Genomic DNA, 56,169 nt, shown 5'->3' with positions numbered 1-56,169 from the left:
GTCCTCGCTGGCGCAGCGCGCGGCGCGGGCATAAAGCTCGAGCCGCACCGGCGCGGATTGCACGTAGCTCGGGGGCAGCATATCCGCGATCGGCAGGTTGAGATCGGGCACCCACACCACGGACATGCCGTCGTCGACCTTCTCCGAGGCCATCTTCAGGAGGTGGCTGTAGAGCACCGGGCCGAACACCTGGACGTGGCCGGATTGCTGCTCCGAGAACAGGTCGCCCGCGCCGCGCAGATCAAGGTCGCGCTCGCTGATGGCAAAGCCCGCGCCCGGGCGGCTGAACTCCTCCAGCACCGCGAGCCGCTTTTCTGATTGCCCCGAGGCCGACTCGGTCAGGAGATAGGCGAAAGCGCGGATGCCGCCGCGCCCCACACGTCCGCGCAGCTGGTGCAGCTGGGCCAGACCGAAATTTTCCGGCCAGCACACCACGATAGTGTTGGCCCGCGGGATGTCGAGACCGCTCTCGACGATGTTGGTGGCCAGCAGCACGTCGGCCTTGCCCTCGACGAAGGTCATCATGCGCTCGTCGATCTCGTCGGCCGGCAGTTTGCCATGCAGGCAGACGATCTTCAGATCGGGCGCGACCGCCTGCACCCGCGCCAGCATCGGCTCCAGATCCTGGATGCGCGGGCAGATCAAGAAGCTCTGCCCGTGCCGCCGCTGCTCGCGCAGCAACGCCGAGGCGATGGCGGCATCCGACAGCGGCGCGATCTTGGTCGCGACCGGCAAGCGATGCACCGGCGGCGAGGCAATGACGCTGAGGTCCCTGAAACCGGCAAGGCCGGCCGCGAGCGTGCGCGGGATCGGCGTCGCGCTCATCCAGAGCGTATGGGCGTTCCTGGCCAGCCCCGACAACTTTGCCTTCTCGGCAGCGCCGAAATGCTGCTCCTCGTCGATGATGACGAGGCCGAGATCATCGAACTTCACGTCCTTCGACGTCAGCGCCTGCGTGCCGACCACGACCTTGATCCGGCCGCTGCGCAGGCCTTCCCTGGTCTCCCTGACCTCCGCGCCCGAGGTGGCGCGCGACAGGCTGCCGACCTCGATATCAACAGGCGCAAAGCGCTTGCGGAAGGTCGCAACGTGCTGCCGCGCCAGCACGGTGGTCGGCACCGCGATCGCGACCTGCTTGCCCGAGAGCACCACGGCCGCCGCCGCGCGCAGCGCCACCTCGGTCTTGCCGAAGCCGACGTCGCCGCAGATCACGCGGTCCATGGGATGGCCGGAGGCGAGGTCGTCCAGCACGTCGTGGATTGCCTTGGCCTGATCGATGGTGGTGAAATAGGGAAAGCGCGCGACGAATTTTTCGTAAGGCGCCCCCGGCGGCACCAGTTTTGCCGCCTTGCGCCGCTTGCGCTGGCTGATGTGCTTGGCAAGCACCTTGCCGGCGGCCTGGATCTCCTGCTCGGCCGCGCTGCGGCGCGCCCACCATGTGCTGCCATCGGCCTTGTCGAGCGCGAGCTTGCCGCGCTCGGTCGAATACGGCCACATCAGCGCCAGATCGGGCGGCGGCACCAGGACCGCGTTATCGCCGGCGAAGGACAGGCGGACCATCTCGCGCATGGCGCCGCCGCCGGTGTTGACGGTCTGCAGGCCGTCGAGCACGCCGATGCCGCGCTGGAGATGCACGACCACCGTGCCCTGCTCCGGCACGTCGGCATGATCGAACGCCGCGCTCCAGCTTCGCGCCATCGGTTGCGGATGATGCGCGCGGCTGCCGAGCACGTCGGTCGCGGTCAGAACCACGGCAGGCTTTTTGCCCGGCATGACGAAGCCGCCATCGAGATCGGCGAGCAGCGCCACGTCGCGATGGCGCGCGCCCTCGGCCTCCGCCCAATCGGCGAGGCGCTCCGTCTTGACACCGCTCATCCGCTCCATCACGCGCAGATCCTCCTCTTGCGCGGCGACGAAGATGAAGCGCGAGCCGGCGCGCCTCACCTCTTCGACGTAGGCGCGCAGGGCTTTCCTGGCGAACGACAGCTTTGAGAATTCCGGCGTCGGCTGGAACGGAGAGGTGCGCGGCAGCACCTTCATGCCGCGGGTCGCCTGCTTCCAGTCGCTTCGCCCGAGATATTCGCGTTCCCTGTCGGCGCGGCCTGCGGCCTCCTCGATCGTGCTCAGCCAGGCACCGGCATGATCAGGCACGCCGGCATCCGCGGTCCACCTGGCCTTGCCGCAATAGTCGAACAGCGTCGCACGCCTGGCGCGCGCGCCTGACAGGGCTGTTCGTTCCGACATGGGATCGACGAGAAGCTCTTTTGTCTCGAAGATGATGTCGTGCTGTTGCGGGTCGAACGCCACGATCCGCTTGATGGTGCGCCCGGAATGCTCCACCCGGAACGGCCCCAGCGCGCCAGCGGGAAATATCTCGAAGGTCTGGCCGTGAAACAGCGCGCCGCCCGGATAATCCGGCTCGTCGTCGAGATCATAGCCCAGCGCTTCCAGGCGGGCGCGAAGCTCGCTCTCGGAGAAGGGGCCGCCGACCTTCAAGCTGAGGTTCAGACGCAACAGGCTCGCCGGCGGCGGCAGGCGCTCCATCACGGCTTCAGCTGTGGAGATGAGAAAGATCGGCTGTTTGGCTTTCGCCAGGCGCCGCAACACCGAGGCTCTGCGGCCCGCGATCTCGCGCGATGGTTCCAACTGATCGAACGGCAGGGTGTTCAGCCGCGGAAACACCAGCACCTCGCAAGTGGGGTCCAGGGCGTGAATGACGCTGCCAAGCCGCTCGGCCCTGTTCTCGCTCTCGGCGAGGAACACAAGACCGCTGCGGCCAGATTCTTTCCACTGCGCCAGCAGATGCAGCGCCATCATGCCCAGCGGCGACGACGACGAGATCGTGGCGCGCTGCGCGCCCCTGCTCGGCTTCGGCGAAGCCTTGCCTGGCGGGCGCCTGCTTGTCGGGCTGTTTGCGAGCGCGCGCTTTCTGGGCGAAGTCTTGACTGCCGCTTTCTTGATTGCCGCGTTCTTGGCGGGCCGCAATGTCTTGGAATGACGCACGTGAATCCGTTTCTCGTCTTAGGCAGTCGTCTTGGGCAGTCGTCCATGCCAGGCGCCACCGAGCTCATGATGATTCGGTTGCGAATGGTCATGCATATGGGATGGGGCGCACGAACATGCGCCTCTCCTGAAACCTCGTGCGACGCAGAGGTCGCCGGCCAACGCACAATGCGCGAGGATGAGCCGCCAGTCGTCTAGCAGACGCGCCGGCCTATTTCCACTCCTGTGATCAGATCGCGGCTAAATGATGCCGCTCTGCCGCAGCGCTGCGATCGCGGCCTTGTCGTAGCCCAGTTCCGCCAGCACGGAATCAGTGTGCTCGCCGAGCGTCGGCGGGCGCGATGCGATCTGGCCGGGCGTTTCAGACAGTCGGATGGCGGCGCGCGCGACCGGGGCCTGCTTCGGCAAGCCGGGATAGTCGACGTCCTGCAAGAAGCCGGCGGCGCGAATGTGTGGATGATCCAGCGCCTGTTGCGGGCTCAGCACCGGCCCGGTCGGGATCATCGCCTTGCCGAGCGTGTCGACCGCCTCCTGCGTGGTGCGCATCGCGCACCAGCGCGCCATCCGCTCGCTGATGACAGGGCCGTTGTTGCCGCGGCTGATATCGTCGGCAAAGCGCGGATCGTTCAGCCAAAGCTCCTCCTCGCCCATCAGCTTGGCCCAGCGCTTGAACAGCGGATGGCCCGTGACCTGGCACAGCACCCAGCCATCCCTGGTGCGATAGATATCCGCGGGCGCCGCGGTCTGGCCGAGATTGCCTGTGGGCACGCGGTTGACGTTGATGACCGCCTGCTCGATCAGCGTCGCATTGGTGAAGGACAGAGCGGTCGCCAGCAGCGCGCCCTCGACGATCTGCCCGCGCCCGGATTTGCCGCGCTCGATCAGCGCGGCAAGCGTCCCGAAGGCGCAATGCAGCGCCGTGCCGAAATCGACCCAGTTCACCGCGGCGCGATATGGCGGATCGCCCGCGCCGGTCATGTAGACAGAGCCCGACATGACCTGGCCGACGCCATCGAAGCCGACGCGGTCCGACCAGGGACCCGGCCCGCCGAACGCGGTCGCCGTCGTCAGGATGATGTCAGGCTTGATCGCCTTGAGTGAATCATAGTCGAGCTGCATCGCGCGGAGCGTTTGCGGCGGCAGATTGGCGACGACGACATCAGCCGTCGCGATCAGCTTGCGCATCACCTCCTGCCCCTCGCCCGTCATCGGATCGAGCGTGATGCACTTCTTGTTGCGGTTGACCTGGAGGAACAAGGCACCCTCGCCGCCTTCGCCGACCGGCGCCACGAAGCGGTCCTCACTGCCGTCGCGCTTCTCGACCCTGATGACCTCGGCGCCGAACTCGGCCAGCAATGTCGCGCAATAGGGACCCGCGATATAGCGCCCGAAATCGAGGACGCGCACGCCTTCCAGAACTCCCCCCATCGACCTCATTCCTTATCTCTTTCGGCCAGATTACAGGGAATGGGTGCCGCGGCAAGATGGCAGCTCACACCCTGCCTTGCTCGCAAGATGTGATGGGGCAAGCGTTTCGGCTGGCGGAAATTCTGCTCTAGAATGGAGCAGCAGTCCCTCCAGCCGGAAACACACAGCCATGCCGCAGCAATTCGACCGATCCGCAGAAGATCTCGGCAACGCCATTCATCTCGAGCACGTCAACATCACGGTTCCGGATCAGCGCCTCGCCACACTGTTCTACGTCACCGGCCTCGGGCTGACCCGCGATCCCTATCTGATGGTCTCGGACACCAACATGTGGATCAATGCCGGACGCAGCCAGTTTCATCTGCCCAGCGGCAAGGCGCAGGTGCTGCGCGGCCATACCGGGCTCGTCATCGAGGGACGCGAGGCGCTGCTGGCGCGATTGGCCTCGATCAAGGGCAAGCTCGAAGGCACGGCCTTCAGCTACGCCGAGCACAATGATTATGTCGAGGCGACCTGCCCCTGGGGCAATCGCGTTCACGTCCATGAACCCGACGCGGCGCGCTTCGGGCGCATCACGCTCGGCATTCCCTATGTCTCGTTCGATGTGCCGGTGGGGTCGGCGCAGGCGATCTGCGCCTTCTATCCTGAGGTCATGGGCATGCCCGCGGGCTTGCGCAACGGTGACGGCAAGGTCGCCGCGGTGAAGACCGGCCGCGACCAGCATCTCTTGTTCCGCGAGACCGACCGGCCGCAGCCGGGCTATGACGGCCACCATGTGCAGATGTACATCACCGATTTCTCGGGCCCCTATCGCAAGCTGCTGGCGCGCGATTTGATCTCGCGCGAAGACAATCAGTATCAGTACCGCTTCTGCGACATCGTCGATCTCGACAGCGGCAAGCCTCTCTTCACCGTCGAGCACGAGGTGCGCAGCGCGACGCACCCGATGTTCATGCGGCCGCTGGTCAATCGCAATCCCGCCGTCAACAACCGCAACTACGCGCACAGTCACGACCAGACGTCGTGGGCGATGGGACCGGTAGCGAGCACCCGGCGGGAGCGGGAGGGATCGAACCTCCGTCACGCCTCTGCAAGATGGCGCGCGATCAACTGAACTAAGAATTTGAGGAAATCGCGCTGGTCGAGGGCGGCGGGGTCTTCGGCGACACTTGCCAACAAAGCTTCGCCTGACATCGCGGCATGCATGTGGGCCGCGCTCAGGACAGCGATGGCGTATTGCGTGTCGGACATCTGCGGTGCGCGCCGCCTCGCCTTCCGCGCTGCCTGGATCCGCGCTCGATGAACTCGCTCGACCAACGACTTGAGCATGCCTGATCCCTCTGGCCGCCAGCCAGCGAGGCTAAGCCAGAGGGCGAGTCTCGCGGCCCGTTCGTCGGCATAGGCGCGCTGAAAGAGCCGTCCGAGGGCGGCGACGTCAATTTGATCGGGAGCCCAGCTTTCGATGGTCGCTTCAATGTCATCTACCAGGCGGCGACCTATGCGCCGCAGGAGCGCGTCCATCAACGCTTCGCGGGTGCCGAAGTGGTAGTGAATAGCCGCGTCCGTGATGCCCAGATCCGAAGCGATGCGCTGGATGCGCACGCCTTCGGGGCCCTCGTCGTGCAGTCGCCGCTCCGCCGCATCCAGGATCGCGAATTTGGCCGCTTGCGGTGTTCGACGTTGTCGCGTGGCCATTGACAAACCTGCGTTCGCGGGACTTACTTAGGGTACCCTAAGTAAGGGGCTGGTGGTGAACGATTGGCATCCCGAGGCGCTGACGACAATAGCCGATCGGCTCGGTATTGCCTTTACCGACCTCGCGCCGCCGCGCTCAGCGCGTTTCCGCACGCATGGCGGCCCCACTATCCACGTCCTCGATTGGGGCGGCCAAGGACCTCCGGCAGTGCTGCTCCACGGCGGCGCGCTGACCGCCCGCACCTGGGATTATGTCGCCATTGCACTGCGGTCTGATTTCCGGCTCATAGCACTCGACATGCGCGGCCACGGCGCCAGCGATTGGGCTGACGACTATTCTATCGAAAGTTGTGCGGCGGATCTCCTCGCAGTTATCGACGGGCTCGGAATCGAACGCGCGCGCATCGTTGGCATGTCGTTGGGAGGAATGGTGGCCTGCGAGTTCGCGCTGCGCCACCGGGACCGCACCGAAAGTCTCGTGATGGTCGATGTGACCTCACGGCCGGTGTTTGCCGCGACGGCGCGGATGCGCACCTTCATGACGGACTTTCCTGGCGCAGCGACAGTGGACGAAGTGGTCGAGATGGCGCTTGCCGTTAGTCCCAGGAGCGATCCAGAGCGCCTTTATTATCGAATGCGCACCCTGCTGAAGCGCGACGACGATGGGCGCCTCGTATGGAAGAGCGACCGCCGTCGTCCGGCGGATTATCCCATGATCCTCAGGCATCTCGCCGGCTTCGAGGCTCGCATCCCCGACATGGCCGCGCCGTTCCTGCTGGCCAGGGGTGGTGAAAGCCTCATCGTCTCGAAGGATGCCGCTCAGGACTTCACCGCGCGCTTTCCCGACGGGCGGTGGATCAACATCGAGGGCGCGGGCCACAACGTTCAGGAAGATAATCCGCGCGATCTGGCCGACGCGCTGAGAGCCTTCTGGGGCGGACGTCTGCGGAGCATGATGCAGAAAGGCATTCGATGAAGACTTGCCAGGCCTTTGCCGCTTACGATCGCGACGCGACTACGCAACATGGCTGGGCCCGGCAGGTGTGAACTGGCATTCGCCGGGCACAAAGCCCGAGATTTCGGGCGATCATCGAAGAAACGTCGCACTGCCGTAGGACAGCCTGCAAATTCCTAGGTTCAATCGTTAGCGGGGAAGCGAGGCGAGCCCCGAATCTGTTTGCTCGAGTACCGAATATGCACAATCGCACCGCTTCGATTTCTTGTCTGTCCGATTTGCTCGCCAATACCTATTCCAGGACGCGGCGGCGCCAGCCAAGAATTGCCCTGCTTGAGCTAACTCAATTTGTGCCGACGAGCTTGGGCTATTCAAAGCACTCGATCGGACTATTGAGGTATGGTGCCCAACATGCGTGGCCCCGCGATGTTTGCTATCGCCGCCCTGCTTACGCTCGCTGCAGGCGGATATATCTACTGGACGCAAGTGATGGCGGTGCAGACCCCTGCCGGGCTTGCGACCGCCAACGGCCGCATCGAAGTGACCCGCGTCGACATCGCCTCCAAATTGCCCGGGCGGGTGGCGCAAGTCCGCGTCAAGGAAGGTGATGCGGTCCAGAAGGGCGAGCTGATCGCCGCGCTCGATACCACGGAGCTGCGCGCACAACTTGCCGGCGCCAAGGCCGCGGTTCAGCGCGCCGCAGCCTCCACCACCCATGCCGAGGCCGACATCAACATCCGCAAGGCGGAGTACGACCTCGCCGAGATCGAGACGCAGCGCGCGACGCGTCTGGAGCAGACGTCCGCCGGAACCAGGGCCGATCTCGAACGGCGCCGCGCACAGAGCCTCGTCGCCGCCGCACAAATCGAGGGTGCGCGCGCGGCGATGGTCGAAGCCAATGCGGCCAGGGAGGCCGCCGACGCCCAGGTCGCGCAGATCGAGGCGACGCTCAGCGATTCCGAATTGCACACGCCGGTGTCGGGTCGTGTCGAGTACAAGCTGGTGCAGGCCGGCGAAGTGGTCGCTGCAGGCGGTCGTGTGGTCACGATCCTCGATCTCTCCGACGTCTACATGACGGTCTTCCTGCCGACCGGCGACAGCGGCCGGATCGCACTCGGCTCGCAGGCGCGTATCGTGCTCGACTCGGTTCCGAACGCCGTGTTCCCCGCCACCGTCTCCTTCGTCGCTGCCGAGGCGCAGTTCACGCCGAAGACGGTTGAGACGCAGAACGAGCGGCAGAAGCTGATGTACCGCGTCAAGCTCGCCATCGACCCGAAGCTGCTCGACACCTACCGGGACTATGTCAAAGCCGGCCTCAGCGGTAACGCCTATGTCCAGGTGATTCCGAACGCGACCTGGCCCGCCTGGCTTGCCATCCGGCTGCCCAATGTCGCCGGCTGAGCCTTTCGCAGTTGAGGTCAGTGAGGTTGCCCACCGCTACGGCAAGGTAACGGCGCTGGCCGACATCGGCCTGTCCGTCCGCGCCGGCAACGCCACGGCGCTGGTCGGGCCTGACGGCGTCGGCAAATCGACCCTGCTCGCGCTGATCGCCGGCGTACGCCGCTTGCAGGCCGGCAGCATCCGGACACTTGGCGGCGACATCGCCTCGCACGCGCACCGCGACGACATCATGGCGCGCATCGCCTACATGCCGCAGGGCCTCGGGCGCAATCTCTATCCGAGCCTGTCGGTCGCCGAGAACATCGATTATTTCGGCCGCCTGTTCGGCCAGTCAGGGGCCGAGCGCGCGGCACGCATCAAGCAATTGTTGAGAGCGACCGGCCTTGCTCCGTTTTTCGACCGGCCGGCCGGCAATCTCTCGGGCGGCATGAAGCAGAAATTGTCGCTGTGCTGCACGTTGATCCACGATCCCGACCTGCTCATCCTCGACGAACCGACCACCGGCGTCGACCCCTTGTCGCGGCGGCAGTTCTGGCGGCTGATCGACGACATTCGCGCGCAGCGTCCGCAGCTCACGGTGTTGGTCTCCACCGCCTATATGGAAGAAGCCGAGCGCTTCGACCACGTCGTCGCCATCGACGCCGGCCGCGTGCTGGCACGGGGCGCTCCGGCCGAGCTCCTCAAGCAGACCGGAACCCAGCACTTCGAGCAGGCCTATATCGCGCTGCACGGCGGCAGCGTCGCACCCGAGATGGTGCCCATCGCGCCTTTGCCGCCGAGCGCCGACGGCAAGCCGGCCATCGTGGCCGAGGGGCTGACGCGCCGCTTCGGCGATTTCGTCGCCGTCGATCATGTCAGCTTCAGCATCCGGCGTGGCGAGATCTTCGGGTTCCTCGGCTCCAATGGCTGCGGCAAGACCACGACGATGAAGATGCTCACCGGCCTGTTGGACATCAACGAGGGACGCGCCGAACTGCTCGGACGTCCCGTCGAGGCGGGCGACCTCTCCACGCGCCTGCGCGTCGGCTACATGTCGCAGGGCTTCTCGCTCTACGAGGAGCTGACGGTCCGCGAAAATCTCGCGCTGGATGCGCGCCTCTATCGTATCGCGGAAGCGGAGGTGAAGCAGGTTGTCGACCGGGCCCTGGAACATTTCGGCCTGGTCGAGGCGGCGAACAGCAAGCCGCCGAGCCTGCCGCTCGGCATGCGGCAGCGGCTGCAGCTTGCAGCCGCATGCCTGCACCGCCCCGAGGTGATGATCCTGGACGAGCCGACCTCCGGGGTCGATCCCGCCGCGCGCGACATGTTCTGGCGCTTGCTCGGCGAATTGTCCCGGCGCGACGGCGTGACCATCTTCGTGTCGACGCACTTCATGAACGAGGCCGAGCGCTGCGACCGCATCTCCCTCATGCACGCCGGCAAGGTGCTTGCCGTCGGCACGCCGTCAGAGCTGCGGCAGGCCAAGGACACCGCCAGCCTGGAGGACGCGTTTATCGCCCATCTCGAAGAGGCCGATCCCGAGGGCACGGTCGAGGAAGTCCCGCGCGCCGTCTGGACGAATTCGGCGGCAGCCCGTCCGCTGCCGACGGCCAGCCTGCTTGCATCGCTGCGCCGCATGTGGGCATTCAGCTACCGGGAGATGCGCGAACTGCTGCGCGACTGGGTGCGGCTGGGCTTTGCGCTGCTCGGTCCGCTGCTGCTGCTTCTGACCTTTGGATACGGCATCACCTTCGACGTGGAGAACCTGTCTTTCGCCGTGCTCGATCGCGACCATAGCGCCGACAGCCGGCAACTGGTCGAGAGCTTCGCCGCCTCGCGCTATTTCAGGCAGATGACGCCACTGCGCAGCGAGACGGAGGTCGATCGCCGTCTGCGCGCTGGCGACCTGCGCCTGGTGATCGACATCCCGCCCGGCTACGGCCGCGATCTCGTCGCCGGCCGCCAGCCCGAGGTCGGCTTCTTCCTCGACGGTGCCACGCCCTTCCACGCCGAAACGACACGCAACTACGTGGACGGCATCGTGCTCTCCTATGTCGAAGACCTCGCGCGCCGCACCCGCGGTGCGGTGCCGGACCTTGTGGCGGCATCGCTCGAGCCGCGCTTTCGCTACAACCAGGATTTCCGCAGCGTGTTCGCGCTCACGCCCGGACTGGTCATGATCTTCATGGTGCTGTTCCCATCGATGCTCGCCGCCCTCGGCGTGGTGCGCGAGCGCGAGCTCGGATCGATCACCAATCTCTACGCCTCGCCGGCGACGGTCGCGGAGTTCCTGCTCGGCAAGCAGCTGCCCTACATTCTGTTCAGCTGCGCCAGCTTCGTCAGCCTGCTGGTGCTGGCGAGTCTTGCCTTCGGCGTGATCGTCAAGGGCTCGGTTGCCGCGCTCGCGCTGGGCGGCCTGCTCTATGTCTTCGCCTCCACTGCCTTCGGCATTCTGGTGTCCGTCTTCGTGCGCAGCCAGGTCGCCGCGATCATCGTCACCGCCATCGTCAGCACCGTCCCGGCGATCAACTTCTCCGGCTACCTCTACCCGGCCGCCGCCCTGCAGGGCAGCGGTCGCTTCATCGGCATGAGCTTTCCCTCGCTCTGGTTCCAGAACATTTCGCTGGGCACCATCACCAAGGCGCGCGGCTTCGTCGAACTCTATCCGAATCATCTCATCCTGCTCGCCTTCGGACTTGCCTATCTCGTGGCGGCGAGCCTCTTGTTGCGCAAGCAGGACGGCTGACATGACGCGGTGGCTCTCCAACGTGTTCCGCCTCGGCATCAAGGAGCTCGCGAGTCTCGCAAGCGACGTGGTGCTGGCCTTCTTCGTGGTCTATTCCTTCTCGTTCAGCGTCTATAGCGAGTCGACGGGGATCACGACCGACGTCAACAACGCGCCGGTCGCCATCGTCGATTCCGATCGTTCGGTGCTGTCCACCCGCATCGCCGACGCGCTGCTGCAGCCCTATTTCCGCCGGCCCGTCCCGGTCGACCGCTCTGCCGTCGACCGCCTCATGGATGAAGGTCAGTACGCCTTCGTGCTCGACATCCCGCCGCGGTTCCAGGCCGATGTGCTGAACCGGCGCGATCCGGCGGTGCAGCTCAACATCGACGCCACGGCCATGACGCAGGCGGCAGTCGGCGCCGGCTACGTGTCCTCGATCCTGCAGCAGGAAACAACGAACTATCTGCATTCCCGCGGCATCGCGCGCGAATTGCCGGTGCGCAGCGTCGAACGCGCCTTCTTCAATCCGAACCTGGAAGGCTTCTGGCACATGGCGATCAATGCGCTGGTGGAGAACCTGACCATGCTGACCATCCTGCTGGTCGGCGCAGCGGTCATTCGCGAGCGCGAGCGCGGCACCATCGAACATCTCCTGGTCATGCCGGTCCGCGCGCATGAGATCGCCGCCGGAAAGATCTGGGCCAATGCGCTGGTGGTGGCGTTCTTCGGCACGTTGTCGCTGCTCATCGTGATCAAGGGCGTATTGCACGTGCCGATCGCGGGCTCGATCCCGCTGTTCGTTGCCGGCATGGTGCTCTATCTTTTCGCCATCGCCTCGCTCGGCATCCTGCTTGCGACCATTGCCAACACCATGCCGCAGTTCGCGCTGCTCGCGATCCCGGTATTCCTCATCCTCAACATGCTGTCGGGCGGTGCCTCCCCGCTCGAAGCCATGCCGCAGCCGCTCCAGGTCGCGATTCAGGTTTCGCCGGCCGTGCATTTCGTGCAATTCACGCAGTCGGTGTTGTGTCGGGGCGCCGGCATCGACCAGGTCTGGCCGCATCTCGCCGCGATTGTCGCGCTTGGCGCAATCTTCCTGGCGGCCGCACTTGCCCGTTTCCGCCGGATGCTGGCACGGGTGCAGTAGTGCTCGGGAGCTGGCTGGGGCGGGAGGGATCGAACCTCCGAATGGCGGAATCAAAATCCGCTGCCTTACCGCTTGGCTACGCCCCATCAGGTGACCACGGGAACGGCGGGCGAGCTGGCACCCGCAGATTCCCTTCGGTCGCAGCCGGTCTATAGGGTGCGGCGCGGCATTTCAACCGCCTGGAGGGGCAAAATACCACCGCCCGGGGCGGGGGCGCGCCACACCTTAATATAGGCGGGGGCGAAGGCCCGATGCGGTCCCGTATCGCACCCATTGAGGCCTCAGCCATTTCATGGGAATACGGCGGCAAACCTGTCCACGGGGAGTTTGCCATGACCTACCGCGCGCCGATTTCTGACATGCTGCTGTCGCTCAACCATGGCGCCGGCCTCAAGGCCGCCGTGGAGGCCGGCCATTACGGCGATTTCGACGCCGACATTGCCGCTGCCGTGCTGGAAGAGGCCGGCAAATTCGCAACCGACGTGCTGGCGCCGCTGAACAAGGTCGGCGACGAGCATGGCATCAAGCTCGATGCCGGCAAGGTGACGACGGCGCCGGGCTGGCCGGACGCCTACAAGCGCTGGATCGACGGCGGCTGGAACGCGGTCTCGGGCTCCGAGGACTTTGGTGGCCAGGGCCTGCCGCTGGCGATCAACGCCGCCTGCACCGAGATCTGGAGCGCGTCGAATATTGCCTTCGGCCTCTGCCCGCTGCTGACGGCCTCGGCGATCGAGGCGCTGGAGGCGCATGGCAGCGAGGAGCTGAAGAAAATCTATCTGGAGAAGCTCGTCACCGGCGAATGGACCGGCACGATGCAGCTGACCGAGGCGCAGGCGGGCTCCGACGTCGGTGCGCTGCGCACCCGTGCCGAAAAGCAGGCCGACGGCACCTATCGCATCAAGGGGACGAAGATCTTCATCACCTATGGCGAGCACGACATGACCGACAACATCGTGCATTTCGTGCTGGCGCGCCTGCCCGATGCCCCCGCGGGCACCAAGGGCATCTCGCTGTTCCTGGTGCCGAAATTCATGGTCAATGAAGACGGCTCGCTCGGCGCACGCAATGACATCTTTGCCTCGGGCGTCGAGCACAAGCTCGGCATGCACGCCTCCCCCACCTGCACCATGACCATGGGCGACCATGGCGGCGCCATCGGATTTTTGATCGGCGAAGAGAACCAGGGCATGCGCTGCATGTTCACGATGATGAACCAGGCCCGTCTCGGCGTCGGCCTGGAAGGCGTCGGCATCGCCGATCGCGCCTATCAGCAGGCGCTCGCCTATGCGCAGGAGCGCAAGCAGGGCCGCGCCGTCGGCAAGAAGGGCGACGGATCGGATGCGATCTTCGTGCACCCCGACGTCAAGCGCATGCTGATGCGGATGCGGGCGCAGACCGCGGCCGCGCGCACGATCTGCTATGCGACAGCGGTCGCGCTCGACGTCTCCATGCGCGCCAGGGATCCGAAGGTCCGCGCCGATGCGGCCGCACGCGCGGCGCTGCTGACGCCGATGGCAAAGGGTTATTCCACCGATATCGGCAACGAGGTTGCCTATCTCGGCGTGCAGATCCATGGCGGCATGGGCTTCATCGAGGAGACCGGCGCCGCGCAGCATTATCGCGATGCCCGCATCACCACGATCTATGAAGGCACCAACGGCATCCAGGCGATCGACCTCGTGACGCGCAAGCTTGCCGCCAATGGCGGCGCGGCGGTGTGGGCGCTGATCGACGAGCTCTCTGCCACGGTCAAACAGGTCGAGGCCTCCAACGATCCCGCCTTCGGCACCACCGGCGTAAAGCTGCGCGAGGCGCTGGAGGCCTTGAGGCGCAGCAGCAAGTGGCTGCTCGAACGCGTCACGTCGGCGCCGAACGAGGCGCTCGCCGGCGCGACGCCCTATCTGCAGCAGTTCGGCTCAACGCTCGGCGGCTGCCTGCTCGCCTCCGAGGCGCTCGCGGCGAAGGCCGACGGCAACACCGAGGCGGCGCGCTACGTCTCGCTCGCGCGTTTCTTCGCCGAGAACATCACCGTGCAGGCGGGCGCGCTCGAGCGCACCGTGACGGAGAGCGCGGACTCGGTCGCGGCGGCGGATGCGGTGCTGTTGGGGTAAGCTGCTTGCCGCGAGCGTCGGTGCGTAGGGTGGGTTAGCCGTAGGCGTAACCCACCGCTTGTGCCGCCGCGTGAACAGAAGAGGTGGATTACGCTTCGCTAATCCACCCTACGGGCAGCGACCTCCGCCCTCTTTCCCGGCCGCCACAGCACGATGCCGGCCGCGATCACGTCGAGCGCCACGCACATCGCAAACGCAATGGTGTAGTCGCCGCTCGCGCTGCGCACGAGGCCGACGATGCCGGGACCGAAGGCGCTGACGATGCCGCTGATCGACGTACCCAGCCCCATCGCGGCCGCGAACGCCGCACTGCCGATCTCGCGCTGGATGATCAAGGGCGGAAAGGTGATCATGTTGCCGATCGAGAAGCCGTAGACGGCGCAGCACAACAGCAGCACGATCGGGCTCTGGCTGTGCAGGAGCACGAGCAAGGCCGCCGCCTGGCTCATCATCGACGCCGCGCAGGCAAGCCGCGGATCGAGCCGGTCGACGAACAGGCCGAGCGTGAGTCGCCCGATCACCGCCATCGCGGCCATGATGGTGACCGCGAGGCCCGCACTGGCGCGGCCGATCAATGGTTCGAGAAACGTCACCTGGTGAATGATGAATCCCATCTGCGCCAGCAGCGCGATCGCGATCGGCAGCACCATGGTCCAGAATGATGCAACGGCGAGCAGCGCCCGGCGCGAATGGCGCGCGGCGTTGCCGCCGCTGGAAACTGGTCCCGCTGCATGCAGCGACGCGGCGGCCGGCCAGCCGGTGAAGACGACGACCACCGGCAAGACCAGCGCCACCATCACGATGGTCGCCGCCAGCATGGCCCAACGGAAGCCGATGCTGGTGCTCAGCGCCAACAGAACGGGAACGAGGATGATGCCGCCGCAGGTGGCGCCGTTGAAGGCGAGGCTGAGCGCGAGCCCGCGCCGTCGCTCGAACCAGGCGTTCAGCACGGTGGCGATCACCACCGAGCCCATTCCGGTCCAGCCGATCGACATCAGGGCATAGGCTAGATAGAGCTGCCAGGGCAATTGCATCAATCCCAGCAGCGCGGTCGATGCGCCAAGCGCCGCAAGCCCGCACAGGATCAGCGCGCGCAACCCGATGCGGACGAGCAGATCATCGGTAAAGATCACGAGGACGGCGCTCAGCAGGAACGAGAAGGTGCTGGCCGAGGATACCAGCGTGCCCGGCCAGCCATGGGCGCGCTGGAGCTCGGCGAGATAGACGCCCTGGCCGTAGAGGCCAAAGCCGAACATGAAGAAGGCCATCAGGAAACAGGCCAGCACCACGCGCCAGCCGCGGTAGCGCAGCGAGGACTCGTCAACCTCCGTTGCGGCGATCATCGTCAAATATCGGTCTGATGGAACGAACGGCTGATCGTGACGCACAACCACCGGTTTTTCAAATGAAAGATGTAGCCGATTGTTGCAATGCGCAAATCGCGCTGCTGGGTCGTTCCCCCGACGCCATCGGGCGGGTGTCATGCAACCATTTTAACGGCATCACTGCCGAATTGATTGAGCCACAGGATTGGCACGCCTGCGGGATCATGTAGGCTGAGCTGTGCAAGACTCGCCAGCGGCAGGCGCCGCGGCGAGCGCAGGGAGTGCTCATGCCGAACGGCAATATCATCGTCACGGACGACCGCGGCACACGCGTCATCACCCTGCGCCGTCCCGGCAAGAAGAACGCGATCACGCAGCACATGTATCGCGAGATGAGCCGGGCGATCGACACCGCACAGAATAATCCCGATATCCGCTGCATGATCATCACCGGCGGCTCCGGCGTGTTCACCGCCGGCGACGATATCGACGACTTCATGCATGCCGACGCGGCCCGTCCGGAGACGTTGTCGGACGGCGCCAAATTCCTCTACTCGCTGGCGCTCAACGTCAAGCCGATCATCGCAGCCGTGGACGGTGCCTCGATCGGCATAGGCACCGTGATGCTGTTTCACTGCGACTATGTGCTCGCCTCGAACGCCGCGACCTTCTCGGCGCCCTACATCAATCTCGGGCTCGTTCCGGTCGGTGCCGCCAGCCTCCTGATGCCCAGCACCATGGGTTACCAGCGCGCCTTCGCCATGCTGGTGATGGGCCGCAGCTTCACGGCCGCCGAGGCCCATGCCGCCGGCTTCGTCAACACCGTGGTGTCGCCGGGACATACCGAGGTCGAAGCCCGCAAGGTGGCGCGCGACATCTGCCGGCTTCCGGCCGATGCGGTCGCAATCTCGCGCAAGCTGCTGCGCGCCCCGCCGGAAGAACTGACCCGCCGCATCGACCAGGAGGCCCATCTGTTCGGCGAGCGGTTGAAGTCCAACGATGCGATTGCCGCGTTCAATGCGTTCGCGAACAGGAAGAAGAGGAAGTAGGACTGTCTGCCGCCCGATGGATTCCGGGCTCGCGCTCCGCGCGCCCCGGGATGACAGCGAGAACTTTCGTGAAATCTTGGCGCCGAGCGATTAATCTTGTTCCATGCGATACCAATCCATCCTTGCCACGCTTTCGCTCGCGCTTCTCCCCCTCTCCGCCGCGGCGCAGACCGCAGCGCCGGTCGAGCTGCGGATTCTCGCGATCAACGATTTCCACGGCAACCTCCGTTCGCCGCCGGGCGGCATCCGCATCAATGACCCCGAAGACAAGACCAGGAAGGTGATGGTGGCCGCCGGCGGTGCCGAATACATGGCGACGCTGGTGAAGCAGCTGAGCGAGGGGCACAAGAACACCATCTTCGTCGCCGCCGGCGATCTGATCGGGGCGAGCCCGTTCCTGTCGGCGATGTTTCACGACGAGCCCTCGGTCGAATCGCTTTCGATGATGGGGCTTGCGATCACCTCGGTCGGCAACCACGAATTCGACGAAGGCAAGACCGAGCTGCTCAGGATGCAGAATGGCGGCTGCCATCCCGAAGACGGCTGCCAGGGGCCGCATGCTTTCACCGGCGCCAAATTCCACTATCTCGCGGCGTCCACGGTAGAGACCGCGACCGGCAAGAGCGTGCTGCCGCCTTACGAGATCCGCGAGTTCGATGGGATTCCGGTCGCCTTCATCGGGCTGACCCTGAAGGAGACCGCCGGCATCGTCTCGCCCAAGGGCATTGCGGGACTGGAATTTCGCGATGAGGCCGAGACGGTGAACGCACTGGTGCCGCAGCTGAAGGCGAAGGGGGTCGAGGCGATCGTGGTGCTGATCCACCAGGGCGGTGAGCCCGCAGGCGACTACAACGAATGCCCTGGCATTACCGGGCCCATCGTCGACATCGTCAAGAAGTTCGACCCGGCCGTCGACGTCATCGTCAGCGGCCACACGCACCGCGCCTATGTCTGCGATATCGATGGGCGGCTCGTCACCAGCGGCGACAAATACGGCACGCTGGTGACCGCGATCGACCTCAAGCTCGATCCTGCAACCCGCGACATCGTCGGCGCCAAAGCCGAGAACGTCATCGTCGCCAACGCCTCGCTGGCCAGGGATCCGGAGCAAACCGCGCTGATCGACGCCTATGACAAGCTCTCGGCGCCGATCGCCAACCGGCCGGCCGGATCGGTGACGCAGACGCTGTCGCGCGTTCCGAACGAAGCCGGTGAAAGCGCACTCGGTGACGTCATCGCCGATGCCCAGCTCGCCGCGACGAAGGATGCCAAGGACGGCAGCGCTGTCATCGCGCTGACCAATCCCGGCGGCATCCGCACGGATCTCGTCCCCAAGGACAACGGCGCGGTGTCCTATGGCGACCTGTTCGCAAGCCAGCCGTTCCGCAACCGCCTCGTCACCATGACGCTCACGGGCAGTCAGCTCAAGGATATGCTGGAGCAGCAATGGCTCGATCCGAAGCGGCCGCGAATCCTCCAGGTCTCGATCGGGTTCAGCTACAGCTGGGACGCGTCAAAGCCATTCGGCGAGCGCATCATGGCCGACAAGATGACGCTCAACGGCAAGCCGATCGAGCCGGCCAGCTTCTATCGCGTGACCCTTAACGACTATCTGGCGGTCGGCGGCGACGGTTTTACCGTCGCCAAGCAGGGCACCTCGCCGCAATATGGCGGCTACGATTCCGACGCGCTGTTTGCCTTCTTTAAGGCGCATGGTCCGATCGGCCCGTTGCCGGCCACCCGCATCCTGCGCGTCAATTGATCTGGATCAAAGGGGGCGGAACGGGTCGGGCCTTTGCCATTCGCTACGGAACGCCTAGATTGGGTTTTGCATTGCGTTTTGGCGCCGGATGCGTCAAGCGACGTCGAGAGTTCGTTCCCCGTGAGGCCGACCTGATGAGCACGCTTCTTCTTTCCCACAAGGCCTGCCTCGACCATGTCACGCCACCGGGACACCCCGAGCGCCCGGATCGCCTGCGTGCGGTGGAGGAAGCGCTGTCGGTCGAGCGCTTCCAGTTCCTGGCGCGCGATCAGGCGCCGGAGGGCGATCTCGATCTCGTCACGCTCTGCCACAACGAGCACTACGTCACCGAGCTGCGCCACGTCGCGCCGACCAGCGGCCAGATCTATCTCGACGGCGACACCTCGATGTCCCCGGGTACCTGGGAAGCGGTGATGCGCGGCGTCGGCGGCGCAGTGGCGGCGACCGAGGCTGTGATGAACGGCGAGCACCGCAACGCCTTCGTCGCGGTGCGCCCGCCCGGCCACCACGCCGAGATCGGCAAGCCGATGGGCTTCTGCTTCTTCGACAATGTCGCCATCGCCGCGCGCCATGCGCAGCGCAAATACGGCATCAAGCGCGCCGCCATCGTCGATTTCGACGTGCATCACGGCAACGGCACCCAGGACATCTTCTGGTCGGATCCATCAGTGATGTACTGCTCGACCCACCAGATGCCGCTGTTTCCGGGCACCGGCGCCAAGGGCGAGCGCGGCGATCACGACACCATCGTCAACGCGCCGCTCGCCTCGGAAGACGGCGGCCCCGAATTCCGCAGCGCGTTCGAGAATCTGATCCTGCCGCGGCTGGAGAAATTCAGCCCCGAGCTCCTCATCATCTCCGCGGGCTTCGATGCGCACTACCGCGATCCGCTGGCCTCGCTGAACTTGCGCGCGGAGGATTATGCCTGGGTGACGCGCAAGCTGATGGACCTCGCCGACAAGTCCGCCGGGGGACGCGTTGTCTCTGTGCTTGAAGGCGGCTACGACCTGCAAGGACTGAAAGAATCTGTTACGGCGCATGTCGGCGCCCTGATGGGCGCTTGAGATACCCGCCACATTAAGCCCGCAAAACTCTGCTGTTTTGCAAGCGCAGCGAATCGGGCAATCGGAAACGGATATGGCCGAAAATACCCAAGTCGACGTCTCCAGGCTCACCTTCGAGCGCGCGATCGAGGAACTCGAAACGATCGTGAAGCGGCTCGAGGACGGCAAGGTGCCGCTCGAGGAATCCGTCACGATCTACGAACGCGGCGAAGCCCTGAAGCGGCGCTGCGAGGAGCTGTTGCGCCAGGCCGAGGCGCGCGTCGACAAGATCACCACCGACGCCAGTGGCCAGGCCGCCGGCACGGCGCCCCTGGACGTGCAGTAAGGCCCGCAGCCACCCGCCTCGCGCATCAGCCGCCTGCAATTTTTCAAGATCGCACGCCCCGTCTTGGCCGGCGAAGGGAACGCTAAGGCCGGAGAGTTCCCGCCTCGGCGTTCTCCATCCCGCGAATTCCGCCGAAAAGGCTGTCTTTCCGCAAAGAATCCGGCCAAGGAACCGGGCAGAATTGGAACCTTCCCTCCGGCGCCCCGATTAACCAAATTGGCCCGCCGGTTGCACCTGCATACCCGTGATCGGCCCTGTGGGTTGGCTTTGGCCCAAGCTTTGGTGTAAAGCTGCGCGGAGTGTGGCTTTTTGTTAGCCTTGACGTGGGGACCGATTTTCGATGTCAAGTGCCTCAAATCGCTAATGAAATTGGCTGGGACGGACGAAGCCGATCTACGTGACAGGGATCACAGAGACTGAACCGGAGCGCACTTAGGCTCACCTAAGCTTGAAGACGGGGCCTTGCCCCATGCAGGTGGCTCCGACGGTTTAAGGACTCGCGCTGCGCCGATATTGTGCAAACCCATCGCGCACCGGAATGACCTTCCGGCGCTGACAAATTGGAAATCGCCGTGAACGCATACAGTAAAACGCCGCTTCTCGACACCATCCGGACGCCGGAAGACCTGCGCAAACTCAAGGTCGAGCAGGTTCGCCAGGTCGCCGACGAGCTGCGGCAGGAAACGATCGATGCCGTCTCGGTGACCGGCGGTCACTTCGGCGCTGGCCTCGGCGTGGTCGAGCTCACCACCGCGATCCACTACGTCTTCGACACGCCGCGTGACCGGCTGATCTGGGACGTCGGCCATCAGGCCTATCCGCACAAGATCCTCACCGGTCGCCGCGACCGCATCCGCACGCTTCGCACCGGCGGCGGCCTGTCCGGCTTCACCAAGCGCAGCGAGAGCGATTACGACCCGTTCGGCGCCGCGCATTCCTCGACCTCGATCTCGGCCGGTCTCGGCATGGCCGTCGCGCGCGATCTCTCCGGCGGCAAGAACAACGTTATCGCCGTGATCGGTGACGGTGCGATGTCGGCGGGCATGGCCTATGAGGCCATGAACAATGCCGGCGCCATGAATTCGCGCCTGATCGTGATCCTCAACGACAACGACATGTCGATCGCGCCGCCGGTCGGCGCCATGAGCGCCTATCTGTCGCGCCTCTACTCCGGCAAGACCTATCGCACGCTGCGCGATGCGGCCAAGCAGATCAACAAGCGCCTGCCCAAGATCCTCGCCAACCGCGCCAACCGCGTCGAGGAATATTCCCGCGGCTTCATGATGGACGGCGGCACGCTGTTCGAGGAGCTCGGCTTCTATTACGTCGGCCCGATCGACGGCCATAATCTCGACCATCTCCTGCCCGTGCTGAAGAACGTCCGCGACATGGAGACCGGCCCGATCCTGGTCCATGTCGTGACGCAAAAGGGCAAGGGATACGGCCCGGCGGAAGCGTCCGCCGACAAGTACCACGCCGTCGTCAAGTTCGACGTCGCCACCGGCACCCAGGCCAAGGCCAAGCCGAATGCGCCGGCCTACCAGAACGTGTTCGGCCAGAGCCTCGTCAAGGAAGCGCAGAAGGACGACAAGATCGTCGCCATCACCGCGGCGATGCCGTCGGGCACCGGCGTCGACATCTTCAACAAGGCGTTCCCGGACCGCACCTTCGACGTCGGTATTGCCGAGCAGCACGCGGTGACCTTCGCCGCCGGTCTCGCGACCGAGGGCTACAAGCCGTTCTGCGCGATCTACTCGACCTTCCTGCAGCGCGGCTACGACCAGATCGTCCATGACGTCGCGATCCAGAACCTGCCCGTGCGCTTCGCCATCGACCGCGCCGGCCTCGTCGGCGCCGACGGCGCGACCCATGCCGGCTCGTTCGACAACGCCTATCTCGGCTGTCTGCCCAACATGGTGATCATGGCTGCGGCCGACGAAGCCGAGCTCGTGCACATGGTGGCGACCCAGGTCGCGATCAACGACCGTCCGAGCTCGCTGCGTTATCCGCGCGGCGAAGGCCGCGGCATCGAGATGCCCGAGGTCGGCATTCCGCTCGAGATCGGCAAGGGCCGCATGATCCGCCAAGGCAGCAAGATCGCCCTGCTCTCGTTCGGCACGCGTCTGGCCGAATGCGAGAAGGCGGCCGACGAGCTCGCCGCCCATGGCCTCTCCACCTCGATCGCCGATGCGCGCTTCATGAAGCCGCTCGACACCGAGCTGGTGCTGAAGCTCGCCCGCGACCACGACGTGCTGATCACGATCGAGGAGGGCTCTGTCGGCGGCTTCGGCTCGCATGTCGCGCAGTTCCTGACCGATCAGGGCGTGCTCGACACCGGCATGGTCAAGTTCCGCACGATGGTGCTGCCCGACGTATTCCAGGACCACGATACCCCGGCCGCGATGTACGCCCGCGCCGGCCTCGACGCCAAGGGCATCGTCGCCAAGGTGTTCGAAGCGCTCGGCAAGGATGTGAAGGCCGAGACGGTCAAGCTGGCTTGAGGCTTATCACCTCTCCCGCTTGCGGGAGAGGTCGGCGCGAAGCGCCGGGTGAGGGTTCTATCCTCTGGGAGACTATCCGTTGCGGAGACACCCTCTCCCCACCCCTCCCCCGCAGGCGGGGGAGGGAGCAGACTGCGGCTCGCATCTCGACCCAAATTTCCCTGGTTCTATTTCCATGAAAATCTATCTGGCAGGTCCCGACGTGTTCCTGCCGGATGCGGTTGAGATCGGCCGCCGCAAAGCCGCGATCTGCACCGCCCACGGTCTTACCGGTCTCTATCCCCTCGACAACGCCATCGACCTCACCACTTCAGACGCCTCCCGGCGGATCTTTTGCAGCAATGAGGCGATGATGGACGAGGCCGACGCCGTCATCGCAAACCTGACGCCGTTCCGCGGTGCCGGCGCCGACCCCGGCACCGTCTACGAACTCGGCTACATGGCCGGCCGCCGCAAGTTTTGCCTCGCTTACTGCAACGATCCCGCCACCTATGCCGACCGCCTCAGTCGCTTCATGGCCGTCACCCCTGAGGACGGACGGCTGGTCGATGCGCAGGGGCTGACCGTCGAGGATTTTGGTCTCGTCGATAACCTGATGATGATCCATGCGCTGGAGCTGCATGGCTGCCCGCTGGGGACGCCGGCGCAAATGCCTGTTGACGTCTGGCATGATCTGGCCGCGTTCGAGGCTTGCGTCCGGATGGCGGCCGCGCGATTGATCGCTACATAGCGATCAATCGCTGGAGAGATCGATGTCCCCTGCCCGCAAACGCGCGGATGTTCTGCTGGTCGAGCGCGGCCTGTTCGAGAGCCGGGCGCGGGCGCGCGCGGCAATCGAGGCCGGGCTCGTCACGGCCAACGACAAGCAGGTCGAAAAACCCTCGGAGACGATCGCCGAGGACGCCGTGATCCAGGCCGAGCCGGCGCATCCCTACGTCTCGCGCGGCGGCGTCAAGCTCGCCGGCGCGCTGGAGCGCTACAGAATCGAGATCGAGGATCATGTCTGCCTCGACGTCGGCGCCTCCACCGGCGGTTTTACGGAGGTGCTGCTGGCGAACGGCGCGAGCCTGGTGTTCGCCGTCGATGTCGGCACCAGTCAGTTGCACGCCTCGCTGCGCGGGCATCCCAAAATCGTGTCGATGGAGGAGACCGACATCCGCGCCTATGAGGGCAAGCGGCTGCCGGCGCGGCCCGATGTCGTCGTCATCGACGTCAGCTTCATTTCGCTGAAGACCGTACTTCCCGTTGCGCTGTCGCTGGCGGCCGCGCCGATGAGCCTGCTGGCGCTGATCAAGCCGCAATTCGAGGCTGACAGGAAGCACAACAAGAAAGGCATCATCCGCGACGCCGCCGTGCATCAAGAGATCTGCGACGACATCGCGGCCTTTGCCGCCTCGCTCGGCTGCACCGAGATCGAGGTGTTTCCCTCCTCGATATCAGGCGGTGACGGCAATATCGAATTCTTCCTGGGCGCGCGCCGTGGTTGAACGTGTCATGATCGATCATGTCGGCCATCGCGGCGACGGCGTTTCACTCACGACAGGCGATGCGATCTATGTGCCCTACACGCTTGGCGGCGAGAGCGTCGAGGTCGATCACGTTGCGGGCCATCATCCCGACCGTCGCAAGCTGCTGGCGGTCGATATCGCCAGCCCCGAGCGCATCGAACCGTTCTGCCCGCATTTCGGCGTCTGCGGCGGCTGTGCGATCCAGCATTGGGCGGCGGAGCCCTACCAGGCCTGGAAACGCAACATCGTGGTCGAGACGCTGGCGCAGGCCGGCGTTCCTTGCGAGGTGGCCCCGCTGGTCGATGCGCATGGTGCCGGGCGAAGGCGCGTCACGCTGCACGGAAGGTTCGGCACGCATGACGTGCTCAAGGTCGGCTTTTCCGCGACGAGCTCGCACGACGTGATCCCGATCGACCGCTGTCCGATCCTCGATCCCGCGCTGGAAGGCGCGCTCGATGCCGCCTGGGCCATTGCCGAGCCGCTGACGTCGAAAATGCCGGTGACCAAACCGCTCGACATCCAGGTGACCGCCACCATCAACGGCCTCGATGTCGACGTGCGCGGCTCCGGCCCGCTGCCGACGCGGCTGGTCACCGCGCTGTCGCGCGTCGCCGAGCAGCATGGTCTGGCGCGGCTGACGCGGCATGGCGAATTGGTGCTGCAACGCCTGCCGCCAACGGTGCGGATGGGCCGCGCCGAGGTGACGCTGCCGCCGGGCTCGTTCCTGCAGGCAACCGTGGCCGGTGAAGAGACGCTTGCTTCACTCGTCGCCGAGCGCGTCGGCAAGGCGAAGGAGGTTCTCGACCTCTTCTGCGGCGTCGGTCCGTTTGCGCTCAGGCTCGCCGAGAAAGCCCGCGTCACCGCCTATGACAGCGACGCCGGCGCGATCGCCGCGCTCGCGAAGGCGGCGCGCACGCCGGGACTGAAGCCGATCAAGTGCGAGCCGCGTGACCTGTTCCGCCGTCCGCTGGTGCCACCGGAGCTGCGCGATTTCGATGCCGTGATATTCGATCCGCCGCGCCAGGGCGCACAGGCACAGGCGCTGAAACTCGCGGCGAGCAAGGTGCCCGTGGTGATCGCAGTGTCCTGCAATGTCGCGACCTTCGCCCGTGACGCGCGGCTGCTGATCGATGGCGGTTACAAGATCGAGAATGTCGTCCCGGTCGATCAGTTCCGCCACACGCCGCATGTCGAGCTGGTGGCGAAGTTCAGCCGCTAAAGCGCGATGAGATCGGGTTGAATCGTCATCGCGCTTCAGCGTCGCAGCTGGCCCAGCGCCGGCGACTCGCCCGGCAGCATGTTCGACCTGATATCGCTGTCCATGAGGCCGGAGTCGCGCTGGGTGAACCCGGCGCCGAACGACAGGCTGAGATTGGACGTCGGCTTGAATTCGACGCCCGCAAATCCGCCGTAGCCGGGACCGGCGGCGGAGGTCAGCGGTGCAACCGAGCTGCCGATGCCGTTACCGTATTTCAGCGTGTCGAAGCCGGCAAAGAAGGTCACGAGCGAGCCGCCCGCGGTCTTCATGTTGTAGCCGAACTGCGTGCTGTCGAAGGAGAGCGCGCTGAAATTGCCTGAAGATCCAGCCTGGGTGAAACCGCTCAGGCCGAGATTGCCGCTCTGGCTTCCGACGAAAAAGCCGGGACGGAAATCATAGCCATTGCTGTAGCTCTCAGTGCTGCCGCCATAGCCGAAAGCCCCGCCCGGAATCCAATACTGCACAGGCGCGACCTGGGCATGAGCAGGTCCGCCGCCAAGGCAGAGCAGTGCGAGAAGAGCAGTAAGACCGCAGGTACGAGTAAAGCCGGGCATCGAGGTAACCGTCAGAATGGTGCGCAAAATATACGCCCGCCAAGGTGCGAATGCCAGTGATGCGATGCCGCTGATCACGCCATCGGGTTCCAGACCCGACGCTTTGAACCTCCTGCGTGCCGGATTGACCCACTGAAAGGGACGCGCAAGCTGAAGCCGCGGCTTTGACCGCGAAAGCCCGATGCCGTCCGATCACGCGCGATTGCGCAGACCTTTGAAAATGCCCGACATTCGATGGAGGCTGTCATGGAGGTCAATTCCGACAAGTTGAATGCCTTTATGGGCAAGATGATTACCGAGGTCGGGGCGGCGATGAACGCATCGCTGGTCCTCCTGGGCGACAAGCTCGGCCTCTATCGCGCTCTTGCCGCCAAGGGACAACTCGGCCGAACTTGCAAAGGCCACCGGAACGGCGGAGCGCTATGTCCGCGAATGGCTGGCGAGCCAGGCGGCATCCGGCTACGTCGAATACGATGCCGGCTCGGGAAAGTTCTCCATGCTGCCGGAGCAGGCGATGGCGCTCGCTGACCAGGACAGCCCGGTGTTCCTTGGCGCGGTCGGCAACGTCATTGCCGCAGCCTTTCTCGACGAGCCGAAGGTCACCGACGCCTTCAAGTCCGGCAAGGGCGTCGGCTGGAACCGGCGCAGCGAGTGCCTGTTCTGCGGCACCGCCCGCTTCTTCCGCACCGGCTACATGCATCACCTGGTGCAGGAATGGCTGCCCGCGCTTGACGGCGTCGTGGACAAGCTGAAGCGCGGCGCCAAGGTCGCCGATGTCGGCTGCGGACATGGCGTCTCGACACGGCTGATGGCGGAGGCCTTTCCAAACTCCCGCTTCTATGGCTTCGACTATCACGAGGGTTCGATCGAGGCGGCGCGCAAGGCGGCCGCCGAGGCCAGGCTCGGCGATCGCGTCAGCTTCGCGGTTCACTCGGCCAAGACTTATCCGGCCGAGGGCTACGATCTCGTCTGCTTCTTCGACTGCCTGCACGACATGGGCGATCCCGTCGGCGCCATCAGCCATGTGCGCCAGACCATGGCGAAGGACGGCACCTGCATGCTGGTCGAGCCATTCGCGGGCGACCGCCTCGAAGACAATCTCAACCCGGTCGGGCGCGTCTATTACGCGGCATCGACCATGATCTGCACACCGGCCTCGCTCGACCAGGAGGTGGGCCTCGCACTCGGCGCGCAAGCCGGCGAGGCAAGGCTACGCAAGGTCGCAGCCGAAGGCGGCTTGTCGCGCTTCCGCCGCGCTGCGGAAACGCCGTTCAACCTGATCCTGGAAGCACGGATCTGATTTGATCGCGCTGGGCGCCGCGGCCGGCCATGTCGAGCTGCGGCGTCCGTCCCCGTCGCATGCGCGCCCGAAGTCTCGTCATGGATATCATCCCGCTGATCGGCTATGACGAGCTGGTCTCGATGACGCTGATCACCATGCGAGCGGCAACCCGAGTGACAGCGTGCCGCCGCCGCTGACGGCGAAACAGGTGAATCCGCCCGCCGATGCCCGATCCCTTGCTCACGCGCCTGACGTCCGCCTTTGCCGAGGTACCAGGCATCGCGGCGATCGTGCTCGGCGGCTCGCGTGCGCGAGGCAGCGCGCATCCGGCATCGGACTACGATATCGGCCTCTATTTCACCGCGGCCGCTCCGCTGAATACGGAGCGCCTGCTGGCCGCAGCAAAGGCCGTGGCAGATAGAACCGCGGCCGCTTCGGTGACGCCGATCGGCGAATGGAGGCCGTGGATTGTCGGCGGTGCGTGGCTGTCGGTCGAGGGTCACAAGGTCGACCTGCTCTATCGCAACGCCGATGAAGTCAAAACCGTGATGGACTCCTGCCGCGCCGGCATCGTCACCATGGACTATCAGCCCGGCCATCCGCACGGCTTCTGCTCGGCCATCTGGATGGGCGAGATCGCCTATTGCGAACCGCTGCACGATCCGCTGGGCCTGATTGCGCGGCTGAAATCGATCGCATTGCCCGATCCGCGACTACTCCGCGATGCCTTGATCCGGCGCTTTCAGTGGGAGGTGCTGTTCGGCATTGAGAATGCCGAGCTTGCCGTCGCGCGCGACGAGAGGACCCATGTCGCCGGATGCCTCTATCGGTCGCTCGCCTGCGTCGCGCAGGTCCTGTTCGCGCTGAACGAACGCTATCTCGTCAATGAAAAGGGCGCACTGCCGGAAGCCGCACGCTTACCGCTGACCATTCCAGTGCTGGCCGACCAGGCCAGGGAGATCTGGCGGTTGATCGGCGACGGGGGCCTGGTGGCCGCCTGCAGGGTGTTGCGTGATATCGATCGGCAATTGCACGCGCTGACGCGCTCCAGCGGAATGCTGCCGTAGGTGGCTACGCCGTCCGATCCACCGAGGATGACGAATCCGCCGGCGGATATTTCGTCACCGGCACCATGAAGGATTTGGTGCCGACCTGGTAGGTGATCTTGCCGTTCTGCCCGTCGTCCGTCGCGATCTGCGCCTGGCCGAACATGATGACGTTCTTGTAGACGATGCCGGTGCCCTGGCGGGTGATGCCCTCGGTGGTGACGCTGACCTGGGCTTCATTGCCGTTGACCGAGAGCACCTTGAAGCTCGCGCTCTTGCCGATGTCGCTGGAATAGCCACCCCAGCTCCCCATCAGGCGGCTGTCGGAGGCCGGTGGCGCCTGCTTCTCGAGAGTTGCAGTCTGCTTGCCGCTGCCCCCAAAGGAGAACAGCAGCACCATGTTCTTGCCGTCTTTGGTGCCGACCGTGACCCCGCCGAAGTTGATGAGCGTGCCCTGAACTTCGCCAAAGCCGCGCTCGGTGTGGCCGTTATGGGTGTACTCGACCTGCGCTCGGTTGCCGCGGATGTTCACGACCTTGAAGCCGACAGGCTGGTTGTTGCCCGCCCAAGTGCCCTTCCAGTCGCCGATCAAGGCGCTCTGGTGGTACAGCCGCTCGTTGGCGGGCGAAATCTGGCTGGTGCTTGGCGCGACGACGGACATGAGTATATGCGATGGACGAGTTCGACGGGCTCGCTGGCCTGCGAGCGGCGACAGGCAGCATCAGCAACGTTCAGAAACAGTTGGATTAGGGGCACGGCGGAGTTAACGGACAGTTAATTTCAGCCGCCGGCCGCGAGGCGACGGATGGTCTCATCGAGCACGTCAGCGGCCCCAGCGATCCGACCAGATCTTCTCGCCGATCAGGCAGCTCACGCGCGGCTCCTTGTCCTTGTCCGCAACGTGCACCACCGTGGGAGTTCGGCCCGCCACCTCCATCAGCAGCTTGGTGCGGATCGCCTCCTTGAACTTCTCGCGATCCTTGATCGCGATCACGAAGGAGCCGGGTCCGCCGATCACGCAGTCCTCGTAATAGTAATCGAGATTGTCGATATCCATCGTCGAATAGGACGGCTCCTTCACCATGATCGGCAGGCCGTTGATGATGATGCCCTTCTCGAGTGCGAGATCGCGCGCCACCGTGACAGGGCCGCCATTGTTGTTGGGACCATCGCCCGAGATGTCGATGACGCGGCGAAGCCCGTGATAGGGATCCTCGTCGAACAGCGGCATGGCAAATCCAATCGCGCCTGAGATCGAGGTGCGTGAGGCGCGCCGGATCGGCGTCTTCAAGATCTCGGCTGCGACCGCATCCGCCGTCTCCGGTCCGTCGATGAGGCGCCAGGGGATGATGATCTTCTGGTCGCTCGAGGCGGCCCACTCGAAATAGGTCACCGCGATCCTGCCATTGGGGCCGGCCTTGAGCGCCTGCAAAAATTCCTTGGACTGGATCGCCTGGGCATAGCCCTCGCGCTGGATCGCGAGCTCGTCCATATCCATGGAGTAGGAGACATCGACCGCGAGGATCAGCTCGACATCGACTGACTGCGCATCGCCGTCGGCCGCCTGCCGCTGCTGTCTCGTTGGCTCGAATTTCGGCGGTCCGAATTTAGAACTTGGTGCCGCGAAGCCCGCGACGTCCCCTCCGGCAAGTACGCCGGCCACCAGCACAGCCCCGATCGAGAACAGCAAGCGCATCGCAGTCTCCCGTCGTATGACGCGATGGTGACACGCAAACGCCGTGCCGCAAAGCGCGAAGATCGCTTGGGCTTCACATTCAGGTTAGAGATTTGCGGGTTAGAGATTCGAGGGCTCGCGCAAAGCCGCCGCGAATTCGCCACGCTCGCGCGTCGCGGTGCTGACTTTCAGCCGTCATTCCGGGGCGGCTCGAAGAGCCGAACCTCAGGTGCGCAATTGCGCACCGGGGAATCTCGAGATTCCGGATTCGATGCTGCGCATCGCCCCGGAATGACGGAGACATCTCTTGTTCCCCCTGATTTCCATGCTAGGCTGACCCGACAGATGGGGATGGAGTCCCCCGACAACCGCCCGGCGGTCGCGTGACTGCAATGGGGTGATGACTCCTGCCCAAGGCAAGGCCATCAGCCTCTGCCTGGGGCGGGAGCATGGACAAACCCGCCGCTGGCGGGTTTTTTGTTGCCTGAAACGAAGGCCACGGAGACGTCCACGACGTGACGACGACCACACCGAATGCCGCCCATGCCAGGCTGCCCAGGGGGATCTGGGTGCTCGGCTTCGTCTCGATGCTGATGGATATCTCCTCCGAGATGATTCATGCGTTGCTGCCGGTCTATCTCGTCACCATGCTCGGCGCCTCCACCCTCACCGTCGGCTTCATCGAGGGCATCGCGGAGGCGACCGCATCGATCACGAAGATCTTCTCCGGAGCGCTGTCTGACTGGCTCGGCCGCCGCAAGCTGCTCGCGGCCCTCGGCTACGGGCTGGCCGCGTTGACAAAACCGTTGTTCCCGCTCGCCCCCAGCGTGGGCTGGCTGGTGGCAGCGCGCTTCATCGATCGCGTCGGCAAAGGTATTCGCGGCGCACCGCGCGATGCACTGATCGCCGATATTTCGCCGATGGGCCTGCGCGGCGCGAGCTTCGGCCTGCGGCAATCGCTCGACACGGTCGGCGCCTTCGTCGGACCGCTGGTCGCAATCGGACTGATGTGGTGGACCTCAGATCATTTTGTCGCCGTGTTCTGGGTGGCGGTGCTGCCCGCGTTCCTGTCGTTCGGACTGATCACCTTCGCAGTGACCGAGCCGGAGCCGGATGCCAGCCGGGAGCCCGCGAAGAGTCCGCTCAACACTGCCGCAATGCGGCAGCTCGGACCGGTCTACTGGCGGGTCGTTGCGGTCGGCGTCATCTTCACCTTGGCGCGTTTCAGCGAGGCCTTCCTGATCCTGCGGGCGCAGAACATCGGGCTCAATGCGATGTGGGTGCCGGCGGTGCTGGTGCTGATGAACGTCGCTTACGCCCTCTCCGCCTACCCGGCCGGCGCGCTGTCGGACCGGATCAACCGGACCGCCCTGCTCGGACTCGGCCTCGTCCTCCTCGCTGGCGCCGACCTTGCGCTGGCGCTACTGCCTGATCTGGCCGGCCTCGCGCTCGGCGTCGTGCTGTGGGGCCTGCATATGGGACTGACGCAAGGCTTGCTCTCGGCCCTCGTCGCCGATACTGCACCCCCAAGCCTGCGCGGCACCGCGTTCGGCTATTTCAACCTGTTCACCGGCCTTGCGATGCTGGCCGCGAGCGTGATCGCCGGCGCACTGTGGGACGCCTATGGGCCGGTCGGCACGTTCCTTGCCGGGCTCGGCTTCGCACTGGCCGCGCTGGTGGGACTGTTGACCGTCGGCGACGGCCTGGCCATGGAGAAGAAGTGATGACAGGGGGCTGTTCATCGTGCTGAGCGGAGTGATCGCGATCGTGGCCGGCAGCGTGCTGGGCGGCTGCGCCCGCTATTTCGTCTCCGGCGTCATCGCGCGCCGGCTGGGCGAGACCTTTCCCTGGGGCACCATGACCATCAACGTCACAGGCGCCTTCCTGATCGGTATGTTTGGCGCGCTGGCGACCCATCCCGGCTCGGTGTTCGCGACGCCCAATCCGTGGCTGTTCGCGGTCACAGGCTTCCTCGGCTGCTACACCACGGTGTCCTCGTTCAGCCTGCAAACGCTGACCCTGGCCCGCAACGGCGAGCCGGCACACGCGCTCGGCAATGTCGTGTTCTCGGTCGGCCTGTGCCTTGCGGCCGTGAGCTGCGGCTTCCTCCTTGCGGACGGTTTGGGGGGATAGAGGCGAATGAAGCCCTCCTCTGCCGACCGCTGGCGCGTTGCGATCCTTTATGCCTGGGTTTCTGCCGGCAGCATCGTCGGCGGGCTGACGCGCTATCTGGTCGGGCTCGCGCTCGATACCGGCCCGGGCTTTCCCTTCGCCACATTGTTCATCAACGCCACGGGCTCGCTGATCATCGGCTTCTACGCGACGCTGACCGGGCCCGACGGGCGCATGCTGGCGCGGCCGGAGCACCGGCAGTTCGTCATGACCGGCTTCTGCGGCGGCTACACCACGTTCTCGACCTTCAGCCTGGAGACCTTTCGCCTGTTCCACGGCGGCATGAAATATACCGCCATCGCCTATGTCGCGGCGTCCGTCGTCTGCTGGCTGGTGTCGGTATGGGCAGGGCATATGATGGCGAGCCGCTACAACCGCTTGACGAGGAGTTGACCATGCAGATCCCCAATCAGGCTGTTTCGCTGCGGATCTTCATCGGCGAGAGCGACCATTACGACGGCAAGCCGCTCTATGAAGCCATCGTGATGACGGCGCGCGAGCGGCACCTTGCCGGCGCCACCGTGCTGCGTGGCCCCATGGGCTTCGGCAAGTCGAGCCGGCTGCACACCTCGAAAATCCTGCGGCTCTCGGAAGATCTGCCGCTGCTGATCGAGATCGTCGACAGCGAAGACAACATCAACGCATTCCTGCCCATCCTGGATGGCATGATGTCGAGCGGCCTGATCACCTTGGAGAAGGTGCAGGTCCTGCAATATGGTGCGAAGGTCGCGAGCTGATCGCTCCGGCCCGGAACCCGAGCCCGCCGTGTCCAGGAGGCGGAATGAACGACACTGTTACGACGCCGAAAACCAGGACGAAGACCAAGGTCGAGCGGCCGAAGCTGCACAAGGTCATCCTGATCAATGACGACTACACGCCGCGTGAATTCGTCACCATGGTGCTCAAGGCCGAATTCCGCATGACCGAGGATCAGGCCTACAAGGTCATGATCACCGCGCACAAGCTGGGCACCTGCGTCGTCGCCGTCTTCACCAAGGACGTTGCCGAAACCAAAGCCACCCGTGCCACCGACGCCGGCCGCGCCAAGGGCTATCCGCTGTTGTTCACGACCGAGCCTGAGGAATAGGGCGACGCGCGCGAGGCGCCTTGCGCGGGCTCCCTGCGGGATCCTCCTGAACATGGGTCCAGAATGCCTCTGCCGCCGGCGTCAGTCGCGACCTCGGGCGGAACACCCTGATCTCGATCGGGATCTCCCACTCCTGTCCGCCCGCTTTCACCAGCTCGCCGGACGCGAGCTGATCCACAATCAGGCTTTGCGGAAGCCAGGCCATGCCGCGGCCGGCCTGGACCATGGTGACCAGCAGCTTTGCAAGATGCGAGGTGAATGCCGGCTTCAGCTCCGCCTTGAGCGGTGAAGTCGAGCGGACGGCCTCGAGAATCGTGCCCATGCCTGACTCGGAGCGATAGCTCAGGAATTGCACTGGCGCTGCCGCCGTTCCCGGCAGCCTGAAGCGCGGCGTCTTGCTCGACCTGGAGAGCGGTACGGATGCCGGGATCAGGCGATCATCGCCGACATGGGCCGAGCGGAATTGCGACGTCGTCAGCGCAGTGACCACGGACGGATGATGATGGCAAAGCAGGAAATGCACCTCGCCCGCCAGCAGCATGCGCTCGCACGCCTCCATGTGGTTGGCGACGAGCTGCACGTTCGGCACGAAGGACAGCGTCGTTTCGATTCCGCGCAGCCAGTCCGGAAAGAACGTCAGCGACAGCGCGTTGGTCGAGGCGAATTTCAGCACGTCGGATGAGCCGCGCGCGAGCTCCTGGGCCTCGAGGCGGCCGGTGGACAGGCGGCGGATGATGTCCTCCGCGGTCAGGCGGAATGCATCGCCCGCGGCGGTGAGACTGACGGCATGCGTGGTGCGCTCGAACAGCGCCGCGCCCGCCCACACTTCCAGCGCCTTGATCCTGCGGCTCAGCGCCGGCTGCGACGAATTGCGCTGCTCGGCGGCGCGCGAAAAGCTGCGCGTCGATGCCACCGCGATGAAATCGTGCAGCCAGTTGATCTCCATGGTATCCGTCCCGCTTATGCAAATCCTGCATAATCATATCATGAGGTGACATTGGATTTCCAGAAGGCGGGCCGCCACCCTCCTGGGAAAGTCAAATATCCATTGGAGGCCTGATGTCAGGGCGTACGCTGTACGACAAGCTGATCGACGCGCATGTGGTCCGCCGCCTCGACGATGACGGACTGGTGCTGCTCTATGTCGACCGCACCGTGCTCAACGAATACACCAGCCCGCAGGCGTTCGCGGGCCTGCGCGCCGCCGGGCGCAAGGTGTGGAATCCGTCCGCGGCGCTGATGGTGGTCGACCACGTCAATCCGACCGCGGCCCGCCGCACCCGGCAGATGCCGGATGCCGACGCTGCGCGGCAGGTCGACTATTTCGCCGACAACGCCCGCGATTTCGGCATCGAATATTTCGACATTCTCGATCCGCGCCAGGGCATCGAGCATGTCGTCGCCCCCGAACAGGGCCTCGTCATGCCCGGCATGGTGATCGCCGCCGGCGACAGCCACACGACCGCCTACGGTGCGTTCGGCGCGCTCGGCTACGGCATCGGCACCTCCGACATCGAGCATTATCTGGCGACCTCGACCGTGCGATATCGCCGCCTGAAGACGATGCGCATCGTCGTGACCGGGCGTCCGGCGCTTGGCGTCACGTCAAAGGACATCGTCATGGAGATCATCCGGCGCATCGGCGCCGATGGAGCCAGTGGCTATGCGGTGGAGTTCGCCGGCCCTGCGGTGAGCGAGATGAGTGTCGAGGGACGCATCGTGATGTCGATCATGATCGTCGAGGCCGGCGCCCGCGGCGTCGTCATCGCGCCCGATCAGAAAGTGCTCGATTATCTCGGGGGGCGCCCGCGCGCGCCGAAGGGCGAGATGTGGGACCGCGCCGCCAAGGCGTGGCTGCAGCTCCGCTCCGATTCCGATGCCCATTTCGACCGTGAGATGACGATCGATGCCGGCGATGTCGCGCCGCTGGTAACGTGGGGCACCAGCCCGGACCAGGCGATCGCTGTGACCGACAGCGTGCCCGATCCCGAGAGCAACGCGGCCGCCGACGGCAAGACGGCGGCGAGACGCGCTCTGGCCTATATGGGCCTGACGCCGGGAACACCGATCCAGTCGGTGCCGATCGACCTTGCCTTCATCGGCTCGTGCACCAACTCCCGCATCGAAGACCTGCGCGATGCGGCGCGCGTCTTCAGAGGCCGCCAGGTCGCATCAGGCGTGCGCGCCATCGTCGTCCCCGGCTCGACGCAGGTCCGCGCCCAGGCCGAAGCGGAGGGGATCGCGCGGATCCTGATCGATGCGGGCGTGGAGTGGCGGCAATCGGGCTGCTCGATGTGCCTTGCGATGAACGACGACATTCTTGCACCGGGCCAGCGCTCGGCCTCCTCGACCAACCGTAATTTCGAGGGCCGCCAGGGGCCCGGCGCGCGCACGCATCTGATGAGTCCCGCGATGGTGGCTGCCGCCGCAGTCACCGGCCGCATCACCGATGTGCGCGAGCTGATCGAAGGAGATCTGCCATGACGCCGTTCCATTCCGTCTCCGGCGTCGCCGCACCGATGATGACGCCCAATATCGACACCGACGTGATCATGCCAAAGATGTTCCTGAAAGGCGTCGATCGCAGCGGGCTCGGTGAAGGCGCCTTCAACCTGCTGCGCTTCCGCGCGGGCAGGCCCAATCCCGACTTCGTGCTGAACAGAGACGGCTATCGCGATGCCTGCTTTCTCGTGGTCGGCCCGAATTTCGGCTGCGGGTCGAGCCGCGAGCACGCGGTCTGGGGGCTTCAGCAGCTTGGCATCCGCGCCCTGATCGGCACGAGTTTCGCCGGAATCTTCAGCGATAATTGCGCCAATAACGGCCTGCTGACGATCAGCCTCGACGCCGCGACCGTCGGCACTCTCGCCGGCATCGTCGCGAGCCCCGCGAGCAACCGCCTCACCATCGACCTCGAGCCGCAGACCATCCGCTTCGCCGGCGGGATTATTCCGTTCGCGATCGAGCCAGCCCGGAAAGAGGCGTTCCTGACGGGGCGCGACGCCATCAGCTCGACGCTCGTCCTTGCCGACGACATCCGCGCCTTCGAGGCGCGACACCGGGCGGACAATCCCTGGTTCTGAGCGCGCGTCCACAAGCAAAAATGAAGAAGACAAGGGAGGCTTTCTTGACCGACACCACCGTGAAGCTGGCGGAGACGACGCCACCATCGGCGCTCGCGGCGCTGAAAATCGGCCCGCTGCCGATCACCGTCTATGTTCCCGCAGCGCTCGTCTGCGCGGCGGCGGTCTATTCCGGCAAGCTGCCGAACGACGTGATCGGTGGCCTCTCGGTGCTGATGCTGCTCGGCTTCCTGCTCGGCAAGCTCGGCCAGACCATCCCGCTTCTGAAGCGGATCGGCGGCACGGCGATCATGTGTCTGTTCGTGCCCGCGGCGCTGGTCGCCTACGGCCTGATGCCGGAAACGGCGCTGAAGGCGATCGCGACGACGTTCCGCACCGCCAACTTCCAGTATTTCTTCATCGCCTGCCTCGTCGCCGGCTCGATCCTCGGCATGCCGCACCGCGTGCTGGTGCAGGGCTTCTTGCGCATGTTCGTACCGCTATTGGTCGGCACGCTCAGCGCGATCGCGATCGGCATCGCTGTCGGCCTGCTGTTCGGCCACAGCCCCAAGGAGACGTTCTTCTTCGTCATCATCCCGATCATCGGCGGCGGCCTTGCGGAAGGCGTGCTGCCGCTGTCCATTGCCTATTCCGAGATGCTGCACCGGCCGCAAGCAGAGCTGGTGGCGCAGATGGTGCCGGCAGCGCTGCTCGGCAATGTCGTCGCCATCGTCGCGGCCGGGCTGCTCGCGCGGCTCGCCGAGAAGCGGCGCGATCTCAATGGCCAGGGCATGTTGGTGAAGACAGGCGATGACGACATCCTCGGCCCGGCGCGATCCGATCATCCGATCGATCTCGGCCTGTTAGGTGCCGGCATCGTGCTGTCCTGTGGGCTGTTCGTGCTCGGCATGGTGCTCGCGCCCACGACCGGCATTCCCGGTCCGATCCTGATGATCATCGCCGCTGTTACGCTGAAGCTGACGAAGCTGCTTCCAGCAGAGATGGAGCTCGGCGCCTACCAGATCAACAAGTTCATGTCGACCAACCTCACCTTCGCCATCCTGGTGGCGATGGGAACGCTGCTGGTGTCATGGCAGCAGCTGGTGGCGTCGTTCAATCCCGGCTACATCGCGATCTGCACCGCGACGGTGCTGGCGATGGTCGCCTCCGGCTTCTTCGTCGGCCAATGGCTGAACATGTATCCGGTCGAGGCGGCGATCGTGACCGCATGTCATTCCGGCCTCGGCGGCACCGGCGACGTCGCCATCCTCGGCGCCGCGGATCGCATGGGCCTGATGGCCTTCGCCCAGATCGCAACCCGCGTCGGCGGCGCCATCATGATCGTGATCGCGACGCTCGCGATGAAGGTTGCTTTTTAAGACGCGCTATCGCGGCGGCAGGCGATCCAAAATATCGTCAGCCGCCGCCTTCACGCCATCACCACCGGCGTTTCCTCGGCGAGCCCGTACACGCGCTGCGCCTTGGAGAACCCTGCGATCGGAAACTCGCCGAGATTGCGCCAATCGTGCTGGCAGGCTTTGGCAAAGCCCTCGGACGCCACGACGGTCCGCCCGAGGCGGCCGGCGATCTTCTCCAGCCGCGCCGCCAGGTTGATGGCCGGGCCGATGCAGGTGAAGTCGAGGCGGTTGCCGCCGCCGATATTGCCATAGAGGATGTTGCCGACATGCAGCGCGACGCCGAAGCGGAAGCGCTCGACGACATCGCCGACCGGATGGGCCAACGCCTCGACGCTGGCGCGGGCTTCGCGCGCCGCTTCCAGCACGCGCGAACAGACATGCGCGGCGTCACCGACATATTCGTCGATCGGGAACACCGCGAGCAGGCCATCGCCCATGAATTTCAACACCTCGCCGCCGTGCCCCCGGATGGCGGTGACCTGGCAGTCGAAATAGCGGTTGAGGATATCGACCACCGTCTCGGCCGGCAGCCGGTCCGACAGCGCGGTAAAGCCGCGCAGGTCCGACAGCCAGATCGCAGCCTGCATGGTGTCGTTGTGACCGCGGCGGATCTGGCCGGCGAGGATCCGCTCGCCGGCGCGATTGCCCACATAGGTGTCGAGCAGGGTCGCAGCGGTGCGGCGCAAGGTGACGATCTCGCTGACGCGCGCGAGCGGCGCGACGATGGAGCGGATCGTCGCGATGTCCTCATCGCTGAAGCCACGGGGATGTCGCGTGCTCCAGCTGATGGCATGGATCGAGCCGTCGAGAAACCGCATCGGCGTCGCGATGTAGTCGGTGACACCCTCGGCGCGCATGTCGTCCAGGAACGGAAAGCGCTTGCTGTCGGGGTCGTCCATGCGGCCCCTCACCTCCAGGCCTTCCTCGAACACGATGCGCAGCGGGCTTCGCGCGAATTCGGGTGTGGCGAGAATCTCGAAATCGACGGTGCCGATCTCGACGTCCTCGCCCTGCCGCCAGATGAAATTGCGGCCGAAGATTTCAGGATGAAGCGTGCGGATGAAGACGCCGAACCGCCACAACGGCAGGCCGGCCGCAACCAGCTGCTCGCAGGCGTCCGAGATCATCTCGGCCGACCCGCGCGACGACCTGGCACCGTCGATCAGCCAATTGACGATACGCTGGAGCTCGGAGTTTTCCATGCCCGCATTAGCCGACGAAGTTGTGGAATCGTCAAGCTGCGCGGTGGGCTGGTACCGCGAGAGGTAAGAACTCAGCGCCCGACCTGCCCGCGGTCGCGCAGGAAGTGATCGGCCAGCACGCAGGCCATCATGGCTTCGCCGACGGGGACGGCGCGGATGCCGACGCAGGGGTCGTGGCGGCCCTTTGTCATGATCTCGGTGTCGGCGCCCTGGCGATCCACGGTGAGGCGCGGTTGCAGGATCGACGACGTCGGCTTCACCGCGAAGCGCACCACGATGGGCTGCCCGGTGGAGATGCCGCCCAGAATGCCGCCGGCATGGTTGGACAGGAAACGCGTGCCGTCATTGCCGGTGCGCATCTCGTCGGCGTTCTCTTCGCCGGTGAGTTCGGCTGCGCCGAAGCCGGCGCCGATCTCGACGCCCTTCACGGCGTTGATGGTCATCATCGCGCCGGCGAGATCGGAATCCAGCTTGGCGTAGATCGGCGCGCCGAGGCCCGCCGGCACGCCCTCGGCGACGATCTCGAGCACGGCGCCGATCGAGGAGCCGCTCTTGCGGATGCCGTCGAGATAGGTCTCGAAGAACGCAGCCTTGTCCTTGTCGGGACAGAAGAACGGATTTCTGGCGATCTCGTCCCAGTCCCACTTGGCGCGATCGATCTTGTGCGGGCCCATCTGCACCAGCGCGCCGCGCACCTTCACATCAGGCAGCACCTTTCGCGCGATCGCACCGGCGGCGACCCGCATCGCGGTCTCCCGCGCCGAGGAGCGACCCCCGCCGCGATAATCGCGCAGGCCGTACTTTGCCTCATAGGTGAAGTCGGCATGGCCGGGGCGAAACTTGTCCTTGATCTCCGAATAATCCTTCGAGCGCTGATCGGTGTTCTCGATCAGGAGCCCGATCGGCGTGCCGGTCGTCACCTGCACGCCGGTCTCCGGATGCGCCATCACGCCGGACAGGATCTTGACCTGGTCCGGCTCCTGGCGCTGGGTGGTGAAGCGCGACTGACCGGGCCGGCGGCGATCGAGGTCCTGCTGGATCTCCGCCTCGGTCAGCGGGATCATCGGCGGGCAGCCGTCAACCACGCAGCCGATCGCCACTCCATGGCTCTCGCCAAAGGTGGTGACGCGGAACATGTGGCCGAAGGTGTTGAAGGACATGCCGAGATGCTGCCTAGCTTTGACGTTTTGCATAAACGTTGTTTGTCAACGTCGTAGCGCCGAGGAGGATTGGGTTCAACCCTCGTTCCGTCATTCCGGGGCGCCCGCAGGGCGAACCCGGAATCTCGAGATTCCGGGTTCGGTGCTGGCGCACCGCCCCGGAATGACGGCACCTAGCTATACTTCTCCAGCCGGCCGTCGCGGAACACGTAGACGGCGCCCTGCTCGATATAGAGATCGGCGGCGCTAGCCGGCGTCTCCAGGCCGAGCGAGACCATCAGGGCCCGGCAAGTGCCGCCATGGGCGACCGCGACCGTGTCGGCCTTGAGCTCGTCATACCAGGCACGGACCCGGACCTGCACGTCGGCATAGGTCTCGGCGCCCGCGGGCGCCACGGTCCATTTGTCGGCGAGGCGCCGGGCATAGATCTCGGGGTCTCTCGCCTCGCTTTCGGCCAGCGTCAGCCCTTCCCAGACGCCGTAACCGATCTCGCGCAGCCGATCGTCCAGCGCATAATCCGCCACCGGCAATTCGAGCCTGCCGCGCGCGAGCTCCATGGTCTGGCGGGCGCGGCCGAGCGGGCTCGAGACATAGGGCAGATCAGCCTTGTCGCGGCCGTCGCGCCTGAAGAGATCGGCGAGGATCAGGCCCGCCTGCAACGCCTGGTCGCGGCCGCGCGCATTCAGCGGAATGTCCCTGGTGCCCTGAAGCCTGCCGAGCGCATTCCACTCGGTCTCGCCATGGCGAAGATAGTAGATCGTGGGCACGGGCATTGCGGGCGGTGATCAGTCCTTCGACGTATCCGCGGCTTCAGCCCGCATCATGCCCAACACGTTGTAGCCGGAATCGACATGATGCACCTCGCCGGTGACGCCGCGCGACATGTCCGAGAGGAAATACACCGCGCTGTCGCCGACCTCCTCGATCGTCACGTTGCGCCGTAGCGGTGCGTTGATCTCGTTGTATTTCAGCAGCAGGCGCGAATCGGCGATGCCGGCGAAGGCCAGCGTCTTGATCGGCCCTGCCGAGATCGCATTGACGCGGATCGCCTTCACGCCGAGATCGGCGGCCAGATAGCGCACGCTCGCCTCCAGGGCCGCTTTCGCGACGCCCATGACGTTGTAATTCGGCATCCATTTCTCGGAGCCGTAATAGCTCAGCGTGATGATCGAGCCGCCGTCGGTCATCAGCTTCTCGGCGCGCTGCGCGATGGCGGTCAGCGAGTAGCAGGAGATCAGCATCGACTTGGAGAAATTGTCCGCGGTGGTGTCGACATAGCGGCCCTCGAGCTCGTCCTTGTCGGCAAACGCGATGGCGTGCACGACGAAGTCGATCTTGCCCCACTTCTCCTTCAGCACATCGAACACCGCGTCGATGGTCGCAGCATCGGTGACGTCGCAATGGCCAAGCATGAGCGCGCCAAGCTCGACGGCGAGCGGCTCGACCCGCTTCTTCAGCGCATCGCCCTGGTAAGTGAGCGCGATCTCGGCGCCGGCTGCCTGGCATGCCTTGGCGATGCCCCAGGCGATCGAGCGGTTGTTGGCAACCCCGAGTATGACCCCGCGCTTGCCTTGCATCAATCCTTGCATCAGACCTGAATTCTGCGCCATTTCTTCACGTCCCGTCGAACTGGATCAAGGTCTGGAGGTACACCAGCCCTCCCCTGTGGTACAGTCCTAATCCGCGGCGTTAACGCTGTTTCCGGCGCCGGAATAGCCGTTCCATTCGGGTGTTATGATTGCTGGAGGCGCTCGCGCCGAACGGCAGGACAGCAAGGACGGCATGAGTGCGTTTCGCCAGAATGTAGAAGCCATGATCCCGGCGTTGCGCCGCTACGCCCGCGCGCTGACGCGCGATGCGGATGCGGCCGACGATCTGGTGCAGGACACGCTGGTGCGTGCGCTGCGCTCGGAGCGATTGTTTCTGGGAGGCGACGTCAGGAGCTGGCTCTACACGATCCTGACCAACCTCAACAAGAACCGGCGGCGCTCGCTGGCAAGGCGGCCGCAATTCATGCAGCTGACGGAGAACAATCCGGATGCCAGCGGGACGGAGGCCGAGGGACGCGACATCGAGCGAGCCCTTTCGACATTGGTCGAGGAGCAACGCTCGGTGCTGCTGCTGGTGATGCTGGAGGGCATGAGCTATCGCGAGGTCGCGGACATCCAGGGCGTGCCGATCGGCACCGTGATGTCGCGCCTGGCACGCGCCCGCGCCCACGTCAAAGCGTCGCTGGAGGGTGAGCGCCCGGCGCTCAGGCGGGTGAAATGATGGCAGGATTGATGCATCGCGGATGCTGCGTCCCTGCATGACGAGAGAAACGGCGCAGTTGAACCACGTCAGATATTTTGGGCCGCAGAGCCAGAGACGACCGATATGAACGAGCACAATATTCCAGTGACCGAAGACGAATTGCACGCCATTGTCGATGGCGAGTTGCCGCCCGAGCGCCGCGCCGACGTCGAAGCCTGGCTTGCCGCCCACCCCGAGGATGCCGAGCGGGTACAGTCCTGGCGGACCATGGCCGAGATGCTGCACGCCCGTTACGACGGCGTCGCCCAGGAGCCGGTGCCAGCCCGGCTGGAACTCGAGCGGCTGGAGCGCCGTCCGCGGCAATGGCTCTATGGCGCCATCGCGGCCACGCTGGTTGCCTTCGTCGCCGGCGGCACGGCCGGCTGGGTCGCGCATGGCGCCGCGAATGCGCCCTCGACGTTCCAGGCCTTCACGGCGGATGCGCTCGACGCCCACCGCCTCTATGTCGTCGAGGTGCGCCACCCCGTCGAGGTTGGCGGCAATGAACGCGACCACCTCCAGGCCTGGCTGACCCGGCGCTGTGGCTGGACCGTGTTCGCGCCCAATCTGGAGGCGAGCGGGCTGAAGCTGGTCGGCGGACGGTTGCTGCCGGGGCCGAATGGGCCGGCGTCCTTCCTGATGTATGAGGGCGCCTCGGGCGAGCGCTACACGATCTACACTGCCAAGACCGAGACCGGCGCAACGCAGATGCGCTATGCCAGGACGGACAAGGACGGGGCGCTGTTCTGGGCCGAGCGCGGCGTCGGTTACGTCGTCAGCGGCGGCGGCGCCGACCGCGATCGCCTGACCAAGGTGGCGCAGGCCGTGTACGACCAAGCCGAGAAAAACGGCGGCTAAACAACCGAGCAAACGCCGTGCCCAGATTCCGTCATTGAAAATTTGGAATCAGGACATGGGCGCGTCTCATTATCGCACCGGATGCTCACGCGAAAATGTGCAGCGTTCGATCCGCCGATCGACGCGGGCGGCCTCGATTGGGGTTTTTGGTACCGCGCTGGTCCCCCTCTCGAGGCCGCACCTTTTTATCGGCTGCCCGGCCGGACAGTCGACACGTCGAGCATACGAAGCGCTACTAGGCCTCGGACATATGATGGGCATCATCCGCTCGACGACGCCTTAGGTCTTTAGGAGAAACCCCTTCGCTTGGATCATGCGTCAGCCAAGCCCGCTACGTGGATTGTAGGGGTGCTGGTCCCGCCACTTTTCCATCAATGCTTCAAGCTCGGCGTCGTTCCCGTCCGGTAGCATAATCCTGATGGTGACGAAGAGATCCCCGGTTCCACCAGATCTCGGCAGGCCCTTGCCTTTGAGGCGAAAGGTCCGGCCGCTGGAGGTGTTTTTGGGAACCGACAGTTCCACGGCATTGCCGAGCGTGGGCACGCGGACCTTGCCGCCGAGCACGGCCTCATAAAGCGTCACCGGCAGTTCGATCCTCAGGTCCGCACCATCGACCTTGAAGAAGGGATGGGCTGCGATGCTGATGGTGATCAGGAGGTCGCCGGGCGGATGGCCTTGCGCGGTCTCGCCCTGTCCGCGCAGACGGATCTGCTGGCCCTCGATGACGCCGGCCGGAATCTTGACGTTGAGCTCCTTGCCGTTCGGCAGCCGGACGCGCTTCTCCCCGCCCTTGACCGCTTCTTCCAACGAGACGGACATGGCGACATTGACGTCGAGATCGAGGCCGATCCCGCCGGTGTCGAATTCGAATTGGGCGCCGCCGCCCGCCCCGGGGCGAGCGCCGCGCATGCCGCCGCCGAACATGCTGTTGAGAATGTCCTCGAACGCGCCGGCGCCCTGACCGGGGCCTGCGCCGCCGCGGAACGAGTACTCGAACCCGCCGGGACCGGCGCGGCCGCGCGGCCCGCCGCCGCCCGGAAAACCCTGGAAGCGCGGCTTGCCCTCGGCGTCGATCTCACCGCGATCGAACTGCTTGCGCTTGTCCTCGTCGCCGATGATCTCGTTGGCCGAATTGAGCTCGGAAAAACGCTCCGCAGCCTTCGGGTCGTTCTTGTTGCTGTCGGGATGGTGCTTCTTGGCAAGCTTGCGATAGGCGCTCTTGATCGCGGCAGCGGTGGCGCTCCGCGGCACCCCCAAGACCTCATAGGGGTCGCGCATCCGTCACGTCTCCTTCACGGAATCCAATTGTTCAAAGGGCTCCCCGCCCCACTTGGCATTCATGTGGGGAGGGCGTGGCATTTTTGCAACTAGTCAGGCCAGCCGACTCTTTACGTTTGGAGCATGATCTTATCAGAGAACCGGTTCCCACTTCCCCGGATCATGCTCAGCTCCGCCACGGCTTTAGCGTATGAATCTCCCAACGGCCACGGCTGCTTTGGCAACCGGCGCCCTGGAGCCAGCTTTCAGTGGTGCCGTTGACATAACTCGCCAGGAAATCGCGGCACTTGCGGCCGTCCTCGGCGGCGTAGGATTGCGCGATCGGCGTCACCGAGCCGCGCGCGCCGGTTTCCGGATTCTCCCAGTGCTGGCTGGCATCCTTGTCGCCCATGCTGAGCACGTCGGAGGCGGCGTTGCGGGCGAAGGCCAAGTCGGTCTCGGTCGGTGCGGCGTCCTTGGCCGGCCGCGCGATCGAACCCGTGCGGTCGCCGTCGTCAGCCTTGGCGTAGGCATTGGTGTCGGTGCGAGACATGCTGCAGCCACCGGCGCCGAGCCCGATCAGAATCGTTGTAAGGACGAAGCTGGAGGACCGCATCGCCGATAGGCCAACGCGTCCCCATGCCCTATATAGGGCAGTAGCAGATGACAGCGCGCTTTGGGCCGCGGGACGCAATTCGGACTCCAGACATGACCGACACGACCTCGATGAAACACCAGACACCCTTAACATCCGGTGATTTCACCGCCGCCGACGAGCCGTTTGCGCTGTTCGAGGCCTGGTTGAACGAGGCGATCAAGAGCGAGCCGAACGATCCGAACGCGATGGCGCTTGCAACCGTCGATCCCGATGGCCTGCCTGACGTGCGCATGGTGCTGATGAAGGGCTTCGATACCGGGGGGTTCGTCTTCTACAGCCACATCGCCAGCCAGAAAGGCCGCGAACTTGCCGCAAATCCTAAGGCGGCTTTACTTTTTCACTGGAAGTCGCTGCGCCGTCAGGTCCGCATCCGCGGCAACGTGACGCCGGTGACCGATGCCGAGGCCGACGCCTATTTCGCAACACGACCGAAGCAGGCGCAGATCGGCGCCTGGGCCAGCAAGCAGTCGCAAGAGCTCGAGAGCCGCTTCGCCTTCGAGCAGGCCATCGCCAAGGTCGCGGCCAAATACGTCATCGGCGAGGTGCCGCGGCCGCCCGGCTGGAGCGGCTGGCGCATCACGCCTGTTCGCATCGAGTTCTGGCACGACCGTCCGTTCCGCCTGCACGACCGCATCGAATTTCGTCGTGACGCGGCCGGCCAGCCGTGGTCCAAGACGCGGATGTATCCTTGAGCTCTGCCTCAATCATTGGCCCGACCTGAAAGATGTCCATGCCGCATTCGTCCAATGCGCCGCGCCGCACGCTGCTCCTGACCGGAGCGAGCCGCGGCATCGGCCACGCCACCGTGATCCGCTTCTCGTCGGCGGGCTGGCGCGTCATCACCTGTTCGCGGCATCCCTTCCCCGAGGATTGCCCGTGGGATGCCGGCCCTGAGGATCACATCCAGGTCGACCTCGGCGACCCCCAAGACACCGCGCGCGCGATCTCAGAAATCCGGAGCCGCCTCGAAGGCGGCATGCTGCATGCCCTCGTCAACAACGCCGCGATCTCGCCGAAGGGGCCCGGCGGCTCCCGCCTCGGCTCGGTCGACACCGATCTCGACACCTGGACGCACGTCTTCAACGTCAATTTCTTCGCGCCGATCATGATCGCGCGTGGCCTGATGGAGGAATTGAAAGCGGCCAAGGGCTCGGTCGTAAACGTCACCTCGATCGCCGGCTCGCGCGTGCATCCCTTCGCGGGCGCGGCGTACGCGACCTCCAAGGCGGCGCTTGCCTCGCTGACGCGCGAGATGGCCTCCGACTTCGGCCGCATCGGCGTGCGCGTCAACGCGATCGCGCCGGGCGAGATCGACACCTCGATCCTGTCGCCGGGCACCGAGAAGATCGTCGACCAGCAGATTCCGATGCACCGTCTCGGCACGCCCGACGAAGTCGCCAAGATCGTCTATGTGCTGTGCACGGACACCAGTTCTTACGTCAACGGCGCCGAGATCCACATCAACGGCGGTCAGCACGTCTAGGCAATCCTCTATCCTCTGTCATTGCGAGCGCAGCGAAGCAATCCAGACTGCCTCCGCGGAGACAGTCTGGATTGCTTCGTCGCTTCGCTCTCGCAATGACGAAATTTTGCGCTTAGGGAAGCCAGGCGATCCAGACAACGCCGCCGCAAGACTGGATCGCCCGCCCTTCCTTCCGCTCCTCAGTCCAGGCGAATTCGACGCGACCGTTCGTGCAGCCGCGGTGCGGCTGCGTTGAATGCCGTCGAGCAGTCGTCATCGTTCTCGCCATCGAGCAGCGGAGCACCACAGTGCCGGCACATACGCACCGACAACGACGGCGCCTTGCCGCTCGCCACCACCTGACGATAGCTCGTCAGATCGATGACGTTGGGGGGCGTCGTTATGTGTTTTTCAACCATGGTTCTTCCTCGCGGCTAACCCGCTGCTTATCGCAGACAAGTTTCGCGCAAACGTTCAGCCCACCGCTCAAATTTTACCGGAGGAATTGGGGCACGGCACACACATCACAGCGCGGCCGCAATGACGCTCTATTCTGCGACACCATCAGCCTTGGCTTGGCACCCGGCGTAAGGTCTCGGTAGCCATTTCGAAAAACGCGAGCCGGATCACAGCCACTTCTTCCATTTGAAGATCCAGTACGGCACGACGGCGGCGATCACCATCAGCACCAGCGCATACGGATAGCCGTGCGCCCATTCGAGTTCCGGCATCGCCTTGAAGTTCATGCCGTAGATCGAGGCGATCAGCGTCGGCGGCATCAGGACAACGGCCATGACCGAAAACAGCTTGATGATGTTGTTCTGCTCGAGGTTGACGACGCCGAGCATCGCGTCGAGCACGAAGGTGATCTTGCTGGAGAGATAGGAGGCGTGATCGGTCAGCGAGGCGACGTCGCGCTGCATGGTCTTGAGCTGCTCGCGCATGTCCTTGGACCATTTCACGCCCTCCACCACCGCCGACAGGAAGGTGACGACGCGGCCGATCGACACCAGGCTCTCACGGACCTTGGAGGTCAGGTCGCCCTTGCGGCCGATCGAGATCAGGATTTGCGAATATTGCTTGGCGTGGCCGTGGCGCTCGCTTTCCGGCTCGAAGATGTCGTGGCTGACCTGGTCGATCTCCGTGCCGCAGCGTTCCAGAATGTCGGCGCAGCGGTCGATCACGGCGTCCAGCAGTTCCATCAGCACCATCTCGCCCGTGATCGCAGGGGCGCAGGTGCGGGCAAGCTTCGCCTCCACCAGGGCGAAAGGCTTGGGCTGGTCGTAGCGCACGGTGACCAGGCGGTGGTCGCCGAGGATGAAGGTCACCGCTGTGGTCCGGGGCATATCGGTATCGGAATGACACATCAGTGTCGCGGTCATGTAGCGCGCGCCGTTCTCGATATAGAGGCGGCTGGAGATCTCGATTTCCTGCATGTCCTCGCGGGTCGGGATCGCGATGCCCAGCAGCCGTTCCACGGCCTTGTCCTCGGCCGCGGTCGGATTGACCAGGTCGATCCACACGGCGTGATCAGGCACCGCCTCGAGATCGTTGACGACGGCCTTCTTCAGGGAGGTGTCGGTGGGGACGAACACAGAAAACATGAACAACTCCAGCAGGGGACCTGCGACAGAATGACTGCCCTTAACGCGATTCTGACAAGTTCATGATGACAACCACATTAACGGAGCATTTGCATTTGTGGCGGCCGCATGGCCCAACTGTGGCGGGACTCGACAACTGTGCTTTTCGCGCCAAAAAGCCAGCCGATCCGCGGAAAACTTGCGGCAAAAAAGCCACAGGTTGGGTCTCGCAGCGCGGGATAAGCCCCTAAGAGCTGGAATTGTGGCAGATTTCAACGATAATGAAATCAACGGAGTCGAAGGCCTTGGGTGCTACGCTTCAAGGACCTGCGCGGTATTTGTTTGATTGGAACCAAACCATGTCGTCGCTGAAAGTTATGTTGGGCGTTTTGGCTGCGGGCTTCATGCTCTCGGGCTGCATGCAGGCCACGCATTACGAAGCCACCAACACCCAGAATTTCAAGCCGAAGGACAAGGAACTCCTTGCCAAGATCCGGTACGAGAATACGCCGGTGGCAGAGCCGTTCCGTCGTGCCATTGTCGATTACCACCGCAAGGAGGCGCCGGGCTCGATCGTGGTCGATTCCGACAACCACTACCTCTACTACGTGATGGATGGCGGCAAGGCGATCCGCTACGGCATCACCGTCGGCGAAGAGGCCATGGCCTGGTCCGGCATCGCCAAGGTCGGCAGCATGACGGAATGGCCGGCGTGGCACCCGACGCCGGGCGAGATCTCGCGTCTGGGCGTTCCGACCTACGTCGCCCCCGGTCCGGACAATCCGATGGGCTCGCGCGCGATGTACCTGTACTCAGGCGGCAAGGACACGCTGTTCCGTATCCACGGCACCAACCAGCCCGAATATATCGGCGCTTCGATCTCTTCGGGTTGCATCCGCCTGACCAACGAGGACGCAATCGACCTCTACAGCCGCGTCAAGATCGGCACCATCGTCGTAGTGCTCGAGCCGAAGCATGGCGACTCGCCCTACAATTCGCGCCTCGCGCTGCAGGGCGGCGGAGGTTTTCCGAGCAGCAATTAGCGGATTCCATGTGATCTGAAGGCTTTTGAAAAGCGCCGGTCCTACCGGCGCTTTTTTCTTGCCGGCTTGCTCTTGCCGGACTCGGCTGCCGGCTTGCCCGCCGGCGCGGCAGGCCTCTCCTGATCGTCGGCCTCTTCCTTGGCGCCTTCCGACTTGGCACCTTCCGACTTAGCGCCTTCCGACTTGGCGGCGACCTCGCGCGGCGGCGCCTCCTCGGGGCGTTCCGCCGGCAGCAGGGGCGCGATCTGCGGCAAGGGATCCCACACGTTCCACTGGCAAATGCGGTAGTCGTTGCGGCGCTGCGCAAGATCGAGATGGATGTGATCCTCGTGGTACCAGTCCGAGCCCGGGCCGAGCACGGTGGAGAAGCGCGCGCAAACCGAATGCAGCACGCGCTCGCGCACGTCGCGGGATAGGGTACGATCGGTCAGGCCGATCGATTGCCCGTTGGCGAGCTTGAGCGAACGGACGTCGAGCGCGTTGGCCTTGCCGTGCTCGGACAGCATCGCGCCGGCGACGCGGTTGCGGCCACGACACTCGAAGCTGTCGAAATTGTCCAGATCAGTGATAGTCGAGCCGAGACTGGTGGCCAGCGGCGCCATGTCGGTGCGCACCCAATCCGCAATCGCCGACGCCATGGTACAGCGGAGAATCGCCGCCGGTTTGACCGCGACCTTGCGCTTGTCCGGCAGCACGATGGCCTCCAGCCGCACCAGGTCTTCGCCGCCACAGGCGCCGGGTCCGTGGATGTCGGGAATGGATGGCGCGACCGCGATCTCCTCGGTCAGCGCAAGCCGGCACGCCGAGAGTTGCTTCTCGGGAGGCGGCGCAGCCTCGGCCGGCTTGCTCGGTTTCTCCGGGGAGAGCTTGCTGTCGGGTTCTGGCGCGGCCGCTGCCTTCGGCGCCTCCTCCGGGCGAGGCTTTGGTAGCGGTATCTTGGTGGCGTGAACGCTCCGGTGCCGCCGTGGCGTACCAAGACCAAAGATATCGAGCGGTGCAGCATAGTTTCGCGCATCCACGGGCTCAGGCAGCACAAGAGATAGCCCAAGCGCAGCGGTAACCATTGCCGCGCCGGCGGACATATTGCCGCGATAAGACCATTTGCGGCGAAAGTCCGGCAGGCTAAAACTCATGTCAATTCTTTGGCCCTGCGCTGAGAGCGGCAATGCGCCCAGCGATTTCTCGGAGGAACGTCTGAATGCTCGGTTTGATGCAAGATTGGCCCCTGCTCTGTCACCGGATCATCGAACACGCCGCCAAGATTCACGGCAAGCAGGAGGTCGTCACGCGATCGATCGAAGGACCGATCCATCGCACCACCTACGCCGAAATCCACCAGCGGGCGCTCAAGGTCTCGCAGATGCTGGAGCGCGACGGCATCAAGCTCGGCGACCGCGTCGCCACGATCGCCTGGAACACCTGGCGCCATCTCGAAGTCTGGTACGGCATCATGGGCATCGGCGCCATCTGCCATACCGTCAATCCCCGCCTTTTCCCCGAGCAGATCGCCTGGATCATCAACCATGCGCAGGACCGCATCGTGATGGTCGACCTGACTTTCGTGCCGGTCGTCGAGAAGCTCGCCGACAAGCTGCCGAGTGTCGAACGGTACATCATCCTCACCGACAAGGCCCATATGCCCGAGACCACGTTGAAGAACGTCGTGGCCTACGAGGATTGGATCGCCGAGGCCGACGGCAAATTCAAATGGAAGGACTTTGACGAGAACACGGCAGCTGCGATGTGCTACACCTCGGGCACCACGGGCGATCCGAAGGGTGTGCTGTATTCGCATCGCTCCAACGTGCTGCACGCGCTGATGGCCAACAATGTCGACGCGCTCGGCACCAGCGCCTCCGAGACAATGCTGCCGGTGGTTCCGCTGTTCCATGCCAACAGCTGGGGCATCGCTTTCTCCGCGCCCTCGCAGGGCACCAAGCTGGTGATGCCTGGCGCCAAGCTCGACGGCGCCTCGGTCTACGAGCTGCTCGCAACCGAAAAGGTGACGCACACCGCCGGCGTGCCCACCGTGTGGCTGATGCTGCTCCAGCACATGACTGCCAATAATCTGAAGCTGCCGCATCTGAAGATGGTGATCTGCGGCGGCTCGGCGATGCCGCGCTCCATGATCAAGGCCTTCCTCGACATGGGCTCGAACGTGCGCCACGCCTGGGGCATGACCGAGATGAGCCCCATCGGCACCGTCGCTGCGTTGAAGCCGCCGCACCAGAATGCGACCGGCGAGGCGCGGCTCGACGTGCTGCAGATGCAGGGCTATGCGCCCTTCGCGGTCGAGATGAAGATCACCGACGATGCCGGCAAGGAGCTGCCTTGGGACGGCAAGACCTTTGGCCGCCTCAAGGTCTCCGGCCCCGCGGTCGCAAAGGCCTATTTCCGCCTCGACACCAACATCCTCGATGAGGAGGGCTTCTTCGACACCGGCGACGTCGCGACCATCGACGAGGGCGGCTATATGCGGATCACCGACCGCTCCAAGGACGTGATCAAGTCCGGCGGCGAGTGGATCTCCTCGATCGACCTCGAAAACCTCGCGGTCGGCCACCCTGCTGTGGCGGAAGCCGCCGTGATCGGCGTCTTCCATCCGAAATGGGACGAGCGCCCGCTCTTGATCGTCCAGCTCAAGCAGGGCCAGCAGGCCACGCGCGAGGACATCCTGAAATTCATGGACGGCAAGATCGCCAAATGGTGGATGCCCGACGACGTCGCCTTTGTCGACGGCATCCCGCATACCGCGACCGGCAAGATCCTGAAGACCGCGTTGCGCGACCAGTTCAAGGATTATCGCTTCCCGAACGCGGCAGCGTAGGGCTCGTTGCGTCCCCTGGAGGCTGCGAGCGTTGAATGCTCTGAAGCCTCCACAACGTCATGGCCGGGCCTTCGCCGCGCCGAGGCGGCTACGGCCGCGCAGGCGGGACAAGCCCGGGCATGACGAACTGGGTCCTGCGGAACTCTTGAATTTGCCGCCAGACCGTGGTCTCAACGGCTGACCGTCGCGCCAAATCGGCCGGCACCGCCCCAAAACCCCCGTTGAGCTGATCCGATGGCCCGCAGGTTTTCCGCTCCCTATCAGACGGAGCCCGTGTCCAGCCTCGCCACCTGGGCGCGCAATCTGGCCGTGTTCGCGGTGGTGACGGTGGTGGTGTCGGTCATCATCGTCCGCTTCGACTTCCTGGAGATGAAACCGGCGCTGGCCACCTTTTTTGGCGGGCTCGCGATCGCTGGACTGTCCATCCTGTTCGGCCTCGCTGGCTTTGCCGCGATCTGGCAAAACGGCTCGCGCGGCATGGCGCGCATCCTGCTCGCCTTCCTGATCGACGGAGCGATTCTCGCCTATCCCGCCTATCAGGCGCTGCTTTACCGCAAGCTGCCTCATATCTACGACGTCACGACCGACCCGATCGACCCGCCGCGCTTCGAGGCGCTGTCGCGCCTGCGCACCGGCGACGGCACCAACACCGCCGTCTATGCCGGCCTGTATTCGGCTGAGCAGCAGCGTCAGTTCTATCCCGATATCGAGCCGATCGAGCTCGAGATCCCCGTCGACCGCGCCTATGCGATCGCGCGCCAGCTCGTGATCAAGCGCAAATGGACCGTCATCGACGAACGCGAGCCGCAGCCGCCGCGCCGCATGGGCCGCATCGAGGCGGTGGCGCGCACGCCGATCATGGGCTTTCGCGAGGATGTCTCGATCAGGGTCGTGCCTGACGGCGACGATTCCCGCGTCGACATCCGCTCCGCCTCGCGCTATTTCGACAGCGATCTCGGCAGCAATGCCGCGCGCGTGACGAAGTTCATCGATGATCTCAACACCGCGGCCGAGGCCGATGCGCTGAAGCCGGCGAAGAAGACCCCGGTGGCGCCGCCACCCAAGGCTCCGGCAAAGACGGTGAAGAAGTGACGCGATAGAGCGTCATCCCGGGGCGCGCATTAGCGCGAACCCGGGATCTCGCGCCGCTCCCTCGAGATTCCTGGTTCTCGCTTCGCGAGCCCCGGAATGACCGAGGTTAACCCGCCATCCGGTACGTCCCACCAATCACGGGATCGCCATCCGTCGCGACGATGCCGCGTGCGACGAGGTCTTCCAGATGCGCCAGCACGGAATAGCCGGCGGCCGTCGTCAGCCTGGGATCGATGCCGATATAGATCGCGCGCACCATGGACGGGATATCGGTCTCGCCCTTGGCGAGGCGGTGCAGGATCGAGGCCTCACGCGCCTTGCGGTGACGGATCAGGAAGCGCACGAAGCGTTGCCCCTCCGGGATCTCCGGGCCGTGGCCGGAGAAATACAGATCCTCCTCGCGCGCAGCGAGCCGGTCGAGCGAGTCCATGTAGTCGATCATCGAGCCGTCGGGCGGCGCCACGATGGAGGTCGACCAGCCCATCACGTGATCGCCGACGAAGTTGAATTTCCGCTCGGGCCAGGCAAAGGCGAGATGATTGGCGGTGTGACCGGGCGTCGCCACGGCCTCGAGCCGCCAGCCGGCGCCTTCGACGACGTCACCATGGGCGATCCTGATATCGGGCACGAAGTCGCGATCCGATCCGGATTCCGGATTGTGCTTCTCGCTCTCGAAGCGTGGGCGCGAGGCGCGATGCGGGCCCTCGGCATAGACAGGCGCGCCGGTCGCCTGCTTGATCCGCGACGTGTTCGGCGAGTGGTCGCGGTGGGTGTGGGTGACGAAGATGTGGCTCACAGTCTCGCCGCGCACGGCATCGAGCAGGGCGGCCGCATGGGCCTCATCATCGGGACCGGGATCGATGATCGCGACGTTGCCCGTGCCGACGATGTAGCTGACGGTGCCGGTGAAGGTGAACGGACTAGGATTGTCACACAGCACCCGCCGCACGCCGGGGCGGACTTCCTCGACGACGCCGGCCTTCAGCGGAAAGTTGCGATTGAACGGGACGTCGTCATTGTCGGACATGGCTTCTTCTTTGTTCTTTGACGTCATTCCGGGATAGCCCGTCAGGGCCAGACCCGGAATCTCGATGGAACAGGAATGATGCGGCCCGAGATTCCGGGTTCGCACTTCGCGCGCCCCGGAATGACGGATGCCCAATCAGAAAAACGCCTGAATGCCCGTGATGGCGCGGCCGAGGATCAGGGCGTGGACGTCGTGGGTGCCCTCGTAGGTGTTGACCGTCTCGAGGTTATGGACGTGGCGCATCACGTGGAATTCGGCCGAGATGCCGTTGCCGCCGTGCATGTCGCGCGCGACGCGGGCGATGTCGAGCGCCTTGCCGCAATTGTTGCGCTTCATGATCGAGATCATCTCGGGCGCGAACTTGCCCTCGTCCATCAGACGGCCGACGCGAAGCGAACCCTGCAGGCCGAGCGCGATCTCGGTCTCCATGTCGGCGAGCTTCTTCTGCACCAGCTGGGTCGCGGCAAGCGGCCTGCCGAACTGCTTGCGGTCGAGCGTGTATTGGCGGGCGCGATGCATGCAGTCTTCGGCGGCGCCGAGCGCGCCCCAGGAGATGCCATAGCGGGCGCGGTTGAGGCAGCCAAACGGGCCCTTGAGGCCGGAGACGTTGGGCAGCAGCGCGCTTTCAGGAACCACGACGCCGTCCATCACGACCTCGCCGGTGATGGAGGCGCGCAAGCTCAGCTTGCTGCCGATCTTTGGCGCGGAGAGGCCCTTCATGCCCTTCTCCAGCACGAAGCCGCGGATCTGGTTGTCGTGCTCGGCCGACTTGGCCCAGATCACGAACACGTCCGCGATGGGCGCGTTCGAGATCCACATCTTGCTGCCGGTCAGGCGATAACCGTCCGAGACCTTCTCGGCGCGGGTCTTCATGCCGGCCGGGTCGGAGCCGGCGTCGGGCTCGGTCAGGCCGAAGCAGCCGACCCACTCGCCGCTGGCAAGCTTCGGCAGGTACTTCTTGCGCTGGCTCTCGTCGCCATAGGCGTAGATCGGGTACATCACCAGCGACGACTGCACCGAGTTCATCGAGCGATAGCCGGAATCGACCCGCTCGATCTCGCGCGCGACGAGGCCGTAAGCCACGTAGCTCGCATTGGCGCAGCCATACTCCTCGGGCAGCGTGATGCCGATCAGGCCGAGTTCGCCCATCTCGTTGAAGATCTCGCGATCGGTCTTCTCTTCCAGATAGGCCTTGGTGACGCGTGGCAGCAGCTTGTCCTGGGCGTAGGCGCGCGCCGTGTCGCGCACCATGCGCTCGTCTTCGGTGAGCTGCTCGTCGAGCAGGAACGGATCGTCCCACTGGAAGGAAGCCGCAGCCGGCCTGTCCTTGGTCTGAGGGCGCACGCTCATGAAACGTCCTTTCGCATCTGGTTCCGTCTAGAAATTGCCCGACAAACTAAAGCGCCGGCGCCACAAGTGCAATTGCGTTGGCGTCAGCTTTCGAGCTGCTCGTTGGCGACGATCTCGATGCCGAAGCCGGAGAGGCCCTTGTAGTCGTGCACCGACGAGGTGAGATGGCGGATCGAGGTGACGCCGAGATCACGCAGGATCTGCGCGCCGACGCCGACCTCGCGCCACTGGCGGTTGCGGTCAGCCTCCGTCGACGTCTCATCCGGCAGCGGCGAGACGGGAACGCCGGCCGCGCCATCGCGCAAGTACACCAGCACACCGCGGCCTGATTTCTTGAAGTGCTCGAGCACGACAGCCATGCGCTTGTGGCCGGTAAAGGTGTCCTTGACGATGTTCGGCTTGTGGAAGCGCGTCAGCACATTCTTGCCGTCGCCGACGCCGTTGTAAACGAATGCAACGTGGGCGATGGAATCGAACGGCGAGCGGTAGGCATAGCCCTGAAGCGGGCCGATCGGGCTTTCGGTCGTGAAGGTCGACACGCGCTCGATCAGCTTTTCGCGCGCCTGCCGGTAGGCGATCATGTCGGCGATGGTGACGTGCTTCAGCTTGTGCCTGGCGGCGAACTGGGCGACCTGCTCGCCCTTCATCACGCTGCCGTCGTCGTTCATCAATTCGCTGATGACGCCGACCGGCGGAAGGCCCGAGAGCTTGCAGAGATCGACCGCGGCCTCGGTATGGCCGGAGCGCAGCAGCACGCCGCCGTCCTTGGCGATCAGCGGGAAGATGTGGCCCGGGCGGGCGAAGTCGTTGGCGCCGACATTGGGAT

The 56,169-nt window shown here is 64.9% G+C and carries 51 protein-coding genes, 1 tRNA gene, 1 pseudogene and 1 riboswitch (2 of these 54 cut by a window edge); of the genes and pseudogenes, 32 read left to right on the top strand and 21 right to left on the bottom strand.

The genetic code is table 11. The features are described 5' to 3' along the window. Positions 1 to 2,817, bottom strand: partial view of a DEAD/DEAH box helicase gene (locus XH80_RS30075; protein ID WP_271601709.1) — the 5' portion only. 291 nt of this gene lie to the left of the window's left edge; only the first 2,817 of its 3,108 coding nucleotides appear in the window; it begins with the start codon at positions 2,815 to 2,817; the stop codon falls past the left edge of the window. Between XH80_RS30075 and XH80_RS30070 the strand changes: the two genes are divergently transcribed. Continuing rightward, positions 2,816 to 2,998: a hypothetical protein gene (locus tag XH80_RS30070; RefSeq protein ID WP_271601708.1), complete on the top strand. Its 183-nt coding sequence runs from the start codon at positions 2,816 to 2,818 to the stop codon at positions 2,996 to 2,998. The genes XH80_RS30075 and XH80_RS30070 overlap by 2 nt on opposite strands. 245 nt (positions 2,999 to 3,243) lie before the next feature. On the opposite strand, the gene XH80_RS30065 is transcribed toward XH80_RS30070, so the two are convergent. After that, the gene (locus tag XH80_RS30065) at positions 3,244 to 4,431 is read right to left on the bottom strand and encodes a CaiB/BaiF CoA transferase family protein (protein WP_271601707.1); all 1,188 of its coding nucleotides are present in this window, start codon (positions 4,429 to 4,431) and stop codon (positions 3,244 to 3,246) included. A 169-nt stretch (positions 4,432 to 4,600) separates the two neighbouring features. Here XH80_RS30065 and XH80_RS30060 point away from each other — a divergent pair, with 169 nt between their 5' ends. Next, a complete protein-coding gene (locus XH80_RS30060; protein ID WP_271601706.1) occupies positions 4,601 to 5,545 on the top strand; it encodes a VOC family protein in 945 nt (314 codons plus the stop codon). Here the strand turns inward: XH80_RS30060 and XH80_RS30055 are convergent. Next, a complete protein-coding gene (locus XH80_RS30055) occupies positions 5,512 to 6,126 on the bottom strand; it encodes a TetR/AcrR family transcriptional regulator (RefSeq protein WP_271601705.1) in 615 nt (204 codons plus the stop codon). The two genes, XH80_RS30060 and XH80_RS30055, sit on opposite strands and share 34 nt — an antisense overlap. 55 nt (positions 6,127 to 6,181) lie before the next feature. Between XH80_RS30055 and XH80_RS30050 the strand changes: the two genes are divergently transcribed. The 4 genes from XH80_RS30050 to XH80_RS30035 all read left to right on the top strand — a co-directional run bounded on the left by XH80_RS30050 (position 6,182) and on the right by XH80_RS30035 (position 12,336). Next, positions 6,182 to 7,102, top strand: a complete 921-nt coding sequence (locus XH80_RS30050) for an alpha/beta fold hydrolase (protein ID WP_271601704.1) — start codon at positions 6,182 to 6,184, stop codon at positions 7,100 to 7,102. Between the two features lie 390 nt (positions 7,103 to 7,492). Further along, the gene (locus tag XH80_RS30045; RefSeq protein WP_271601703.1) at positions 7,493 to 8,482 is read left to right on the top strand and encodes an HlyD family secretion protein; all 990 of its coding nucleotides are present in this window, start codon (positions 7,493 to 7,495) and stop codon (positions 8,480 to 8,482) included. After that, entirely contained in the window at positions 8,469 to 11,207 is a 2,739-nt protein-coding gene (rbbA, locus tag XH80_RS30040) for a ribosome-associated ATPase/putative transporter RbbA (protein ID WP_271601702.1), read from the top strand. The genes XH80_RS30045 and rbbA overlap by 14 nt, the downstream gene beginning before the upstream one ends. Before the next feature lies 1 nt (position 11,208). Beyond that, positions 11,209 to 12,336 carry an ABC transporter permease gene (locus XH80_RS30035; RefSeq protein WP_271601701.1) on the top strand — a complete coding sequence of 376 codons (1,128 nt, stop codon included), beginning with the start codon at positions 11,209 to 11,211 and terminating at the stop codon, positions 12,334 to 12,336. 11 nt (positions 12,337 to 12,347) lie between these two features. Here XH80_RS30035 and XH80_RS30030 read toward each other — a convergent pair. Beyond that, positions 12,348 to 12,422 (bottom strand) — tRNA-Gln (locus XH80_RS30030). 246 nt (positions 12,423 to 12,668) lie between these two features. Here XH80_RS30030 and XH80_RS30025 point away from each other — a divergent pair. Continuing rightward, positions 12,669 to 14,447 (top strand): acyl-CoA dehydrogenase, encoded by a 1,779-nt coding sequence (locus XH80_RS30025; RefSeq protein ID WP_271601700.1) that lies wholly within the window; start codon positions 12,669 to 12,671, stop codon positions 14,445 to 14,447. Positions 14,448 to 14,545: 98 nt separating this feature from the next. Here the strand turns inward: XH80_RS30025 and XH80_RS30020 are convergent, their stop codons facing one another. Next, the gene (locus XH80_RS30020) at positions 14,546 to 15,790 is read right to left on the bottom strand and encodes an MFS transporter (protein WP_271601699.1); all 1,245 of its coding nucleotides are present in this window, start codon (positions 15,788 to 15,790) and stop codon (positions 14,546 to 14,548) included. Positions 15,791 to 16,059: 269 nt separating this feature from the next. Here XH80_RS30020 and XH80_RS30015 point away from each other — a divergent pair, with 269 nt between their 5' ends. The 8 genes from XH80_RS30015 to XH80_RS29980 all read left to right on the top strand — a co-directional run bounded on the left by XH80_RS30015 (position 16,060) and on the right by XH80_RS29980 (position 25,200). Beyond that, a complete protein-coding gene (locus tag XH80_RS30015; RefSeq protein WP_271601698.1) occupies positions 16,060 to 16,821 on the top strand; it encodes an enoyl-CoA hydratase-related protein in 762 nt (253 codons plus the stop codon). 103 nt (positions 16,822 to 16,924) lie between these two features. Beyond that, positions 16,925 to 18,583 (top strand): bifunctional metallophosphatase/5'-nucleotidase, encoded by a 1,659-nt coding sequence (locus XH80_RS30010; RefSeq protein WP_271601697.1) that lies wholly within the window; start codon positions 16,925 to 16,927, stop codon positions 18,581 to 18,583. Positions 18,584 to 18,717: 134 nt separating this feature from the next. After that, positions 18,718 to 19,647 carry a histone deacetylase family protein gene (locus XH80_RS30005; protein WP_220000646.1) on the top strand — a complete coding sequence of 310 codons (930 nt, stop codon included), beginning with the start codon at positions 18,718 to 18,720 and terminating at the stop codon, positions 19,645 to 19,647. Between the two features lie 73 nt (positions 19,648 to 19,720). Further along, positions 19,721 to 19,972: an exodeoxyribonuclease VII small subunit gene (locus tag XH80_RS30000; protein ID WP_014497196.1), complete on the top strand. Its 252-nt coding sequence runs from the start codon at positions 19,721 to 19,723 to the stop codon at positions 19,970 to 19,972. A gap of 572 nt (positions 19,973 to 20,544) precedes the next feature. Continuing rightward, positions 20,545 to 22,473 (top strand): 1-deoxy-D-xylulose-5-phosphate synthase, encoded by a 1,929-nt coding sequence (gene dxs, locus XH80_RS29995; RefSeq protein ID WP_271601696.1) that lies wholly within the window; start codon positions 20,545 to 20,547, stop codon positions 22,471 to 22,473. Positions 22,474 to 22,648: 175 nt separating this feature from the next. Further along, entirely contained in the window at positions 22,649 to 23,203 is a 555-nt protein-coding gene (locus tag XH80_RS29990; RefSeq protein ID WP_271601695.1) for a nucleoside 2-deoxyribosyltransferase, read from the top strand. Positions 23,204 to 23,225: 22 nt separating this feature from the next. Then, the gene (locus XH80_RS29985; protein ID WP_220000643.1) at positions 23,226 to 23,960 is read left to right on the top strand and encodes a TlyA family RNA methyltransferase; all 735 of its coding nucleotides are present in this window, start codon (positions 23,226 to 23,228) and stop codon (positions 23,958 to 23,960) included. Next, positions 23,953 to 25,200, top strand: a complete 1,248-nt coding sequence (locus XH80_RS29980; RefSeq protein ID WP_271601694.1) for a class I SAM-dependent RNA methyltransferase — start codon at positions 23,953 to 23,955, stop codon at positions 25,198 to 25,200. Before XH80_RS29985 ends, XH80_RS29980 begins: the two co-directional genes overlap by 8 nt. A gap of 35 nt (positions 25,201 to 25,235) precedes the next feature. On the opposite strand, the gene XH80_RS29975 is transcribed toward XH80_RS29980, so the two are convergent. Further along, positions 25,236 to 25,793: a hypothetical protein gene (locus tag XH80_RS29975; RefSeq protein ID WP_271601956.1), complete on the bottom strand. Its 558-nt coding sequence runs from the start codon at positions 25,791 to 25,793 to the stop codon at positions 25,236 to 25,238. Positions 25,794 to 26,039: 246 nt separating this feature from the next. Between XH80_RS29975 and XH80_RS29970 the strand changes: the two are divergent. Both XH80_RS29970 and XH80_RS29965 read left to right on the top strand, forming a co-directional pair. Beyond that, a pseudogene (locus XH80_RS29970) lies at positions 26,040 to 27,093 on the top strand (class I SAM-dependent methyltransferase). A 206-nt stretch (positions 27,094 to 27,299) separates the two neighbouring features. After that, entirely contained in the window at positions 27,300 to 28,142 is an 843-nt protein-coding gene (locus XH80_RS29965) for a nucleotidyltransferase domain-containing protein (protein WP_271601693.1), read from the top strand. 4 nt (positions 28,143 to 28,146) lie between these two features. Here XH80_RS29965 and XH80_RS29960 read toward each other — a convergent pair whose 3' ends face one another. After that, a complete protein-coding gene (locus XH80_RS29960; RefSeq protein ID WP_271601692.1) occupies positions 28,147 to 28,782 on the bottom strand; it encodes a hypothetical protein in 636 nt (211 codons plus the stop codon). Positions 28,783 to 28,944: 162 nt separating this feature from the next. Then, positions 28,945 to 29,817 (bottom strand): DUF1194 domain-containing protein, encoded by an 873-nt coding sequence (locus XH80_RS29955; RefSeq protein WP_271601691.1) that lies wholly within the window; start codon positions 29,815 to 29,817, stop codon positions 28,945 to 28,947. A gap of 317 nt (positions 29,818 to 30,134) precedes the next feature. Next, a riboswitch (Fluoride riboswitch) is annotated at positions 30,135 to 30,213 on the top strand. 98 nt (positions 30,214 to 30,311) lie between these two features. Between XH80_RS29955 and XH80_RS29950 the strand changes: the two genes are divergently transcribed. Genes XH80_RS29950 through clpS form a run of 5 tightly spaced genes read left to right on the top strand, consistent with a single transcriptional unit; the run spans position 30,312 to position 33,055 of the window. Then, positions 30,312 to 31,520: an MFS transporter gene (locus tag XH80_RS29950; RefSeq protein WP_271601690.1), complete on the top strand. Its 1,209-nt coding sequence runs from the start codon at positions 30,312 to 30,314 to the stop codon at positions 31,518 to 31,520. Positions 31,521 to 31,539: 19 nt separating this feature from the next. Next, positions 31,540 to 31,929, top strand: a complete 390-nt coding sequence (crcB, locus tag XH80_RS29945) for a fluoride efflux transporter CrcB (protein WP_442868689.1) — start codon at positions 31,540 to 31,542, stop codon at positions 31,927 to 31,929. 6 nt (positions 31,930 to 31,935) lie between these two features. Then, positions 31,936 to 32,361: a fluoride efflux transporter CrcB gene (gene crcB / locus XH80_RS29940; protein ID WP_271601689.1), complete on the top strand. Its 426-nt coding sequence runs from the start codon at positions 31,936 to 31,938 to the stop codon at positions 32,359 to 32,361. A gap of 2 nt (positions 32,362 to 32,363) precedes the next feature. Continuing rightward, positions 32,364 to 32,705 carry a DUF190 domain-containing protein gene (locus tag XH80_RS29935; RefSeq protein WP_271601688.1) on the top strand — a complete coding sequence of 114 codons (342 nt, stop codon included), beginning with the start codon at positions 32,364 to 32,366 and terminating at the stop codon, positions 32,703 to 32,705. A 44-nt stretch (positions 32,706 to 32,749) separates the two neighbouring features. After that, positions 32,750 to 33,055 carry an ATP-dependent Clp protease adapter ClpS gene (clpS, locus tag XH80_RS29930; RefSeq protein WP_271601687.1) on the top strand — a complete coding sequence of 102 codons (306 nt, stop codon included), beginning with the start codon at positions 32,750 to 32,752 and terminating at the stop codon, positions 33,053 to 33,055. On the opposite strand, the gene XH80_RS29925 is transcribed toward clpS, so the two are convergent. Next, complete coding sequence (locus XH80_RS29925; protein WP_271601686.1) at positions 33,033 to 34,001, bottom strand: LysR family transcriptional regulator; 969 nt, start codon at positions 33,999 to 34,001, stop codon at positions 33,033 to 33,035. The genes clpS and XH80_RS29925 overlap by 23 nt on opposite strands. Before the next feature lie 113 nt (positions 34,002 to 34,114). Here XH80_RS29925 and leuC point away from each other — a divergent pair, with 113 nt between their 5' ends. Genes leuC through XH80_RS29910 form a run of 3 tightly spaced genes read left to right on the top strand, consistent with a single transcriptional unit; the run spans position 34,115 to position 37,493 of the window. Next, entirely contained in the window at positions 34,115 to 35,539 is a 1,425-nt protein-coding gene (gene leuC, locus XH80_RS29920) for a 3-isopropylmalate dehydratase large subunit (protein WP_271601685.1), read from the top strand. Further along, a complete protein-coding gene (leuD, locus tag XH80_RS29915) occupies positions 35,536 to 36,135 on the top strand; it encodes a 3-isopropylmalate dehydratase small subunit (protein ID WP_271601684.1) in 600 nt (199 codons plus the stop codon). Before leuC ends, leuD begins: the two co-directional genes overlap by 4 nt. 44 nt (positions 36,136 to 36,179) lie before the next feature. Beyond that, the gene (locus XH80_RS29910) at positions 36,180 to 37,493 is read left to right on the top strand and encodes a 2-hydroxycarboxylate transporter family protein (protein WP_271601683.1); all 1,314 of its coding nucleotides are present in this window, start codon (positions 36,180 to 36,182) and stop codon (positions 37,491 to 37,493) included. A gap of 50 nt (positions 37,494 to 37,543) precedes the next feature. Here the strand turns inward: XH80_RS29910 and XH80_RS29905 are convergent, their stop codons facing one another. From XH80_RS29905 to fabI, 4 genes are all read right to left on the bottom strand, one after another. Beyond that, the gene (locus XH80_RS29905) at positions 37,544 to 38,734 is read right to left on the bottom strand and encodes an adenylate/guanylate cyclase domain-containing protein (RefSeq protein ID WP_271601682.1); all 1,191 of its coding nucleotides are present in this window, start codon (positions 38,732 to 38,734) and stop codon (positions 37,544 to 37,546) included. A gap of 71 nt (positions 38,735 to 38,805) precedes the next feature. After that, complete coding sequence (gene aroC, locus XH80_RS29900; protein WP_271601681.1) at positions 38,806 to 39,894, bottom strand: chorismate synthase; 1,089 nt, start codon at positions 39,892 to 39,894, stop codon at positions 38,806 to 38,808. Positions 39,895 to 40,067: 173 nt separating this feature from the next. Beyond that, positions 40,068 to 40,667, bottom strand: a complete 600-nt coding sequence (locus tag XH80_RS29895) for a histidine phosphatase family protein (protein ID WP_271601680.1) — start codon at positions 40,665 to 40,667, stop codon at positions 40,068 to 40,070. A 12-nt stretch (positions 40,668 to 40,679) separates the two neighbouring features. Beyond that, a complete protein-coding gene (gene fabI / locus XH80_RS29890; RefSeq protein ID WP_271601679.1) occupies positions 40,680 to 41,504 on the bottom strand; it encodes an enoyl-ACP reductase FabI in 825 nt (274 codons plus the stop codon). A gap of 172 nt (positions 41,505 to 41,676) precedes the next feature. On the opposite strand from fabI, the gene XH80_RS29885 reads away from it, so the two are divergent. Then, on the top strand, positions 41,677 to 42,165 hold the full coding sequence (locus XH80_RS29885; RefSeq protein ID WP_057753870.1) for a sigma-70 family RNA polymerase sigma factor: 489 nt from the start codon (positions 41,677 to 41,679) through the stop codon (positions 42,163 to 42,165). 105 nt (positions 42,166 to 42,270) lie between these two features. Further along, positions 42,271 to 43,044, top strand: coding sequence for an anti-sigma factor family protein (locus XH80_RS29880; RefSeq protein WP_271601678.1), 774 nt, complete (start codon positions 42,271 to 42,273; stop codon positions 43,042 to 43,044). 318 nt (positions 43,045 to 43,362) lie between these two features. On the opposite strand, the gene XH80_RS29875 is transcribed toward XH80_RS29880, so the two are convergent. Further along, positions 43,363 to 44,322 carry a J domain-containing protein gene (locus XH80_RS29875; RefSeq protein WP_271601677.1) on the bottom strand — a complete coding sequence of 320 codons (960 nt, stop codon included), beginning with the start codon at positions 44,320 to 44,322 and terminating at the stop codon, positions 43,363 to 43,365. A 166-nt stretch (positions 44,323 to 44,488) separates the two neighbouring features. Continuing rightward, positions 44,489 to 44,854: an RT0821/Lpp0805 family surface protein gene (locus XH80_RS29870; RefSeq protein WP_333968874.1), complete on the bottom strand. Its 366-nt coding sequence runs from the start codon at positions 44,852 to 44,854 to the stop codon at positions 44,489 to 44,491. Positions 44,855 to 45,009: 155 nt separating this feature from the next. On the opposite strand from XH80_RS29870, the gene pdxH reads away from it, so the two are divergent. Both pdxH and XH80_RS29860 read left to right on the top strand, forming a co-directional pair. Beyond that, the gene (gene pdxH / locus XH80_RS29865; RefSeq protein WP_057753611.1) at positions 45,010 to 45,651 is read left to right on the top strand and encodes a pyridoxamine 5'-phosphate oxidase; all 642 of its coding nucleotides are present in this window, start codon (positions 45,010 to 45,012) and stop codon (positions 45,649 to 45,651) included. A 38-nt stretch (positions 45,652 to 45,689) separates the two neighbouring features. Then, the gene (locus XH80_RS29860; protein WP_271601675.1) at positions 45,690 to 46,442 is read left to right on the top strand and encodes an SDR family NAD(P)-dependent oxidoreductase; all 753 of its coding nucleotides are present in this window, start codon (positions 45,690 to 45,692) and stop codon (positions 46,440 to 46,442) included. A 179-nt stretch (positions 46,443 to 46,621) separates the two neighbouring features. On the opposite strand, the gene XH80_RS29855 is transcribed toward XH80_RS29860, so the two are convergent. Continuing rightward, positions 46,622 to 46,840 carry a hypothetical protein gene (locus XH80_RS29855; RefSeq protein ID WP_271601674.1) on the bottom strand — a complete coding sequence of 73 codons (219 nt, stop codon included), beginning with the start codon at positions 46,838 to 46,840 and terminating at the stop codon, positions 46,622 to 46,624. A gap of 207 nt (positions 46,841 to 47,047) precedes the next feature. After that, complete coding sequence (locus XH80_RS29850) at positions 47,048 to 48,025, bottom strand: magnesium transporter CorA family protein (RefSeq protein ID WP_057753614.1); 978 nt, start codon at positions 48,023 to 48,025, stop codon at positions 47,048 to 47,050. A gap of 338 nt (positions 48,026 to 48,363) precedes the next feature. Between XH80_RS29850 and XH80_RS29845 the strand changes: the two genes are divergently transcribed. Next, positions 48,364 to 49,047: a L,D-transpeptidase gene (locus XH80_RS29845; protein WP_057753617.1), complete on the top strand. Its 684-nt coding sequence runs from the start codon at positions 48,364 to 48,366 to the stop codon at positions 49,045 to 49,047. A 41-nt stretch (positions 49,048 to 49,088) separates the two neighbouring features. Here the strand turns inward: XH80_RS29845 and XH80_RS29840 are convergent, their stop codons facing one another. Further along, on the bottom strand, positions 49,089 to 50,180 hold the full coding sequence (locus XH80_RS29840; protein WP_271601673.1) for an extensin family protein: 1,092 nt from the start codon (positions 50,178 to 50,180) through the stop codon (positions 49,089 to 49,091). Between the two features lie 65 nt (positions 50,181 to 50,245). Here XH80_RS29840 and XH80_RS29835 point away from each other — a divergent pair, with 65 nt between their 5' ends. Beyond that, positions 50,246 to 51,874: a fatty-acid--CoA ligase gene (locus XH80_RS29835; protein WP_057753623.1), complete on the top strand. Its 1,629-nt coding sequence runs from the start codon at positions 50,246 to 50,248 to the stop codon at positions 51,872 to 51,874. A 234-nt stretch (positions 51,875 to 52,108) separates the two neighbouring features. Next, the gene (locus XH80_RS29830) at positions 52,109 to 52,966 is read left to right on the top strand and encodes a DUF1499 domain-containing protein (protein WP_271601672.1); all 858 of its coding nucleotides are present in this window, start codon (positions 52,109 to 52,111) and stop codon (positions 52,964 to 52,966) included. Between the two features lie 106 nt (positions 52,967 to 53,072). Here the strand turns inward: XH80_RS29830 and XH80_RS29825 are convergent, their stop codons facing one another. The 3 genes from XH80_RS29825 to ribB form a co-directional block, all read right to left on the bottom strand. Continuing rightward, positions 53,073 to 53,993, bottom strand: a complete 921-nt coding sequence (locus tag XH80_RS29825; protein WP_271601671.1) for an MBL fold metallo-hydrolase — start codon at positions 53,991 to 53,993, stop codon at positions 53,073 to 53,075. A 135-nt stretch (positions 53,994 to 54,128) separates the two neighbouring features. Continuing rightward, positions 54,129 to 55,343, bottom strand: coding sequence for an acyl-CoA dehydrogenase (locus tag XH80_RS29820; protein WP_271601670.1), 1,215 nt, complete (start codon positions 55,341 to 55,343; stop codon positions 54,129 to 54,131). 83 nt (positions 55,344 to 55,426) lie between these two features. Next, positions 55,427 to 56,169: the 3' portion of a 3,4-dihydroxy-2-butanone-4-phosphate synthase gene (gene ribB / locus XH80_RS29815; RefSeq protein WP_057753632.1), read on the bottom strand. It continues 334 nt past the right edge of the window; the window shows 743 of its 1,077 coding nt (coding positions 335-1,077); the start codon falls outside the window, past its right edge — the gene reads right to left on this strand; it ends in the stop codon at positions 55,427 to 55,429.

The sequence above is a fragment of the Bradyrhizobium sp. CCBAU 45384 genome, from assembly GCF_028128665.1.
Taxonomy (GTDB): domain Bacteria; phylum Pseudomonadota; class Alphaproteobacteria; order Rhizobiales; family Xanthobacteraceae; genus Bradyrhizobium; species Bradyrhizobium manausense.
This window is presented reverse-complemented; position numbering and strand designations above follow the sequence as displayed.

What these genes read in the sequence shown, in the direction of transcription:
- XH80_RS30005 (WP_220000646.1), top strand. Translation starts at nt 18,718, where the DNA reads ATGAGCACGCTTCTTCTTTCCCACAAGGCCTGCCTCGACCATGTCACG.
- XH80_RS29985 (WP_220000643.1), top strand. Translation starts at nt 23,226, where the DNA reads ATGTCCCCTGCCCGCAAACGCGCGGATGTTCTGCTGGTCGAGCGCGGC.
- XH80_RS29830 (WP_271601672.1), top strand. Translation starts at nt 52,109, where the DNA reads ATGGCCCGCAGGTTTTCCGCTCCCTATCAGACGGAGCCCGTGTCCAGC.
- XH80_RS30015 (WP_271601698.1), top strand. Translation starts at nt 16,060, where the DNA reads ATGCCGAACGGCAATATCATCGTCACGGACGACCGCGGCACACGCGTC.
- XH80_RS29870 (WP_333968874.1), bottom strand. Translation starts at nt 44,854, where the DNA reads ATGTCTCGCACCGACACCAATGCCTACGCCAAGGCTGACGACGGCGAC.
- fabI (WP_271601679.1), bottom strand. Translation starts at nt 41,504, where the DNA reads ATGGCGCAGAATTCAGGTCTGATGCAAGGATTGATGCAAGGCAAGCGC.
- XH80_RS30060 (WP_271601706.1), top strand. Translation starts at nt 4,601, where the DNA reads ATGCCGCAGCAATTCGACCGATCCGCAGAAGATCTCGGCAACGCCATT.
- clpS (WP_271601687.1), top strand. Translation starts at nt 32,750, where the DNA reads ATGAACGACACTGTTACGACGCCGAAAACCAGGACGAAGACCAAGGTC.
- XH80_RS29955 (WP_271601691.1), bottom strand. Translation starts at nt 29,817, where the DNA reads ATGCGCTTGCTGTTCTCGATCGGGGCTGTGCTGGTGGCCGGCGTACTT.
- pdxH (WP_057753611.1), top strand. Translation starts at nt 45,010, where the DNA reads ATGACCGACACGACCTCGATGAAACACCAGACACCCTTAACATCCGGT.
- XH80_RS30070 (WP_271601708.1), top strand. Translation starts at nt 2,816, where the DNA reads ATGCCCAGCGGCGACGACGACGAGATCGTGGCGCGCTGCGCGCCCCTG.
- XH80_RS29835 (WP_057753623.1), top strand. Translation starts at nt 50,246, where the DNA reads ATGCTCGGTTTGATGCAAGATTGGCCCCTGCTCTGTCACCGGATCATC.
- XH80_RS29845 (WP_057753617.1), top strand. Translation starts at nt 48,364, where the DNA reads ATGTCGTCGCTGAAAGTTATGTTGGGCGTTTTGGCTGCGGGCTTCATG.
- XH80_RS30000 (WP_014497196.1), top strand. Translation starts at nt 19,721, where the DNA reads ATGGCCGAAAATACCCAAGTCGACGTCTCCAGGCTCACCTTCGAGCGC.
- XH80_RS29850 (WP_057753614.1), bottom strand. Translation starts at nt 48,025, where the DNA reads ATGTTTTCTGTGTTCGTCCCCACCGACACCTCCCTGAAGAAGGCCGTC.
- XH80_RS29960 (WP_271601692.1), bottom strand. Translation starts at nt 28,782, where the DNA reads ATGTCCGTCGTCGCGCCAAGCACCAGCCAGATTTCGCCCGCCAACGAG.
- XH80_RS30035 (WP_271601701.1), top strand. Translation starts at nt 11,209, where the DNA reads ATGACGCGGTGGCTCTCCAACGTGTTCCGCCTCGGCATCAAGGAGCTC.
- XH80_RS29820 (WP_271601670.1), bottom strand. Translation starts at nt 55,343, where the DNA reads ATGAGCGTGCGCCCTCAGACCAAGGACAGGCCGGCTGCGGCTTCCTTC.
- XH80_RS29860 (WP_271601675.1), top strand. Translation starts at nt 45,690, where the DNA reads ATGCCGCATTCGTCCAATGCGCCGCGCCGCACGCTGCTCCTGACCGGA.
- XH80_RS29905 (WP_271601682.1), bottom strand. Translation starts at nt 38,734, where the DNA reads ATGGAAAACTCCGAGCTCCAGCGTATCGTCAATTGGCTGATCGACGGT.
- XH80_RS29825 (WP_271601671.1), bottom strand. Translation starts at nt 53,993, where the DNA reads ATGTCCGACAATGACGACGTCCCGTTCAATCGCAACTTTCCGCTGAAG.
- XH80_RS30045 (WP_271601703.1), top strand. Translation starts at nt 7,493, where the DNA reads ATGCGTGGCCCCGCGATGTTTGCTATCGCCGCCCTGCTTACGCTCGCT.
- XH80_RS29895 (WP_271601680.1), bottom strand. Translation starts at nt 40,667, where the DNA reads ATGCCCGTGCCCACGATCTACTATCTTCGCCATGGCGAGACCGAGTGG.
- XH80_RS29855 (WP_271601674.1), bottom strand. Translation starts at nt 46,840, where the DNA reads ATGGTTGAAAAACACATAACGACGCCCCCCAACGTCATCGATCTGACG.
- XH80_RS30020 (WP_271601699.1), bottom strand. Translation starts at nt 15,790, where the DNA reads ATGATCGCCGCAACGGAGGTTGACGAGTCCTCGCTGCGCTACCGCGGC.
- XH80_RS30025 (WP_271601700.1), top strand. Translation starts at nt 12,669, where the DNA reads ATGACCTACCGCGCGCCGATTTCTGACATGCTGCTGTCGCTCAACCAT.
- XH80_RS29885 (WP_057753870.1), top strand. Translation starts at nt 41,677, where the DNA reads ATGAGTGCGTTTCGCCAGAATGTAGAAGCCATGATCCCGGCGTTGCGC.
- XH80_RS29935 (WP_271601688.1), top strand. Translation starts at nt 32,364, where the DNA reads ATGCAGATCCCCAATCAGGCTGTTTCGCTGCGGATCTTCATCGGCGAG.
- XH80_RS30065 (WP_271601707.1), bottom strand. Translation starts at nt 4,431, where the DNA reads ATGGGGGGAGTTCTGGAAGGCGTGCGCGTCCTCGATTTCGGGCGCTAT.
- XH80_RS30055 (WP_271601705.1), bottom strand. Translation starts at nt 6,126, where the DNA reads ATGGCCACGCGACAACGTCGAACACCGCAAGCGGCCAAATTCGCGATC.
- XH80_RS30010 (WP_271601697.1), top strand. Translation starts at nt 16,925, where the DNA reads ATGCGATACCAATCCATCCTTGCCACGCTTTCGCTCGCGCTTCTCCCC.
- XH80_RS29990 (WP_271601695.1), top strand. Translation starts at nt 22,649, where the DNA reads ATGAAAATCTATCTGGCAGGTCCCGACGTGTTCCTGCCGGATGCGGTT.
- XH80_RS29875 (WP_271601677.1), bottom strand. Translation starts at nt 44,322, where the DNA reads ATGCGCGACCCCTATGAGGTCTTGGGGGTGCCGCGGAGCGCCACCGCT.
- aroC (WP_271601681.1), bottom strand. Translation starts at nt 39,894, where the DNA reads ATGTCCTTCAACACCTTCGGCCACATGTTCCGCGTCACCACCTTTGGC.
- crcB (WP_271601689.1), top strand. Translation starts at nt 31,936, where the DNA reads ATGAAGCCCTCCTCTGCCGACCGCTGGCGCGTTGCGATCCTTTATGCC.
- leuD (WP_271601684.1), top strand. Translation starts at nt 35,536, where the DNA reads ATGACGCCGTTCCATTCCGTCTCCGGCGTCGCCGCACCGATGATGACG.
- XH80_RS29880 (WP_271601678.1), top strand. Translation starts at nt 42,271, where the DNA reads ATGAACGAGCACAATATTCCAGTGACCGAAGACGAATTGCACGCCATT.
- XH80_RS29840 (WP_271601673.1), bottom strand. Translation starts at nt 50,180, where the DNA reads ATGAGTTTTAGCCTGCCGGACTTTCGCCGCAAATGGTCTTATCGCGGC.
- XH80_RS29925 (WP_271601686.1), bottom strand. Translation starts at nt 34,001, where the DNA reads ATGGAGATCAACTGGCTGCACGATTTCATCGCGGTGGCATCGACGCGC.
- leuC (WP_271601685.1), top strand. Translation starts at nt 34,115, where the DNA reads ATGTCAGGGCGTACGCTGTACGACAAGCTGATCGACGCGCATGTGGTC.
- XH80_RS29975 (WP_271601956.1), bottom strand. Translation starts at nt 25,793, where the DNA reads ATGCCCGGCTTTACTCGTACCTGCGGTCTTACTGCTCTTCTCGCACTG.
- rbbA (WP_271601702.1), top strand. Translation starts at nt 8,469, where the DNA reads ATGTCGCCGGCTGAGCCTTTCGCAGTTGAGGTCAGTGAGGTTGCCCAC.
- XH80_RS29965 (WP_271601693.1), top strand. Translation starts at nt 27,300, where the DNA reads ATGCCCGATCCCTTGCTCACGCGCCTGACGTCCGCCTTTGCCGAGGTA.